We start from the raw sequence: 57,671 nt of genomic DNA, 5'->3' as shown, positions 1-57,671 counted from the left end.
ATGGCGTAGGGCGGCGCCTGCAGGTCCTTGCCGCCGTTGTATTCCGGGCGTCGGTTCACCTGGGCGGACGAGATGTGGAGCCAGCGGTCGGGGGTGATCCAGAACGTGTCGGCCCAGATCAGGCGCGGATCGGAGGCGATGATCGTGACGGTGCCGTCGGGGTCGCGCCGGCCGACCGCGTTGAACTCCTGCAGGGCGAGGTAGACCCGGTCCTTGGAATCCGTGGTCAGGCCGCCGGTCATGCCCTTCTCGCCGAGATCCGTGACGCCGGCCGCCACGGCCCCGTCGCTGGCCCCGGGATCGAGGAGCGCGGCGGTCTCCACGGCGTAGAGGCGGCGCCCGATCAGGGGCGCGTAGTAGAGGCGCCGGCCGTCGGGGCTGAGCGCGATGCCGTTGGCGCCGCCCTGGACCGGGCGCGGCGGCCCCTCCCCCTTCCGCTGCACCACCGGGCGGTCCTCGACGATCTTGAGGAGGCCCTTCTGCGACCGGGTGCTGGCGTGGCCCGCGAGGCGTCGCACCACCCGGCCGCTGGCGAGGTCGACGGCCAGGATGGCGCCCTCCCCGTCCTGGCCCTGGTCGGTGATGTAGGCGCGGGCGTACCCGTCGCGGATGTCCACCCGCAGGTCGTTGAGCGACGAGGTCGGGGTGATGCCGGCCTCCAGGGGCACCACGCGGCGGATGCGGTTGTCGGCGAGATCGATCTGCACGAGCTTCGCGCCGCCCTTCACCGGCGGGCCGGAGCCGTCCGGCAGGCCGGCATCGAGGCACCACAGGGTGTCGTCGCGGTCGAAGACGCCGTTGGGCACGTGGAACAGGCGCGCCTGCGGCTGCTCCGGGTCGGGCTGGTTCGTCGGCAGGTCCGGGTAGGGCCGGACCTCCCCGTCCGCCAGCACCTCGCCCAGGGTGTAGGGCACCGTCGCGGTGAAGCGGGGCATCATCACGAAGCGCCGGCCGCCGGCCGAGATGGCGAGGCCGGTGGGGGTCGAGGGGGCGTTCGCCGTGAACGCGAGTTCGAGCCCGCCCGCCGCCCGGTGGGTGGCGACCTCGGAGGACGGCGCGGCCGCGGCCTCGCCGGGTCGGGCGAGGGCTGCCGTACCGGCGATGCCGGCACCGGCGAAGCCGGCGGCGAGGAGGTCACGGCGAGCGAGCGTCATGGCGGGATCCGGTCGAGCGAGGATGGGGGACATGGCGGGTCAGCCCCGGGCGGGGCCGCGCACCTTGAGATCGATCGCGAGGACGTGCGCGCCCGCGCCGATGAAGAGGCGCCGGCCGTCCGGGCCGCCGAAGGCCACGTTGGCGGCGTCGGTCGCGGTGGCGATGCGTCCGAGGGGCGTGCCGTCGGGCGCATAGATCCGCACACCGTCGAAGCAGGCGGCATAGACCCGGCCGTCGGCATCCACCGCGAGGCCGTCCGGCACGCCGGCCTCCACGGTGGCGAAGGGTTCGGGCGCGCCGAGCCTCCGGCCCTCCACCACCGGGAAGGCCAGGATGGTGCGCGCGCCCTCGGGATTCTTCAGGGCGGCGCTGGTGTCGCTGACGTAGAGGCGCGTCCCGTCCGGGCTGAAGGCGATGCCGTTGGGCTGGCCGACGGCGTCGGTCATGCCCTCGACCCGGCCGGCCGGGTCGATCCGGTAGACCCGCCGGGCCCCTTGCGCCGGCGGCGCTATCAGGCCCTCGTCCGGCATGGTGATGCCGAAGACGGGGTCGGTGAACCAGATCGCGCCGTCCGGGGCCAGGGCGGCGTCGTTCGGGGAATTCAGCGGCCGGCCCGCGAAGGCGTCGGCCAGCACCGTGAGGCGGCCGTCCGGCTCCCGCCGCACCACCCGCCGCCCGCGATGCTCGCAGGTGACGAGGCGGCCCTCGGCGTCGAGCGTGTTGCCGTTGGCGTTGTTCGAGGGGTCGCGAAACACGCCGGTGCCGCCGTCGTCGGCGATCCGGATCATCCGGTTGGCCCGGACATCGCTGACGATCAGGCCGCCGAGGCCCGGGGCGTAGCACAGGCCCTCGCACCAGCGCCCGCCGGCATAGAGGGTGCGCAGCACCGCGCCGGGATCGACCACCTCGCTCAGCCGCGGATCGTCGACCCGGACGATGGGGGCCGCTGCGGCCGGCCAGGCACGCAGGGCGAGGGCCGCTCCCGCGCCGCCGAGCAGCGCGCGTCGTCGTATCGTCGGCATCGGTCCTCGATGGGCTGCGGGTGCGATGAGCGCGCCGCCCCGTGGCCGGGGCGGCGCGGGACGGGTCAGCGCGCGGCCGGCGCGGGGGCGGTCGAGCCGGTGGCGTCCGCGGTCCCCGGCTTGAAGCTCCACAACTCCGTCGGCAGGGCCGCCGGCGCATCGGGCTTGTAGAAGGCCGAGTCCTGGATGCGCGAGGTGGTGACGTAGAGCGTCCCGTCGGGCCCTTCCGCGAAGGTGTCGGGCCAGCGCAGGCGCGCGTCCTGCACCACGGTGCTCAGGGTGTTCCCCTTCGCCGAGAGGTCGCGCACCTTGATCGCATCGTCCTGCGGCGAGGTCACGTACATCCGGCCGTCCTTGCGGGCGATGATCAGGCCGTCGGCGGGGCCGTTCTCGCCCACGATCTCGATGCGGCCCGACACGCTCTTGTCGGCCAGCGCGGTCGGCATCAGCGCGGTGGTGATGCTCCCCGCGAGCGTCTCGGTGGGCAGGCTGTAGAGCGTCTTGCCCTTGATCGCCTGCCAGTACAGCGTCTTGCCGTCGGGGGAGAGGGCGATGCCGTCGGCGGCGAACTCGACGCCGCGCCCGTCCGGCCGGCGCAGGGGCTTGCCGTCATAGGTCACGGTGACGCCCGTGTCGGGTTGGGTCGACGGGTCGCCGTCGAGGACCCGGTGGGCCCGGCCGCTGTCGAGGTCGACCACCACCAGGGCGCCCCGGGCGCCGGAATCGGTGAGGTAGGCGGTCTTGCCGTCGGGGGAGAAGCGCACGTCGTTGAGGTAGGAGCCCTGCGGCGCCACGCTCTCGTCGAACGCGATGGTGCGCGCGGGCTGGTTGGTCTTCAGGTCGATCTCGACGAGCTTGGGACCGCCGGGCACCAGAGCCGCCATGGCGGGGGCGGCCGGATCGAGGACCCAGAGGTTGCCGTTCGGGCTCGCCACCACGCTCTGGACGCAGACCCAGTGATCCTTGGCCGAGATCTCGTCCTTCTTGGCGTTGCGCCAGGAGTTCCAGGCCGCATCCGGGAACGGCACCAGCTTGCCGTCCTTCAATTCGGCCACCGACACCGCGGTGTCCTCGGTCCAGCGCGGGAAGTTCACGAAGATCCGCCCGTCCTTGGAGACGGTGACCCCTGTCACCTGGTGGTCGAAGCTCGCCACCTTCGTGAGCGTCGCCGTCGGCGCGGCGGCGGCGGCGCCCTGCGCCAGGACCGTGCGGGGGAGGAAGACGACCCCCGGGAGGAGGACGGCGCCCAGGAGGGCCGCGGCGCGCGTCCGGCCCCGCCGCCGGGGGCGGGCCGAGAGGCGCGGCGGGGCGGCGAAGATCGGACGGTCGGACTGATGGTGCGTCATCGGAACCCTGGAAAATGGAATCCCTGGCATCGGATTCCCTGGCATCGCGCCGATCGCACCGTGCGGCGCGATCGTGACGACCTAACGCATGAAGTCTCGGCCAAGGTTCATCCGCCCCGCGACTCGTGAACGGCGGCGCCCCTCTCCCGCGCGACCGAGCGGCGGCCTCGGATTGCGCGGTTGGCCGGTGTCGCACGGACCCGGCCCGCGTCCGGATGCGAGGGCGCTCGGCACGCTTTCATATGTTGTTTTTTGCAAAGTCGTTTCAGGATCTTCGACCGTTAAAGACAAATTCACGGATTGTAATTAGAGTTACGAGCATCAAAATGCGACCCGTCTAGTCGCGTATCAGTCACCGTTTCCGCGAAAGAAATTGACGATGTTGGGCGCCGGTCTTCGTGCAACACTCGAAGCGCTCGATCGATCGCAAGGTCGAATCGAGTTCGCGATGGATGGAAGTGTCCAGAGCGCGAACCAGATCTTTCTCGATCTCATCGGCTATACGTTCGCAGAGGTCCGTGGCCGCCCGCACAGCCTGTTCGTCCCTCCGGAGGAGCGGGACACCCCGGCCTACCGGGCCTTCTGGGACAGCCTGCGCCGGGGCGAGCACCAGGCGCGCGATTTCTGCCGGATCGGCAAGGACGGCCGCCGGATCTGGATCCGGGCGAGCTACAACCCGATCCTCGATCGCCGCGGCAAGCCGGTGAAGGTGGTGAAGTTCGCCACGGACATCACCGCGCAGGTGGCGCGCAACGCCGCGTTCGAGGGCCAGATCGCGGCGATCAACCGGTCGCAGGCGGTGATCCACTTCACGCCGGACGGTCTCGTCACCGACGCCAACCCGAACTTCCTCGCCGCGCTCGGATACACCCTCGACGAGATCAAGGGTCGGCACCACAGCCAGTTCGTGGCGCCGGCGGACCGGGACACGCCGGCCTACGCCGCCTTCTGGACGGCGCTGGCGGGCGGCGCCTACCAGGCCGGCGAGTTCCGTCGCCTGGCGAAGGGCGGCCGCGAGGTGTGGATCTACGGCGCCTACAATCCGGTCTTCGGACCCGACGGCCGGGTGGTCTCCGTGGTGAAGTTCGCCAGCGACGTCACCGCCCAGGTCGCCGACCGGCTGCGTCGGCAAGAGGGCCAGCAGGCGATCGACAAGGATCTCGGGGTCATCACCGGCTCGATCTCCGACGTCAGCCATCAGGCGACCCTCACGGCGGAGGCGGCGGCCCAGACCTCCGGCAACGTCCAGGCGGTGGCGGCCGGCGCCGAGGAGTTCTCGGCCTCAATCGAGGAACTGAGCCGCCACGCGTCCGAGGCGAAGGTCGCGTCCGAGGAGGCGGTGATCCGGGCCGAGGAGGCCTCCGGCATCGTCGCCGGGCTGACCTCGGCCGCCGACAAGATCGGCGAGGTGATCTCGGTCATCCGCACGATCGCCGACCAGACCAACCTGCTGGCGCTCAACGCCACCATCGAGGCGGCCCGCGCCGGCGAGGCGGGCCGCGGCTTCGCCGTGGTCGCCGCCGAGGTGAAGGCCCTGGCCAACCAATCGTCCCGGGCCACGGAGGAGATCGGGACGCAGATCGCGGCGGTGCAGGGCTCCACCACCCAGGCCGTGACCGCGATCGAGGCCATCGCCCGGACGATCGGCCATCTCAGCGAGATCTCGCTGAGCGTCTCATCGGCCGTGACCGAGCAGGCCGCGGTGACCCGCGACATGACGATCAACATGCAGAACGCCGCCCGGAGCGTCGAGGTCGTGCGCCAGAACATGGACGGGATCGCCGCCGCCACGATCGACGTCGACGCCTCGGTGCGCAAGGCCGGCGCCGCAGCCCGCGCCCTGGCCTGAGGGGCGGGCGAGGGCCGGTCGTACCGGATCAGTCCGGGCGCGGGCCGGCCCCGGGCTGCATCACCGCCGGCTCGGAGCCCGAGCCGCGCACCCGGCCGCGCAGGGCCGGCGGCGCGCCCGGCCGTCCGGGTTCGCGCCGCTCGAGGCCGGGCACGACGCGCTCGGTGAGGTCCACGCAGCGGCCGACCAACCACGTCATCCAGTTCATCGCGAAGCTCCCAGCCTGACCTGTCTGATAGATCGGGTGTCGCGCCGCCAAAGCGAGGGGGTGGGCCGGAAATATCCGCTCCGCCGCCCGTCAGTCGAGGTCCTGCAGGTGGCGGGCGGCGATGACGGACGCGGCGGTGCGGTTCTCGACGCCGAGCTTCTCGTAGATCCCCTCTAGGTGCTTCGTCACCGTGCGGGGGCTCAAGCCCAGGATCTCGCCGATGTCGCGGCTCGACTTGCCGCGCGAGAGCCAGAGCAGCACCTCCGCCTCCCGTCCGGTGACCCGCAGGCGCAGGCGCAGGCGTTCCAGGCCCGCCTCGGTGCCGTCGCGGGACAGGCGCAGCAGGATCTCGTCGCCGGTGCCGCCGATGAAGCTGAAGGTATAGGCGGTGCCCGCGCGGTCGCCGAGGGTCAGGGCCGGCGCGCCCGTGCCGGCGAGGCAGCCCCGGAGCCAGGCGGCCCCCTGCGGCGGCAGGCTCGAGGGAGCGCCGGGCTCGGTGAAGCCGCCGAGCAGCCGGGCGGCCTGGGGCGTGCCCCAGAGGACCGTGCCGTCGCGGTCCACCGCGAACAGGGTGCGGCCGGTGGTGTCGAGGGCGGCGCGCGCGCTCTGGGCCGCCCGGGCACCGGCGAGATGCACGCGGATGCGGGCCAGGATCTCGTCGGGGGCGATGGGCTTCGTGACGTAGTCGACGCCCCCCGCTTCCAGGCCCTTCACGATGTGCTCGGTCTCCGACAGGCCGGTCATGAAGATGACGGGCACGTGGGCGAGGTGCCCCTTCGCCTTGAGGCGGCGGCAGGTCTCGAACCCGTCCATGCCGGGCATCATCGCGTCGAGCAGGATGACGTCGGGGGTGATCTCGTCGACCAGGGCCAGGGCGAGGTCGCCCGCCACCGCCACCAGCACGGTGGCGCCCGAGCGCTCGATCGCCTCGGTGAGGAAGCTCAGGGTCTCGGGGGAATCGTCGACCACCAGGACGGTGTCGCGCTGCGCCTCAGCCATCGGCGGGCTCCAGCAGGCCCTCGATCACCGCCCGGGCGCGACGCAGGTCGAAGGCGGCGGTGAGCCCCCGCATCTGCGCGATGAAGGCGGTCGGTGCCGCGGGGCCGCTGTCCATCTCGGCGAGCTTCGCCTCGATGCCGCGGATGTGCCCGATGCGCACGAGGCGCAGGAGGTCGGCGAGGTGCTCCGGCCGCGGGTCCGGCGCGGCGGCCTCGGGCGGGGGCGGCGCGGGCGCGTCCCCCGCCGTCCAGTCGAGGCCGAGGAGCCCGGTGACGCATTCGAGGAAATCGCGCAGGTCGAAGGGCTTGGCGATGATCGCGTCGTGAGGCGCGTCGTCGCCCCGCACCGGGCTGATCTCGTGCACGTTGGCCGACATCATGGCGATGCGCGCCGTGTGGCCGGCCTCCCGCAGGGCCTTGGCCAGCACCCAGCCGCTCATGCCCGGCATGGCGATGTCGAGGAGGAACAGGTCGGGCGGCTGGGTCTCGGCCAGCGCCAGGCAGGCCGGGCCGTCGCCCGCCTCCCAGACCACCAGGCCGAGGGGTTCGAGGATGTCGCGCATCAGCCCGCGATGGGCGGCATCGTCGTCGGCCACCAGGATGGTGCGGCGGGCCCCCGCGTAGACGCGCGGCGGGGCGCTCGCCTGCGCCGCCAGCACGGGTTTGGGCCGCGCCACCGAGGCCAGCATCAGCCGGAGGCGAAAGCGCGTGCCGCGCCCGACCTCGCTCGCCACCGTGATCTCGCCCCCCATCACCTGGGCGAGCAGGTGCGCGATGGTCAGCCCGAGGCCGGTGCCGGGGGTGGAGCGGGCGGCGGCCATCGAGCCGCGCTCGAACGGCTCGAAGATGCGCTCCAGGTCGTCCGGGCGGATGCCGAGGCCGGTGTCGCTGATCGTGAACACCGCGATCTGGCTGCGGTAGGTCAGATCGAGGGTCACCGTGCCGGCGGGGGTGAACTTGATCGCGTTCGACAGGAGGTTGAGCAGGATCTGGCGCAGGCGCTTCTCGTCCGTGGCGACCACCGCCGGCAGGGTCTCGGGCCGGGTGAAGCGGAACGCCAGGGCGGCGCCCTGGGCCTGGAGCCGGATCATGTCGACGATCTGGTCGAGGAAGTCGGCGAGCCGGACCTCGTTGCGGTGGATCTGGAGGCGGCCCGCCTCCATCCGGGAGATGTCGAGCAGGCCGTCGATCAGCCCCGAGAGGTGCTGGGCCGAGCGCCGGATGACCCGGATCCCGTTCTGGCGCGGGGCCGGGATCGCGGGATCGCCCTCGAGGAGCTGCGCGTAGCCCAGCACCGCGTTGAGGGGCGTGCGCAGCTCGTGGCTGATGCCGACCACGTAGCGGCTCTTGGCGAGGTTGGCGGCCTCCGCCACCTCCTTGGCCTGCTGCAGCTTGGCGTCCGTGACCTTGTGGGCCTCGATCTCGGCCTGGTAGAGCCCGGTCTGGCGGGCGGTCTCCTCCAGGGCGACCCGGCGGCTCTCCTGGGCCAGCACGAACAGCCAGGCGACGATGCCCAGGATCACGATGAGGATCAGGAACACGCTGGTCAGCGCCGCGCCGAGCACCGCGCGGTGCTCGGGATGCTCGGCGCTGGCCCCCGCATGCACGATGCCGAGGATCAGCCCGATCGCCGCCACCAGGGTGAGCATCAGCGCGAGGTAGCGCCCCAGCGGCGCGCCGATCCAGGCGGCGGTGCGGGCCGGGGCGACCCGGGCGAGCACGCTCTGGGCCTGGGCTTCCAGGCGGCCGTGCGGCTTGCAGAGATCGCCGCAGCGGGCGTCGAGGGAGCAGCACAGGGAGCAGATCGGCCCGGCATAGGCCGGGCACTGGGCCATGTCCTCGGGCTCGAACGGGTGCTCGCAGACCCGGCAGGTGATCTCGGTCGCCCCCTGCCAGTCCGTGCGCGGGGTACGAGCGAGGTAGTAGCGCCCGCCGGTGGCGAGGGCGATCGCGGGGGCGCCCGCGACGGCGACGACCAGGGCCAGCAGCGGCGCGAACGGCACGGCCTGCGTCCCGAGCCAGCCCGCATGGGCCACGAACCCCGTGAGGATCGCCAGCGCCATGGCGCCGGTGCCCACCGGGTTGACGGCGTAGAGATGGGCGCGCTTGAACTCGATGCCGGGGGGCGACAGGCCGAAGGGCTTGTTGATGGCGAGGTCCGCCGCCAGCGCGCCGACCCAGGCCGAGACCACCACGGCGTAGAGCGACAGGGTGCTGACGATGGTCTTGTCGATGCCGAGCTCCATCAGCAGCAGGGCGATGGCGACGTTGAAGACGAGCCAGACCACGCGGCCCGGATGGCTGTGCGTCAGGCGCGAGAAGAAGTTCGACCAGGCGATGGAGCCCGCATAGGCGTTGGTGACGTTGATCTTGAGCTGCGAGACCACCACGAACAGGGTCATCAGGGCGACCGCGCCCATGCCCGAGGGCACCACGTAGCCGAAGGCCACCGCGTACATCTGGGTCGGCTCGGCGGCCCGCTCGGCCGGAACGCCGTGCGCGATCGCAAGCACGGCCAGGAACGACCCGAGCAGGATCTTGAGCATCCCGGGCAGGATCCAGCCGCCGCCGGCGCCCAGCACCGCCGCCCACCAGCGCCCGGCGCGCTCGGGCGTGCGCGCCGGCACGAAGCGCAGGAAATCGACCTGCTCGCCGACCTGGGCCAGCAGCGCCAGGAGGATGCCGGAGGCCAGCCCGAAGCGGGGCCAGTCGAAGCCCCCGAGTCCGTCGGCCCCCGGATGGGCGAGCCAGGCCGCCACCGGGGCGTCCCCGGCCCAGGCGATGCAGGCGAGCGGCACGAGGTTGAGGACGATCCAGACCGGCTGCGTCCAGAGCTGGAAGCGGCTGATCATGGCGAAGCCGTAGACGACCAGCGGGATCACCGCGAGGGCGCTGACGAGGTAGCCGAGGCTCGGCGGCAGCCCGAAGCACAGCTCCAGCGCCAGGGCCATGATCGCCGCCTCGATGGCGAGGAACAGGAAGGTGAAGCTCGCATAGATCAGCGAGGTCACGGTCGAGCCGATATAGCCGAAGCCGGCGCCCCGGGTGAGGAGGTCGATGTCGACGCCGTAGCGGGCGGCGTAGAGGCTGATCGGCGTCGCGGTGGCGAAGATGATGGCGCTGACCACCAGGAGCGCCGCCAGGGTGTTGGTGAACCCGACCGTCAGCACCAGGGTGCCGCCGATCGCCTCCAGGGCCAGGAAGGAGAGCGACCCGAGGGCGGTCTGGGCGACCCGGAACCCGGACCAGCGCCGCGCCTTCTTGGCGGTGAAGCGCAGGGCATAGTCCTCCAGCGTCTCGTCGGCGACGAGGCGGTTGTAGTCGCGCCGGATCGGCAGGATACGCTGGTGCTCGGTCATCGTGTTCGGTGGGGACGGTATCATGCGGCGCGGGGTCTGGCGCGGCATCCCGGCCTGTCCGAAACCGTGGCGCTCCGTCGTCCCCAGCGTAGCAAGGACCGTGCCCGATCCCGTGTTTCCACGTGGGCGCGCACCCCGTCCAGTGGCCGGAGCGGCGATGGGACCCTGGACTCGCGGGCAGTTCGCCAGAATGGGCCTGTCCGCCCGGCTCCGACATACGCAAAACAGCGTATAGGCCGCACTGCACAACGCGGCCTAGCCTCCGCTCCGTCGATCCGCGGCCGTCCGATGCGCCGTGCGACGACCGACAGGGGTTTTGGGCACGATGGCAGAGGACAAGGGCAACGGCCTGCAATCGGCGCTCCGGCGCAGGCTTCTCATGGGGCTCGCCGGCGCTCCGGCGATCGCCTTGATGCCGCGCATGAGCTTCGCGGCGGCGCCGCCGACCTCGGCGGTGAACACCACCGGCCTCGCCGTGACCGACACGGAGGTCACGGTCGGCATCCTGCACTCGGCCACCGGCACGATGGCGATCTCCGAGACCGGCTCGATCCAGGCCGAGAAGCTCGCGATCTCCCAGATCAACGAGGCGGGCGGCGTGCTCGGCCGCAAGATCAAGATCATTCAGGAGGACGGCGCCTCCGACTGGCCGACCTTCGCCGAGAAGGCCAAGAAGCTCCTCGTCAACGACCACTGCGCCGCCGTGATGGGCTGCTGGACCTCGGCCTCGCGCAAGGCCGCGTTGCCGGTCTTCGAGCAGTATAACGGCCTGTTGTACTACCCGACCTTCTACGAGGGCCTGGAGCAGTCGAAGAACGTCTTCTACACCGGCCAGGAGGCCACCCAGCAGATCCTCGAATCGCTGAACTGGGTCACCAAGGAAAAGAACGCCAAGACGTTCTTCTTCATCGGTTCGGACTACATCTGGCCGCGCACCTCGAACAAGATCGCCCGCAAGCACATCGAGAACGTGCTCAAGACCAAGGTCGTCGGCGAGGAATATTTCCCGCTGGGTCACACACAGTTCAACTCGGTGATCAACAAGCTCAAGCTCACCAAGCCGGATGTGATTTTCACGGACGTGGTCGGCGGCTCGAACGTGGCGTTCTACAAGCAGCTCAAGGCGGCCGGCATCGACCTCGCGAAGCAGACCCTGCTGACGATCTCGGTGACCGAGGACGAGGTCGACGGCATCGGCGGAGACAACATCGCCGGCGCCTATTCCTGCATGAAGTACTTCCAGTCGCTCAAGAACCCGAACAACGAGAAGTTCGTCGCCGCCTTCCACAAGATGTGGGGCGAGAAGACCGTCATCGGCGACGTGACCCAGGCCGCCTATCTCGGGCCGTTCCTGTGGAAGATGGCCTGCGAGAAGGCCGGCTCCTTCGACGTCGACAAGGTGGTCGCCGCCTCGCCGGGCCTCGAGTTCAAGGAGGCGCCGGAAGGCTACGTCAAGATCCACCCGAATCATCACCTCTGGTCGAAGACCCGGGTCGCCAGGGCCCTGCCCTCGGGCCAGTTCGAGGTGGTCTACGAGAGCCCCGACCTGATCGAGCCGAACCCCTTCCCGAAGGGCTACCAGTAGGACCTCAATGTGCCCTCCTCCCCCTTGTGGGGAGGAGTTGGAGGTGGGGGTGGNGGGGGGGGGTGGTTGGGTGACCCTCGACCTGCGGAGGCTGGCGGCGCCACCCCCACCCCTACCCCTCCCCACAAGGGGGAGGGGAAATCTGAGGCCTAACTCGGCCCGATGCTTGCACGACCTTCGCGGCATCCTTCGGAGAACGAACCCATGTTCGGTGACTATTCGCTCGGGGATCTCAGCTCGATCTTCGTCATGCAGGGCTTCGCCGGGCTGATCCTGTTCTCGGTCTACGTTCTGATGGCCCTGGGGCTGGCGATCATCTTCGGCCAGATGGGGGTGATCAACATGGCGCACGGGGAGTTCATGATCCTCGGCGCCTACATGACCTATCTCTGCTCGGGCTTCTTCCAGACCCAGCTGCCGGCCCTGTTCCCGGCCTACTTCTTCGTGGCGATGGCCCTGGCCTTCCTGGCCTCGGGGGCCCTCGGGATGCTGGTGGAATGGGCCCTAATCCGCCACCTCTACAAGCGCCCGCTCGACACGCTGCTGGCCACCTGGGGCCTCTCCCTGATCCTGCAGCAGGCCTACCGCACGATCTTCGGCGCCCGCGAGGTCGGCGTCGAGCTGCCGTCCTGGCTCATCGGCTCGGTGCAGGTCACCGATACCATCGAGATCCCGATCAACGGCATGTTCGTCATGGGCGTCACCACTCTGATCACCGTCGGCGTCGCCCTCCTGATGTACCGCTCGCGCTTCGGCGCCCAGGTCCGCGCCGTGGTGCAGAACCGCGCCATGGCGGGCGCCGTCGGCATCGACACCGAGCGGGTGGACCGCCTCACCTTCGGCCTCGGCTGCGGCATCGCGGGCATCGCCGGCTCGGCCTTCACCATGGTGGGCTCCACGGGGCCGACCTCGGGCCAGCTCTACATCGTCGACACCTTCCTGATCGTGGTCTTCGGCGGCGCCGCCTCGCTCCTCGGCACCATCGCGTCGGCCTTCTCGATCTCGCAGACGCAGTCGACCCTGGAGTTCTTCCTCTCGGGCTCCACCGCGAAGGTGCTCACGCTGCTGGCGGTGGTCGGCATCCTGATGCTGCGGCCCCGGGGCCTCTTCACCCTCAAGGTCCGGCGCTGAGGAGCCCGAACGTCATGACCCGCTCCAAAACCCCCGTCGTCAACGACAACCCCTTCATGAAGCCGATGGAGTGGGTGAGCCTGGCGCTCCTCGTCGGCGTCATCTTCGTCCTGCTGCCGATGCTGCTCGACGCCTTCCGGCTCAACCTCGTCGGCAAGTACCTGACCTATTCCTTCGTGGCCCTCGGCCTCGTCATCTGCTGGGGCTTCGGCGGCATCCTGTCCCTCGGCCAGGGCGTGTTCTTCGGCCTCGGCGGCTACCTGATGGCCATGTACCTCAAGCTCGAAGCCTCCAGCGTCGAGAACACGAAGATCCAGTCGACGCCGGGCATCCCCGACTTCATGGACTGGAACCAGATCACCGCCCTGCCCTGGTTCTGGAAGCCGTTCGAGAGCCTGCCCTTCACCCTCCTGGCGGTGCTGGTGGTGCCGGCCCTCTTCGCCTTCGTCATCGGCACGGCGATGTTCCGCCGCCGGGTCGGCGGCACCTACTTCGCCATCATCACCCAGGCCATCGCCGCCATCCTGACGATCCTCATCGTCGGGCAGCAGGGCTATACCGGCGGCATCAACGGCATCACGGACCTGCGCACCCTGCACGGCTGGGACATCCGCACCGACAGCGCCCACAACATCCTCTACTTCGTCAACGCCGGCCTGCTCGTCGCCTGCATCCTGTTCGCCCAGATGGTGAAGAAGTCGAAGCTCGGGCGCATCCTGCTCGCCATGCGCGACAAGGAGGACCGGGTCCGGTTCTCGGGCTACCAGGTCGCGAGCTTCAAGACCTTCGCGTTCTGCCTGGCGGCGGTGTTCGCGGCCATCGGGGGCGCGATGTTCACCCTCCAGGTCGGGTTCATGTCGCCCTCCTTCGTCGGCATCGTGCCCTCGATCGAGATGGTGATCTACGCCGCGGTCGGCGGGCGCCTGTCCCTGTTCGGCGCGGTCTGGGGCACGCTCCTCGTGAACTGGGCCAAGACCAGCTTCTCGGAGAGCTTTCCGGAGCTCTGGCTGTTCGGCCTCGGGGGGCTCTTCATCCTGGTGGTGCTGGCCTTCCCCAACGGTCTGGCGGGCATCTACCGCACCCATGTCGAGCCCCGCCTGACCCGGCGCGTGAAGGCCCTGGAGCCCGCGCCCGCCGTCGCCCTGCCCCACGCGGCCGAGTAGGACCTCCGATGAACGCAGCCCTCCTGCCCTCGCACCGCATCGGCGCCGATCCGGCCGAGAAGGACTTCCTGCTGGCGGTGGAATCCCTCACCGTCTCGTTCGACGGCTTCAAGGCGGTCAACGACGTCTCGTTCTACGTCGACCCCAACGAGATCCGGGTCATCATCGGCCCCAACGGCGCCGGCAAGACCACGGTGCTCGACCTGATCTGCGGCCGCACCAAGGCCAGCTCCGGCTCGATCAAGTACAAGGGCCAGGAGCTGACCCGGCTGTCCGAGAGCGCCATCGTGCTGGCCGGTGTCGGCCGCAAGTTCCAGACGCCGTCGATCTACGACGACCTAACGGTGTTCGAGAACCTGGAGATCTCCTTTCCGCGCGGCCGCTCGGTGTTCGGGGCGCTCACCTTCAAGCGCGACGCCCAGGTCCGCGACCGCATCGAGGAGGTCGCCAGCATGATCTTCCTCAAGGACCAGCTCCTGGAGCGGGCCGAGTTCCTCAGCCACGGCCAGAAGCAGTGGCTCGAGATCGGCATGCTCCTGATCCAGGACCCGGAGTTGTTGATGCTCGACGAGCCGGTGGCCGGCATGAGCGTCGGCGAGCGCATCAAGACCGCCGAACTCCTGAACGAGATCATCAAGGGCCGCTCGGTGCTGGTGATCGAGCACGACATGAAGTTCGTCGAGGACATCGCCCACCGGGTCACCGTGCTGCACCAGGGCAAGGTCCTGTCCGAGGGCTCGATGGAGCGGGTCAAGAACGACCCGAAGGTCATCGAAGTCTATCTTGGCCACTGACGGGGAAACGGCGCCATGCTCCAGACCACGCCTTCTCCCGCCGCCGTGCCGCCCATCCAGGCCGGGCTCCAGCCGATGCTGGCGATCGGCGACCTTCACGCGGCCTATGGCCAGAGCGAGGTGCTGCACGGCCTCGACATCGCGGTGGCGCCCGGCGAGATCGTCGCCGTGATGGGCCGCAACGGCATGGGCAAGACCACGCTGATGAAGACCCTGATGGGCATCGTGCCGGTGAAGTCCGGCACGATCCGGGTCGACGGGGCCGCGGTCGAGGGCCTCAAGAGCCACCAGCGCGTGGCCAAGGGCCTCGCCTACGTGCCCCAGGGCCGCATGATCTTCTCGGCCATGACCGTGCAGGAGAACATCGAGACGGGGCTCACCGTCACCGGCGAACGCCGGGTGCCCCAGGACCTCTACACGATGTTCCCGGTCCTTCTCGAGATGAAGGGCCGGCGCGGCGGCAACCTGTCGGGCGGCCAGCAGCAGCAGCTCGCCATCGCCCGGGCCCTGGCGAGCCGGCCCAAGGTTCTCCTCCTCGACGAGCCCACCGAGGGCATCCAGCCCTCGATCATCCGCGAGATGGGCCGGACCCTGAAGAAGATCCGCGACGAGCGCGGCCTCTCCATCGTGGTCTCCGAGCAGGTTCTGAGCTTCGCCCTCGACGTCGCCGACCGGGTGCTGGTGATCGAGAACGGCGTGATCGTGCACGAGAGTCTGCGCGCCGACATCGACGAGGCCCAGGTCGCCCGCTTCCTTTCGGTCTGATGGAGGTCAGAATGGTCGATTACGAGATCTTCGAGCTCGGCGACTTCGTCCTCCAGTGCGGCAAGACGCTGCGCAACGCCCGGCTCGCCTACAAGACCTTCGGCACGCTCAATGCCGCCCGGGACAACGCCATCGTCTACCCGACCTGGTACTCGGGCCAGCACACCGAGAACGAGTGGTTGATCGGGCCGGGCAAGGCGCTCGATCCCGACACCTACTTCATCATCGTCCCGAACCTGTTCGGCAACGGGCTGTCGTCCTCGCCGAGCAACACGCCGCCCCCCTGGAACGGGCCGCGCTTTCCCAACGTCACCGCCTACGACAACGTCACGGCCCAGCACCGCCTCGTCACCGAGCATTTCGGCATCGAGATGCTGGTGTTGGTGACCGGGTGGTCCATGGGCGCGCTGCAGACCTACCATTGGGGGGCGCTCTACCCCGACATGGTGCCCCGCATCCTGCCGTTCCAGGGCTCGGCCAAGTGCTCGCGACACAACTTCGTCTTCCTCGAGGGCGCCAAGGCCGCGCTCCAGGCCGACGCCGCCTACGCGGAGGGCTGGTACACGAGCCCGCCGAACCGGGGCCTGCGCGCCTTCGGCCGGGTCTATGCCGGCTGGGGCCTGTCGCAGACCTTCTACCGGATCGAGGCGGACCGGACCCACATGGGCTACGCGTCCCTGGAGGACTTCCTCGTCGGGTTCTGGGAGGGGCTGTTCTACACCCGCGACGCCAACGACCTGCTGGCGATGCTGTGGACCTGGCAGAACGGCGACATCAGCGCCAACGACCGCTTCAACGGTGATCTCGACGCCGCGCTCGGAGCGATCCGCGCCGACGCGATCCTGATGCCGGCCTCCACCGACCTCTACTTCCCCCCCGAGGACAACGCCATCGAGGCGGCGGCCATGCCGAACGCGGATCTGCGCGTCCTCGACACCTGGTGGGGCCACTTTGCGGGCGGACCGGGGACGAGCCCCGACGACATCGCCACACTCGATGCGGCCCTGAAGGAGCTGCTCGCACGCTGACGGCGACCGGGCCCGGCGCGCGCCGGCCCGACGATCACCGCCACATCACCCGCCAGCGGATCTCACCGCCGGCGCGAACGGGGACGCATGTCCCCTGTCTGGGAAGGGAGCACCGACGCAACATGCCCGAGACCCTGATCAAGGTCGATCTGACCCAATCGGCCTACGACAACGACATGGTGCACAACCGCTGGCACCCCGACATCCCCATGGTGGCGATGGTCAAGCCCGGCGACGACTTCATCGTCGAGACCTACGACTGGACCGGCGGCTTCATCAAGAACAACGATTCGGCCGACGACGTGCGCGACATCGATTTGTCGATCGTGCACTTCCTGTCCGGCCCGATCGGCGTCGAGGGTGCCGAGCCCGGCGACCTCCTCGTGGTCGACCTCCTCGACATCGGCGCCAAGCCCGAGAGCCAGTGGGGCTTCAACGGCTTCTTCTCGAAGAAGAATGGCGGCGGCTTCCTCGACGAGCATTTCCCCCAGGCCCAGAAATCGATCTGGGACTTCGAGGGCATGTTCACGAAGTCGCGCCACATTCCCGGCGTGCGCTTCCCCGGCCTGATCCATCCCGGCCTGATCGGCTGCCTGCCCGATCCGAAGATGCTGGAGACCTGGAACACCCGCGAGAAGGCGCTGTTCGACACCGACCCCAACCGGGTCCCGGCCCTGGCCACCCTGCCCTTCGCCCCCACCGCCCATATGGGCCGGCTCAAGGGCGAGGGACGCGACAAGGCGGCGGCGACGGGCGCCCGCACGGTGCCGGGCCGCGAGCACGGCGGCAATTGCGACATCAAGGACCTGTCGCGGGGCTCGAAGATCTACTTCCCCGTCTACGTCCCCGGCGCCGGCCTCTCGATGGGCGACCTGCATTTCAGCCAGGGCGACGGCGAGATCACCTTCTGCGGTGCCATCGAGATGGCAGGTTGGGTCCATCTCAAGGTCAGCCTGATCAAGGACGGCATGGCCAAGTACGGGATCAAGAACCCGATCTTCAAGCCGTCGCCGATCACGCCGAAGTTCGACGACCATCTCATCTTCGAGGGCGTCTCCGTCGACGAGTACGGCAAGCAGCACTACCTCGACGTCACGGTGGCCTACCGCCAGGCCTGCCTCAATGCGATCGAATACCTGAAGAAGTTCGGCTACTCGGGGGCCCAGGCCTACTCGATCCTCGGCACCGCGCCGGTCCAGGGCCACATCTCCGGCGTCGTCGACATCCCGAACGCCTGCGCCACCCTGTGGATTCCGACGAAGATCTTCGACTTCGACATCAATCCCGGCGCCGACGGACCGACGAAGTTCCTCGACGGCTCGATCCAGATGCCCCTGTCGCCCGATCTTTGAGGATCCGGTCGCGCCCGATCCGGCGCGCATTCCCCTCCTCCTGGCAGGGGGACCGCAGATGCCGGTTCGCGCGCCGAGACGTCTCCCGTCGCACCACGTCATCCCGGGGCCGCGCAGCGGAGCCCGGGATCCAGACGCACAGGTGGTGCGAGACTGCATGCCGTCGGCGGGTCCGGATTCCGGGCTCGCCTGCGGCGCCCCGGAGTGACGCGGCGGGTCGCATGCGAACGCGCGAACGTCCAGAGTCGTGGGTCGCACTCCGCTCGCCGCCCTCCACCCAGCAGACAGCACCGAGAGGTCCCCATGCCCGTCTACGATTACGCCTGCGAGGGCTGCGGCCCGTTCACGGTGCTGCGCCCGATGGCCGAGTTCCGCGATCCCCACGACTGCCCGGATTGCGGGACCGCCTGCGGCCGCGCCTTCCTCACCGCGCCGAACCTCGCCTCCATGGATGCGGGATTGCGCAAGGCGCACGCCACCAACGAGCGCAGCCGTCATGCCCCCCGCAAGGTTTCGGGGCACGGCGCCGGCTGCGGCTGCTGCAGCGGGTCGGCGAAGACCAAAACGCAAGCAACGCCGGCCGCCAAAAGCTTTCCATCGGCGCGCCCCTGGATGATCAGCCACTAAATTAAGCACTGGCACTGCAATTGCAAAGTATTACCCGACAGCAGATCTGCACAGTGTCTGGGCCTATCGAGATATAATTCCACAGCTGAAGTGGATGGGATGGGTCCGAGGCGGGATCGATGCTGGAGCGTGGGGTGGTACGATGATCCAGAGATTCGAACGGGGACCGGTGCCGAGGCGCCGGATGGGATGGGGGGCGGCCCGGGGCGCGCTCCTGTCGGCGGCGGTCGCGTCCGCCGGCGTCCTGGTGGACGGGCCGGCCCTGGCGCAGACGGCCTCGCCGGTGGGCCAGTTCAACGACCAGACGCAGCCGCGCACCGACCCGGCCATCGCCGACAAGCCGAAGGACCCGGTCCGGGTCGGCCCGCTCGCGCCCTGGGCCACCGAGATGGCGGCCCGCGGCCTGACCTTCGACGTCAACGTCTACGACTTCTACCAGGCCAACCCGACCATGGGTCTGCGGCCCGGCGAGCAGTCGAACTCGGCCTATTTCGTCCTGTCGATGACGGCCGACATGCAGAAGATCGCCGGCATCTCGGGCGGGACGATCAACTTCACCCAGACCTTCTTCGGCCTGGTGCGCAACCTCAACATGGCCGCCGACATCGGCGATACCACGGTGGGCTACCAGCCGCCGTTCAACCCCAACTTCGCCCGGCTGTCGCTGTTCACCTACCAGCAGAAGCTGCTCGACGACCGCCTCGTGGTCGAGGTCGGCCGCACCCATCCGGACCGGTACTACGGCCTTCCGCCGTGCAACTCGATCAATTCCTGCTTCCAGGACATGTTCTACTTCAACGCCGGCTTCACCTCGCCGCTCTACGGGGTCTGGGGCGCCAACGTCGCCTACAAGCTCTCGCCGACCACCTACGTCCAGGCCGGCGCCTTCAGCGTGAACCCCAACACCAACGGGCTGTCGGGCTATGATTTCGGCTACGAGCGCCTGGCCGGCGCGGTGGTGATGACCGAGATCGGCCGCAAGACCGACTTCTCCCAGGAGGCCTATCCGGGGCGCGTCTCGCTCACCGGCTTCTACAACACCGCCGATCACGAGGATAACTTCAAGACGGCGCTCGGCCGCTCCAAGGGTCTGTTCCCCGGCGATCCGGCCCTGCAGAAATCCGGCACCTCCGGCGTGGTGCTGACCGCCTCGCAGACGGTGTGGCGGGCCGACGGGGGCGCGGAGGCCGCCAACCCGCACCCGGCCTCGGTCTCGGTCTATACCGGCACCGGCTACGCCTTCGACCCGACGATCCCGATCCGGTTCAATTCCTTCGCCGGAATCCTTCTGCAGTCGCCCGACCAGTCCCGGCCCAACGACACCTACGGTCTGAAGGCCAACTGGCAGCGGATCAACGCCAACTACGCCGACTTCCTGGCGGATGCGAACTTCATCTCGGGCGGCTCGGGCGCGCCGTTCTCGCGGGACAAGTTCATCTTCGAGGCCAACGCCCACATCGACGTCGGGGCCGGCGTGATCCTCGAGCCCGTGATCCAGTACGTCGTCAATCCGAACTCGTTCTGGAACCCCTACACCGCCCGGCGGCCGAAGGACGGCGTCTATGGCGGCTTCACCCTCGTGGTTCCCCTCGGAACCCTCCTCGGCCTCGCGCCGGGCTAGGGGCTCGGGGGACCCCGTCTCCCCCCACGCGTGCCGCCAAACACCGCGGCACGCGCCACGTCTCGAAACCGGAGGATCGCGCCATGATGCACGGAGACATTTCGTCGAGCCAGGACAGCGTCGGCGTCGCCGTCGTGAACTACAAGATGCCCCGCCTGCACACGCGGGACGAGGTCCTGGAGAACGCGTCCAAGATCGCCGACATGGTGGTCGGCATGAAGTCCGGCCTGCCCGGCATGGACCTGGTGATCTTCCCCGAATACTCGACCCACGGGATCATGTACGACGCGGCCGAGATGTACGAGACCGCCACCACGGTCCCGGGGCCGGAGACCGACATCTTCGCCGCCGCCTGCCGCAAGGCGAAGGTCTGGGGCGTGTTCTCCCTCACGGGCGAGCGCCACGAGGAGCACCCGAACAAGGCGCCCTACAACACCCTCATCCTGATGAACGACCAGGGCGAGATCGTGCAGAAGTATCGCAAGATCATGCCCTGGACGCCGATCGAGGGCTGGTATCCGGGCGACCGGACCTACGTCTCCGACGGCCCCAAGGGCCTGAAGATCAGCCTCATCATCTGCGACGACGGCAACTACCCGGAGATCTGGCGCGACTGCGCCATGCGGGGCGCCGAGCTCATCGTCCGCTGCCAGGGCTACATGTATCCGGCGAAAGAGCAGCAGGTCCTGATGTCGAAGGCGATGGCGTTCGCCAACAACACCTACGTGGCGGTGGCCAATGCCGCCGGCTTCGACGGAGTCTACAGCTACTTCGGCCACTCGGCGATCATCGGCTTCGACGGGCGGACGCTGGGCGAGTGCGGCGAGGAGGAGATGGGCATCCAGTACGCCGCCCTATCGAAGTTCCTGATCCGCGATGCCCGCGCCCACGGGCAATCGGAGAACCACCTCTTCAAGCTGCTGCATCGCGGCTACACCGGCATGATCGCCTCGAAGGAGAACCGGCACGGCCTGTCGGAATGCCCCTACGACTTCTACCGCCGCTGGATCGAGGACCCCGATGCCACCCGCGAGGCCGTGCGGGCGATCACCCGGCCGAGCGTCGGCACCCCGGAATGCCCGATCGAGGGCATCCCCTTCGTGGGCAAGGGCGAGGGCCCGCCCGACCCGGCTTGATCCGGCGCCCCTCACCCGTGTGATGCCTCGAGGGGCCTCGGCCAGCGACGGCGCGACGATGCGCGGGAACCCGGTTGACAGGCGCGAGATGTGTCGTATTGTCATCGACACACAAGCGAAATCGATCATGCCCACCACCACCCGCTTCGCCGTCGCCGTCCACATCCTCGCCGCCCTGGCGGTGAGCGGCGGCAAGCCTCTCCGGTCCGAGGATCTCGCCTATTCCGTCAACACGGGCGCGGTGGTGATCCGGGGGCTTCTGTCCCGCCTCGGCGAGGCGGGGCTGACCCGTTCGCAGATGGGGGCGGGCGGCGGCGCGCTGCTGGCCCGACCGGCCGAACGCATCCGCCTCCTCGACGTCTACGGCGCGGTGGAGGATACGGCGCTGTTCACCCTGCACCGGACCCCGCCCTGCGAGGCCTGCGCGGTCGGCGGACAGATCCAGGCCGCCCTCAGCCCGATCCTCGGGCGGGCCCGGCAGGCCCTGGAGGACGAGTTGGCGACCGTCACCATCGCCGACATCGCCGCCGAGGTGGCGCGCCTCGGCAAGTTCACGATCCCCCTCTCCTGGTGATCGTTTTTTACCCTAAAGTGTAATCGCGTCGTCGACATAACAACATTCAAGATGGATGCGGCCGGCATTGAATGCGGATCGTTCGCCACCGGGGCGCGGACGGCTCGAAGACGCAAAGCCCCCGGCAGCAACCCCCTTCATGACAGGAGCGACACCATGAGCATCGGTATCCTTGGTTCCGGCGGCCTCGGCTCGAACGTGGCGCGGGCGCTGGCTCGCAACGGCATCGCCGCCACGGTGGCGAACAGTCGGGGGCCGGCCTCGCTGGCGGCCCTCGTCGCGGAACTCGGTCCCTCGATCACGGCGGGTACCGTCGCGGAGGCGGCCAGCGCCGACATCGTCTTCGTCGCGCTGCGCTGGACCGACACCGAGACGGTGCTGAGCCGCCTGCCGGCCTGGAACAACCGCATCGTGGTCGATGGCACCAACCCGGTCGAGTTCCTCGACCCGAATTCGCCCGCCGCGAACGATCCGGCCAACCCGCTGGCCGCCTACGGCATCAAGGCCGTCGATCTCGGTGGCCGCGCGTCGAGCAGCCTGATCCGTGCCCTCGTCCCCGGCGCACGCTTGGTCAAGGCCTTCAATCACCTCGACGTCAACGCCCTGCCCCAGCCCCAACTCTCCGGCGGTCAGCGCGTGCTGTTCTATTCCGGCGACGATGCGGCCGCGAAGGCCGAGATCCGCGCGCTGATTGAGGCCATGCGGTTCTTCCCCGTCGACCTCGGCGCCCTCGACACCGGCGGCCCGCTGGCGGAACTGCCCTTCGGCCCCCTCGCGGCCATCAACTTCGTTAAGGTCTGACCGGCGGTCCCGCCTACGATTCGGGCTGGACCGCGAAGCCCGGATCGAGGGCCGGTTCCGCTGCCGCGGGGCCGGCTCTCGCCGTTCTGCGCCGCGGGGCCGCGCCGCCGCCGTTTGACCCGGGCGGGCGGCGCCTCTACCGCCCTTGCCGAGACCCGTCGCCCCTGATCGACACCCCGGAAGGAGGACGTCCCGGCATGAGCCAGCCCGAGACCGACGCGCGCCTGCGCCGCGCCGCGGAGCTGGAGCGGGAGGCCGCGCGCCTGCGGGCCGAGGCCCGCCGCTCCGCCGAAGGGCCGGGCATCGGGCCGGATGAGGCCGGACTGGATGGGGCGGGGCCGGAGGCCGACCCGATCCCGCACCGGCAGGCGATCCTCGACAGCACGACCCGCTTCGCCATCCTGGGCACGGATCGCGACGGGGTGGTGACCGACTGGAATGCCGGCGCCGCCCGCCTCTTCGGCTGGCCCGCCGCCGCCATCCGCGGCCGCGGCATCGCCTGCCTGTTCACCCCCGAGGATCGCGCGATCGACCGGCCCGGGATCGAGATGCGCCTCGCCCTGGAGCAGGGCCGCGCCGAGGACGAGCGCTGGCACCTGCGCGCCGACGGCACGCGCTTCTGGGCCTCGGGCGAGATGATGCCCCTGCGGGACGGCGACGGCCGGCACATCGGCTACGTCAAGGTCGTGAGCGACCGCACCGCGGAGCACCGGGCCGGGGACGCCCTGCAGAACGCGGAGATGCGCCTGCGCCGCGCCCAGGAGGCCGGCGGCATCGGCGTGTTCTCGGTGGGCATCGACGACGGCCTCCTGCATCCGACCCCGGAATTCTGCCGCCTCTACGGGCTGCCCGTGGCCGCGACCTATCCGGCCTCGGTCTTCGAGCGCCTGGTCATCCCGGACGACTCGCACCTCGTCTCCACGGCGGAGAGCCGCCGGCGGGGCGAGCCGCCCCGGGACGTCGAGTACCGCATTCGCCGGCCCGACACCGGCGAACGCCGCTGGATCGCCCGCCGGGGCGAGATCGAGCGCGATGCCGCGGGGCGCCCGCTTCGCTTCTCCGGCGTCGCCCGGGACGTCACCGAGGCGCGCTCCGCCCGCGACGCCCTGGCCACCAGCGAGGCGCGCTACCGCGCCCTGTTCGAGGCCGTCGACGACGGTTTCTGCATCATCGAGTTCCTCGACGGGCCGCACGGCCCCTTGAGCGACTACGTCCACGTCGAGGCCAATGCCGGCTACGAGCGCCACACCGGCATCCCGGACATCGTCGGCCGCACCCTGCGCGACCTCGCGCCGGCGGAGGCCGAGGGCTGGCTCGAGCTCTACGGCGGCGTCCTGCGCACCGGCACCGCGATCCGGTTCGAGCGCGCCTTTCCCCTGGCCGGCCGGCACATCGAGGTCTCCGCCGCCCGGATCGAACCGGCGAGCCGGCGCCAGGTCTCGGTGCTGTTCCGGGACATCTCGGCCCGCCGCCGGGCGGAGGACGCCCTGCGCGCCAGCGAGGCCCTGGCCCGGGAGAACATCGAGCGGGTGCAGCTCGCCCTGGCCGCCGGGGCGATCATCGGCACCTGGCTTTGGGACCTGCCCACCGACCGCTTCAGCGTCGACGAGGCCTTCGCCCGCAGCTTCGGCCTCGATCCCGCCGCCGGGCGCGAGGGCCTGAGCCTCGCCCAGGTGGTGGAGACTGTGCACCCGGACGACCGCGCCGGCCTCGCCGAAGCCATCGAGGCCGCGATCGCCCGGGGCGGCGCCTACGCGCACCAGTACCGCACCCGGCGGGTCGACGGCCGCTACTACTGGCTCGAGGCGAACGGCCGCGTCGACCACGGCCCCGACGGCACCCCGCTGCGCTTTCCCGGCGTGCTCATCGACGTGGAGGAGCGCCGGGCCGGCGAGGCCGAGCGGGCGCGGGTCACCGAGCAGCTGCGCAGCCTGAACGAGACCCTGGAGCAGCGCGTCGCCGAGCGCACGGCCGAGCTGATGCGGGCCGAGGAGGCCCTGCGCCAGTCGCAGAAGATGGAGGCGGTGGGCCAGCTCACGGGCGGCCTCGCCCACGACTTCAACAACATGCTGGCGGGCATCGTCGGGTCCCTCGAGCTGATGCAGACCCGCATGCTCCAGGGCCGGGTCGGCGACCTGGAGCGCTACATCGGCGCCGCGCAGGGGGCGGCGCGCCGGGCCGCCGCCCTGACGCACCGCCTCCTCGCCTTCTCGCGCCGCCAGACCCTGGCCCCGAAGCCCACCGACGTGAACCGCCTCGTCGAGGGCATGGCGGAGCTGGTGCGCCGCACGGTCGGGCCGGCGGTGTCGGTCGAGGTGGTGGGCGCGGCCGGCCTGTGGCCGACCCTCGTGGACCCGAGCCAGCTCGAGAACGCCCTCCTGAACCTCTGCATCAACGCCCGTGACGCCATGCCGGACGGCGGCCGCATCGTGGTCGAGACCGGCAACCGCTGGCTCGATGCCCGCGCGGCGCGCGAGCGCGACCTGGAGCCGGGCCAGTACGTCGCCCTCTGCGTCTCGGACAACGGGACCGGCATGACGCCCGACGTCGCCGCCAAGGCCTTCGATCCGTTCTTCACCACGAAGCCCCTCGGCGAGGGCACCGGCCTCGGCCTGTCGATGATCTACGGCTTCGCCAAGCAGTCGGGCGGCCAGGTGCGGATCTACTCCGAGCCCGGCGCGGGCACGATGGTGTGCATCTACCTGCCGCGCCATCTCGGCGCAGCGGAGGGGGTGGAGACGGTGCCGGACCTGTCGGAGGCGGCCCGGGCCAAGGTCGGCGAGACGGTGCTGGTGGTGGACGACGAGCCCACGGTGCGGATGCTGGTGACCGAGGTGCTGGAGGATCTCGGCTACGCCGCCATCGAGGCGGCCGACGGCGCCTCGGGCCTCAAGGTGCTGCAATCCGACGCGCGCATCGACCTCCTCGTCACCGATGTCGGCCTGCCCGGGGGCATGAACGGCCGCCAGATGGCGGAGGCGGCCCTGGTGTCCCGGCCAGGCCTGAAGGTGCTGTTCATCACCGGCTACGCCGAGAACGCCGCCCTCAACCACGGCCACCTCGCCCCCGGCATGCAGGTGCTGGTCAAGCCCTTCGCGCTCGAGGCCCTGGCCACCCGCATCCGCGGCCTGATCGAGGGCACCGCGTGATGACCCTCGCCGGTTGATTCCTCGGGCGCTTCGCACGCGCGGGTCCCCTCCGGGAAGGAGAGGGACAGGGTGAAGTGCGGGACCGCGTCGGATGGGCCACGCCCCCCACCCCGACCCCTTCCCACACCGGAGAGCGACGGCCCGCCGAGATCGCTGCCGCGGGCCCCGTCCGGGTCCAACGCCTGTTCGGCCGTCTCCCGAACTCGCGGCGCGTCGCAACCGGCTGTAACTGCCCGGACGGCAACGATCCGGCCGCCGTCGCCCGCGTTGCCGGTGTCATCGCAGGCGGCTGAGTGAGTCCCCCCACCCAAACGGGAATCGCCGGTTCATCCCCGTCCTTTCGCACCGAGCGCGATTCCGACCAGGATGGTGAGCGCCGCGACGACGAGCCGTGGATCCAGCCCTTCGGCCAGGATGACAGCCGACAGACCGATCCCCACGACAGGCGTCGCAAGAACACCGAGAGATGCGGTGGTCGCCGGCACGCGCCGGTTCACGACCGTCATGGCCCAGAACCCGAGCGCTGTTCCGATGACGCCGTTGTAGGTGAGCGCCAGCAGCGCGGGCGTCCCGATCCGCGTCGGCGGTGCACCCTCGACCGTGAGCGCCAGGATCACGAGGACGATGGTCGCGAGCAGGCATTGCCAGGGCATGAGCTGGAGCGGCGTCGCCTCCCAGCGATGGGCCCGGGTGTAGACGATGCTGACCGACCAGCAGAGCGCGGCCACGATCACCAAGCCGTTCCCGAAAAGGACCGCCGCGTCCCCCCACGCGAAGCTGCCCGGCTCGAAGAGCACCAGCAGGCCGGCGATGCCGACCGCGATGCCGGCGACTTGCCGCGCGGACACGCGCTCGCCGAGGAAGAAGAAGGCGGCGGGCGCGACCCAGAGCGGGGTGGTGTAGCCCAGCACGATGGCGCGGCTCGCCGGAACGAAGACGAGCCCCGCCGTCATGAGGCTCGCGAAGGCGACCATGTGAAAGAGCGCGATCACGAGGATGACCGGCAGGTCGGCCCGGGACGGCAAGACAAGCTGTCGGGCCGCAAACAGGGATGGGAACAGGACGAGAGCGGCCAGCCCGGTGCGGATGGTGACTGCCCAGAGCGGCGTGACCTCCCGTACCGCCAGCTTCATGACGACCCAGTTGAGGCTCCAGGCCAGGACCACGAAGGCGAAGAGGCCGATGGTGGAGAGGGCAGAGGCCGAATCCCGCTTTTGGGCGGGGAGAGCGGCAGTGGGTGCGGGCATCGCGGCGGCCTCATGTAGACAGGTCTGTCTACACTGTCTCACATGGGACGGCCTGTCTACATGGTCGGGATGACATCAGACCCAGGCACCGCGGCATCCGCTCCCATCCCGGCCCGGGATCGCATCCTGCGGACGGCACAGGATCTGTTCTACAGACAAGGCATCCGCGCCACCGGCATCGACCGGATCATCGCGGAGGCGGGGGTGACGAAGGTGACCTTCTATCGGCACTTCCCCTCCAAGGACGTCTTGATCCGGGCTTATCTCGAGCGGCGGCACGTGGCCTGGATGGCTTGGTTCCGCGCGGCGCTGTCGTCCGCCCGCGCCGCTCAGCCGGAGGCAGAGCGCAGGGAGGCACCGCTGGTGCCCGTGCTCGACGCCGCGCGAGCGTGGTTCGGCCTCGCCGACTTCCGGGGGTGCGCCTTCGCCAACACGGTCGCGGAGGCGGGGGAGGCCGCCTTGCCACTCGCCGGCATCGCGGCACAGCACAAGCACGAGGTGCGGGATGCGATTGCGGCGCTGTTGCCCCCGACCGCGAGGGGTCGCGCCGAGATCGCCTGGGCCGCCACTCTGGCCCTGGACGGAGCGGCTGTGAACGCGCAGTTCGGCGAAGCTTCCGCGGCTGCGGCACTGGATGGCCTCCGCAGCCTTCTCGATGCCCTCGGCTCGCGCCCGTCCCTTCCATGAGGGTCCGCTTTCCGCCCCGCGCCGGACTTGGCCGAAAGCCCATGAACGACCGCGTCCGGGAAGCGCCGGCGCCTGTCTCTGCGGCTTCCCCGGGTCGCAACCTGCCCCCGATGGTCCAGCGGAGGCGGGCGCTCCCGGAATCCGCCGACCCTTCGCCGACCTTCCGCTGCGCCGCGCGCTTCAGGCAAATCCCGTCAGGTGGCGCGGGCTGCGTGGTCCACTCTGCCGGCGGATCGCGGACTGGGCGATCACGGGTGACGCGCCGGTGCTCGGCATCCGGCTGCGGCGGGTGACCGTGTGAACGGCCGTTGAGGAGGGGGGGCGGACCTGATGCGTCGCGTTCAAAGCTCGCGTCGGCGCGTGCCGGCCCTGTCGCCTTCGATAAACCGGCGGATGACGTCCGTCTCCCGATCCGTCTCGCCTGTGGAAACGCGTTCGAAAAGACGATCGAGCCAGATGGACGTGAAGAAGACCAGAACCCAGCCTATCGCAAGCAAGAGGAGTTCGGTTCCTGCAGCGTAGATTTTCCCATAGCAAGCCCTGACGAGCATCTGAGATGCAAAGGCGATTGGATAAAACCAGAAAACCTTCCAGTTTGAGGGCATCGTATGACTCCAGGCGCCGTCATTGTCCGATGCGAAACTCAACGAAGGTTTATCAGGGAAGTGCCAAAGTGAACTTCTATCACAGGTTTTCGGCGGCCCTGTTCAAGCGGATCCGTTCCATCGAGCAACACCTATTGGAACATTGTGGCTGCCGTCTGCAATGGGTGGCTTTCTGCTGGTCCGCTTCCGGACGGCGAACGCATCGAAGCGGACAATACCTGGGAACCGCGCAAGACCCATCTCGAATCCTCGGGAGGTCCATTTTCACATTACAAATGATTCACACAAACAACGTACGCGTGAGAAGAAATATTGGTAAATTTATGGTGCATATACCATCATCGATCAATAATAAATTTTGATACATATCCCATAATATTCTGAAACGAGAATCTAGATTTATATTAATCACAAGATTTATTATCACCTCCATGCTTTCATCATTTCCCAATACAGCTACGACAAGCGCGCGATGGCCAAAGGTCGATTTTCCCCGCCCGGCTGTGTCTTGGAAGATACACTCGATTCAAAAGAGCGATGCGAAGCACCTAGTCAATCGAGACGGCACTTGCCAAATCGAATTGGGTTGGTTCAATTTGAAATGACAGATCAAGAAAGCTTCATGGTCTTTGCGGGTAAGCGGTCCGACGAAGCGGTATTTGCCGCTTTCGAATTATAAAGTAAGGCTAAAGACTTTTCCGGGTTCTTATCTTTCAATACCAAAAAACAACTTCACCCTTCATCCCAAGTGTGATCGGCGTGCGCTTCAAACTGCACATTTGATGGCGCGAAAAGGCGATACATTGCTCGACGACAGGGACCTGTGATGAAGCAGCTACTTCACACGGCCGCATTGGTCGCATGTACATTTGCTTCGGGCTGCGGCACCTATATCCCGAGCACGCGTGATATTACAAGTACTGACAGTGATGAAGTGGAGATGATCGAAGAGATCTCCCGAACAATCAACTGTGAATTGAGTCATACCGTAACAAGAATAATTGACCTTGACGATTTTGACTCCAGACGTGGAGGGGGCGGACGTACCTACGCAAGCTTTCTAAAAGAGTGGGGAGTTCAAGTTGCGCTTAATATGACCGTTTATGAACGGACGAACTTCAATCCGACAGTCCTCGTCACGCCTCCACCCACTCCATCTGTGATTACGACGCTCGCTGGCGGCGGAACGCTCAACGGGGAAGCCTACCGTCTGCAGAAAATAAACTTCTTCTACACAGTACAGGATCTCTACCGGCCCAGGTTCTTCAAGGAGGCAGAATACAATATTGAGGCTTGTCGAAATCCGGCGCGCTACAAAGCAGGATCACCCCTCGTAGACAGCGACCTGAGGCTATTTTCTCTTATTAAAGGAAGAATAAGTTCGACGGCGCTGGGCTTCAGCCGTGGTCCCGAGAGCCCGGTCCTATCCTCGGGGGAGAAAAATGCCCTCTCACAAACGGTTTCGTTCAAAGTCACAGCATCTGGACAATTTAACCCTTCGTTCAAGCTGACCAGGGCCGGCCTCAACCCGTCCGGCAATCTATTTTCGACTGGCCGTGATCGCACCCATGAGCTCGTCTTCACCTTCGGTCCACTTGACAAATCACTAGCTGGACGCAGCGCTTTGGCGCCTTTGGCCCAGCAAATTCATCTCGATACCCAGCTACAGACTGGTATCAGGAATTCGCTGATCAGTCCTTGATAGGAGTAGGATCATGGTAAAATCGCTGAAGAACAGAGCGGTCAAAGTAAAGAGTGATCTCGAAAAATCGAACAAAAAAGCAATCAATCGAAAAAAAACTAGCCAGAAAGATAAAATCGTAGAGGCGCTTATTGATGCGAAACTAAGCGACGCATCGTTGACAGAAATTATGCTCCATTGCGCGTCGATTTTACAATACAATAAGATCAAGAAAATTAGCAATGCTGAATCTGTATTTTCTGCGCAGAACGTATGTTACGTAGCAAAAAGCCAGGATCCGAAATCTATAGTAAGAATTCGACGGGGCGGATTTGCGACGCAAGAGCGCATGACCCGTGAGCAAGCGGACGCAGCAAATCTTCTACCTTGCGGATACGAGCGGCGGAACTAAAGACTTAGTTTTGGATCTTTCATCTGACTATTTTTCTTTCAGAAAGACTTGATTTTACACTCGGTGCGGACCGAAATAAAAAGAATGATAAAGCAATGCTGGCTCTAAAATAACAAGTGAATTAACGGCTGTCCGACTTTGTTTCAAGGCGCCGGGCCAACAGCCGGTTTCGACCTTTAGTCCAGGTTGCCGGAGGACTAACGAACTTCCGCTTTGGACAAGCTCCGACAATGGGTCAAGTGGCTGAGTTGGGTCGCAACCGGCCCCCCGATGACCAGGCGGAGGGGGCGCTCCCGGGATTCGCCGCCCTTTCGGTCGCCGCCCCTTAGGCAAATCCCGTCAGGTGGCGCAGGGCCGCCGCGTGCAGCTCCGGGTTGGCGGCGGCGATGACGCGGCCGTCGAAGTCCGGGGTGAGCGGGCGGCCGGCCCAGTCGGTCATCACGCCGCCGGCGCCCTCCACCACGGGGGCCAGGGCCATCACGTCGTAGACCTTGAGGCCGGCCTCGACGACGAGGTCGCAATGGCCCGAGGCGAGGAGGCCGTAGGCGTAGCAGTCGCCGCCGAAGCGGCGCAGGCCCACGGCGGCGCTCAGGGCCGCGAAGGCCTCGGCGTCGGCCCCCCGGAACAGGTCGGGGGAGGTCGCGAACAGCCGGGCCTCGGCGAGGGCGCGCCGGCTGGTGCGGATCGGCTTGCCGCCGAACCAGGCGCTGCTGCCGTTGCCGTGCCAGCGCTCGGCCAGGGCCGGCATGTCGATCAGGCCGAGGAGCGGCCGCCCGCCCCGCACCAGGGCGATCAGGGTGCCGAAGAGCGGCATTCCGGTAATGAAGCTCTGGGTCCCGTCGATGGGGTCCACCACCCAGGTCAGGTCGTGGCTGAAGTCGCCGCCCTCTTCCTCGCCGAGGATGCCGTGCGCCGGGTAGGCCTGGCGGATCTCGGCCCGCAGGCGGGCCTCGATGCCGCGGTCGGCCTCGGTGACGGGGCTCGCATCGGCCTTGGCCTCCACGGCGAGCGGCGTGCGGAAGTGGCGGCGCGCCAGGGGGCGCACGCTGTTGGCGAGGTGGTGGGCGAAGGCCATCAGCCCGTCGGGCGTGGCGTCGAAGCCCGCCGGTGGGGCGAGGGTCGGGAACATGGGATCGGCCTTGGGCGACGGGGAACGCGGGAACGGGAGGGCGGCGGTCACAGCGAGTGCAGCCAGCGCGGCCAGTCGGGATGGTGGAACAGGGTCCGGGCCCGCGCGAGCTTCCAGGTCCCGTACTTGTAATAGTCGAAGTCGAGGGTCGAGACGCGCTCCTGGATCATCGCCCAGGTCGCCCATTTGAGGTCGCCCAGCGCCTTCAGCACCGCGGTGCGGGCGTCGATCTGCGGGGTCCAGCGGCCCCAATAGGCCTCGATCATCTCGCGCTCGACCGCGGCCGGGAACGCCATCTCGTCGAACCACAGGGCGAGCTCGTAGGCGCGCTCGTTGTTCGAGGCGTACTCGAAGTCGACGAGGCGGACCTGGTCCTGCCCGTCGAGCATGAAGTTGCCGGCCAGGGTGTCGTTCATGCAGGGCACGAGGTCGAGGCCCGAGGCCAGGAGCGCGGCCTTGGCCTGGCCGTAGCGCCGCATCAGGAAGGCCGCATCCTGCGGCACCCGGCCGCCGACGGCCTCCACCTGCCCGACATGCTCCTCGATCATGTCGAAGATCGTCTTGGTCAGGGTCAGGGCCGGGGCGTCGTTGAAGGCCCGCAGGGCCCGGACCGCGTTCTGGCGCACGACCGGGCGCAGGAAGTCGAGGTTCGAGGACGCCCGGAAGTCGTCCAGGAAGGCGAAGATCTCGACGCCGTCCTCCGGCAGGTAGTCGAGCACCGCCACCCCGAAGCCGCAGGCCTCGGCCCGCCGGCTGGCCTCGTGGGCGGCATCCCGCGCGATGAACATCTCGGTGCCGCGCCCGGGCACCTTGAGGAAGACGTCGATCCCCTCCCCCGCCTGGACCCGCCAGTTGGTGTTGCTGATGCCGCCCGAGACGGCGCGGTAGCGCAGGGGCGTGCCGGCCCAGGCCGGCACCCGGGCGAGGATCGCCTCCAGGGCCTGCTCGGGGGCGCCCCGCCCCTCGCCCATCCGTGTCCAGCTCATCGCGTCCTCCCCGCAGCCGTCCGGTCCGTCACAGCCGGCGCAGCCAGAGCTCGAAGTCCGGCGCCGCCATCGTGGTGCGCGCGTGCCGCAGCCGCCACTGGCCATACTTGAAGAACTCGATGCCGGGCCGGCGCGAGGTCACCGCCCGGATGATCCCCCAGAGGCCCCACATCAGGTCGTCCACCGCGCCGTAGAGGCGGCAGCGGGCGAGCAGGGCGTCGGTGCAGCGCCCGGCATAGGTCTCGATGGCCTGCCGGCGCTCGGGCTCGAAGACATAGGCCTCGTTGAGGAGCGCGCCGATCTCGAACCAGGGGTCGAAATCGCCCGCGAGGTCGAAATCCACGAGGCGGACGCCGTCGGGCGCGAGGCCGCCCCCGTCGAAGCGCAGCATGAGGTTCGAGGCGGTGCCGTCGTTGCGGCAGAACCGCCGGTCGAAGCCCGCCGCCGCGATCGCCGCGCGGATCAGCTCGGCCTCCGCCAGGAGCACCGCGAAGTCGTCGGGCACCGGGGCGGCGCAGGCCCGGGCCTCCGCCGCGAGGGCGGCGATCCGCCCGAACGGGCAGAAGCTCTGGCCGAGGGGCTCCGCCCCGTGCAGCCGCCGCAGGGCGCCGAGGACCTGCGCCATCGTGTCCGCCTCCTGCAGGTCGCCGACCCGGGCGTAGCGCCATGGCTCGGGCAGGTCGGCCAGCACGACCACGTCCTCGCCCTGGGCCAGCAGGGCCGGGCCGAGGCCGAGGGCCCCGGCCCGGCGCGTCGCCTCCGCCATGGCGGGGCGGATGTCGGCGGCCATGTCGGCGTGGCGCCGCTTGACGAAGACGGGATCGGCGCCGTCGCGCCGGACCCGGGCGCAGTCCGAGGCCACCGCCCGGTGGGTCGGGGATGCGACCGGCGCCGCCGCCAGGGCGATCTGCGCCGCCCCGGCCTCCCAACCCGGGAGGCGCGCGAGGGCGTCGGCGATGCGCGTCGCGAAGTTCGGTTCGGGGGCCATCATCCTGTCGGCTCCGGTTGCGCGGCCCGCACCGGGTCGCCGCCCCGGCGGCACAGGCGCCTGGCCGCCTCCCGCATCAGGGCGAGGCCCGCCGCGAGGTCGGCCGGGTCGGTGGCCTCGGCCTCGTTGTGGGCGATGCCGTCGATGCTCGGCACGAAGACGAGTCCGGTCGGGCAGATCCCGAGGAAGCTCAGGGCGTCGTGCCCCGCCACCGTGTCCATCCGCAAGGTTTCGAGGCCCTGCGCCGCGGCGCAGGCGGCGACGAGGTCGCAGACCGCCTCGGGCATCGCCCGGATCGGGCGCTCGCCCCGGCTCGTGATCGTCAGCCCGGTGCCGGCCCGGTCGGCGGCCCCGGCGAGGAGGCGGTCGGCCCGGCGCCCGGCCTCGGCCAGGATGGCGTCGTCGGCGGACCGGAGCTCGACCGAGATCGCGACGTGTGCGGCGACCACGTTGGCGGAATTCGGCGCGACCTCGACACGACCCACCGCGGTATACAGCAGGCCGGGCCACGCATCGGCCAGCGCCCGGATGTCCGCGATGGCATAGGCGGCGGCGAGCAGCGCGTCGCGCCGGCGCTCCATCCGCCCGGGCCCCGTATGGGCCTGGACGCCGGTGAAGGCCGCCTCGATCTTGGTCGCCCCCCAGTTGCGGGTGACGATGCCGATGGTCCGTCCGGCCTCCTCCAGCGCGGTGCCCTGCTCCACGTGGATCTCGAGGTAGCAGGCCGGCTGCGGCGGCGGTGCGTCGTCGCCCGCCTGGCCGATCGCCGCCAGGGCCGCCCCCAGGCGGATGCCGTCGTCGTCGCGGCAGGCCAGCGCCTCCGCCACCGTGTGTCGGCCGACATAGGTACCGCTGCCGAGGAGGCTCGGCCGGAAGCGGGCGCCCTCCTCGTTGGTCCAGTTCACGGCGCAGAAATCGGCGTTGAAGCGCCCTCCGGCCCGCCGGGCCGCCATCAGGCCGGCACCCACCCGTAGGGCGGCGGCGACGCCGTAGGTACCGTCGAGGCGGCCGGCGCGGCTCTGGCTGTCGAGGTGCGAGCCCATCATGACGAGGGGCGCATCTTCCTGATCCGTCAGCGAAAACAGGCCGAACTGGTTGCCCGTCGCGTCGACCCGCAGGGTGCCGCCGGCCGCCCGGACCATCTCCGCGAACACGGCGCGGGCGGCGCCGTCCGCGGGGCTTGCGCAGAGGCGGGTCACGCCGCCCCCGGGGGTGGCGCCGCAGGCGGAGAACCGGTCGAGCAGGTCCGCGAGGGCCCGCGCCTCGCCGGCCTCAGGTATGGATGGTCTCGATCTCATGCCGGGCGAACGCGTCCTGGAACGCCTCCGGCGGCGGCTTGTCGGTGACGATGCTGAGCTTCTCGCCGAGACCGAAGGTGCAGAGATTGGCCTGCCGGCCGAACTTGCGGGAATCGGCGAGCAGGACGGCCCTGCGCGACTGACCCTTCAGCGTCCGGCGCAGCACCGATTCGTGCTCCTCGTAATCCATCCAGCCGTGCTCGAGATCGCAGGCGGCGATCCCCATGAAGGCGATGTCGAAGAAGTAGCGCCGGGCGTAGGCCACGGTCTCGTAGCCCACCAGCGCGTTGTCGTTGCTCCGCAGGGTGCCGGGCGTCAGGTTGACCCGGGCCGGGCCGCTGCCGAGATGCAGGGCCACGTCCACCGAGTTGGTCGTGATGGTGAGGTTGCGCCCGGTGAGCCGCCGGGCGAGGGCAAGCGTGGTGGTGCCCGTGTCGATGAAGACCGACATCCCGTCCAGCACCAGGGCCTCGGCCAGAACCGCCACGCGCCCCTTCTCGCGGGTGTTGAGCTTGCCGCGCTCCTGCAGGGGGCGCTCCTGATCGAGGCGCGGCGGCACCGCGCCGCCGTGGATGCGCCGGAGCAGGCCGCGTTCCTCCAGCATCTTCAGATCGCGGCGGATGGTTTCTTCGGACACCTTCAGGAAGAGGGCCACATCCGCGACGCCGACCCGGCCCGTCCCATGGAGGCGGGACAGGATTTCCTGGTGGCGATGATCCGTCAGCATGCTCGATGGCCGTCCTACCGTTCACCCGATGATAACGGTGATCCGTGGCCGCGGTCGCGCGGGAATGCGGACGCGGCATCCGGTATCCCATGCTCGTTCGCGTTGTCCTGCAACTGGAATGATGCATCGAATCTCGCCTTGCGCCGCCGACGCGTGTGACCGGTCGGTCAAAAACCACAGACACAGGTCGTTTCCCGAAATCCTGCGGCATCACCGGATGCAATCGAACCCCCACCCCGGCATGGTCCGCACGTCGCCCGACGCGTATGTCTGCCGAAATTCCCAAGGAAAACGTTCCACGTTTCGATTACGCCGCGACTGGCGAGGTGGGTCAATCGGGGAAATCTGGGTTTTGTGGTTTCTGTGGCTTTACTGCTCATTGCCGGGGCCGTTTGCCGATCCCTTGGGCAGTCCTGCCCGCGGGATACCCGCGTCCGAGCCTCAGCCGACCAGGTCGGGAGCGCGGCGGTGACGCGTCGCCTGTTCGTAGTCGTAGGCGAAGCCGAGGAGGTCGGCCTCGCTCCACATCCGGCCGACGAAGATCAGGTTGAACGGTGACCCCGAGGCGTAGAATCCGGCCGGGACCGTCACGCCGGGCAATCCGGCGATGTTGATCTCGCACACCGTGGTCTCGTTGATCGCCTCGTCGCCGTGAAGGGGCGGAAGTTCGTTCCGCATCTGCGGGAAGACGAGGCCGTCGAGGCCGCTCGCGTCCATCACCGCGTCGAAGATCGCCAGGTAGGCCTCCCGCAGGGTGAGGAAGGCGGAGAGATCCGGTGGCACGGTCGGGTTGGCGAGGATCGGCGCGAAGGCCGGGATGGCATGCAGGTAGCGCAGCACGCCGATGGGGCCGAAGGCGTCCTCGGCCTCGGTGGCCGCGGCGAAGGCCTCGACGCTGCGGATGGCGGCGCTCGGGCCAAGGCGCTGCAGATAGAGGTGCAGGTCGTAGGGGACCGATTCCATGCCGCGGGCATCGAAGTGATTCAGGCCCGGCGTGGGGCGGCCCAACGCCGCGAAGCCGGTCCCGGCGAAGGGATCGGCCACCAGCGTGGCGCCGCGGGCGGCGATCTCGTCCTGTGCGCGGGCATAGAGCGTGCCCGCCTCCGGGGAGAGCGGCAGGTCGCGCCAGCCCGGTCCGAACAGGCCGAGGCGCTTGCCCTTCAGCGCTCCGGTGTCGAGGTGGGCGGTGTAGCCGCCCCGCGGGCGCTTGCCGATGCCCGCCACGGTCTTCGGATCCGCGGGGGTGTAGCCTGCCAGCACGTCGAGGGTCAGCGCGGCGTCGCGCACGCAGCGGGCGATGGGACCGACCACGTCGCGGGTGCTGCCGGCGAGCGGCACCACGCCGGCATTGGGCACCAGGGCGAAGGTCGGCTTGATGCCGACCAGCCCCTGCGCCGAAGCGGGATTCTGGATCGACCCGCCCGTTTCCTCGGCGAGGCCCAGCACCGCGAAGCTGGCGCCGACGGCAGTCGCCGTCCCGGCGCTGCTGCCGCCGGGCAGGCTCTCGGGCGCGGCCGCGTTCAAGGTCGGGCCGGCCCAGCTGTCGTTGGCGTGGCTGCCGGTGGCGCTCAGCACCGGCACGTTGGTCTTGCCGAGCATGACGCAGCCGGCGGCCCGCATCCGCGCCACCACGGGCGAGTCGGTCTCCGGGATGAGGTCGACGCCGCCGGTCCGGGCGCTCAGGAAGTGCCAGCCGGCGGTGGTCGGCAGCCCGGCCATGTCCATCGGGTCCTTGATCACCACGGGAACGCCGGCCAGCGGCCCCAGGGCCTCGCCGGCCGCGCGCCGGACATCGATGGCGCGGGCATCGGCCAGGGCGTCCGGGTTCATGACGATGAGGGCGTTGTAGTGCGGGTTGTGCGCCGCGATGCGATCGAGGAAGGCCTGCGTCAGCGCCTCGGAGGTCACACCGCTGGCAAAGGCGTCGGCCGCATCGGCCAGGGTCATCTCGACCACGTCGAAGGGGCTGCGTGTCGTGGCATCCATGCCGGACGTCTCCTGACTGGAAAAAACGGGGGTGTGGCCCTCAGGCCATGCCGACGAACTCGTCGATCATCGCCCGGTCGCGGGCGACATCGGGCGGGACTTCGCGGGTGATGCGGCCCTTCTGCAGGATCAGCACGCGCTGCGAGAGGGACGCGATGAAGTTCAGGTTCTGCTCCACCAGCAGCACCGCGAGGCCCCGTTGCCGGCCGATCGCCCGGAGCGTCTCGATGATCTCCTCGATGATCGAGGGCTGGATGCCCTCGGTGGGCTCGTCGAGGAGGATGATGCGGGGGGCCCCGCAGAGGCAGCGGGCCAGGGCCAGCAATTGCTGTTCGCCCCCCGAGAGGGCACCGCCCGGCCGGTCGAGATAGGCCTTCAGGCGCGGGAACAGGGTGAGGATGTCGGCGATCACCGCCTCCTCCCTGTCGCGCGACAGAAGGCAGCCCATCCGCAGGTTCTCGTGGACGCTGAGCGCCGGAAAGATCTCGCGCCCCTGCGGCACGTAGCCGATGCCGGCCCGGGCCCGGGCGGTCGGGGAGAGCCGGGTGATGTCGCGCCCGTCGAAGGTGATCGATCCGGCCGTGGCGGGCAGGTTGCCGGTGAGCGTCCGCAGCAGGGTCGACTTGCCCATGCCGTTATGGCCGAGGATGCCGACGAACGCGCCCTCATTCACCTGCAGCGACACGCCGCCGAGGATCGGGATGCGGCCGTAGCCGGAATGCAGGTCGTCGACGGCGAGGAGGGGGGCGGTCATGCGGCCTGCTTGCCCAGATAGACGTCGCGGACGCGGGCGTCGGACAGTACCGTGTCGACATCGCCCTCGATCAGGATGCGGCCCTGGTTGAACACGGTCACGGTCTTGGCGATCATCCGGATGAACGGCATGTCGTGCTCCACCACGATGACCGCATGGGTGCGGTTGATCTCGCGGATGAGGGCGGCGGTGCGCTCGACCTCCTCCTTCGTCATCCCGGCGGCGGGCTCGTCGAGGAGGATCAGCTCCGGCTCCTGGGCCAGGACCGTGGCGATCTCGACCCATTGACGCTGGCCGTGGGCGAGCTGCCCGACGAGGCGGGTGGCGATCTCGGTGAGCTTGAGGCGGGTCAGCGTCTCCTCGACGATGGCGCGGGTGCGGGCGAGCGACTTCTTGCGGCCCGCCGCGACGAAGACGTTCTCGCGCACCGACAGGCCGTTGAAGACGTTGGGAACCTGCGTCTTGATGCCGACCCCGAGGCGGGCGATCTCGTGCGGGTGCGCGGCCGTGATGTCGGTGTCGCGGAAGTGGATGCGCCCGGCGCTCGCCGTGAGCTGGCCGGTGAGCATCTTGAAGAAGGTGCTCTTTCCCGCGCCGTTCGGACCGATGAGACAGCGCAGCTCCACCTCCCCGAGGACGAAGTCGACCGCGTTGACGGCGGTGACGCCGCCGAAGCGCATGGTGGCGCCCTTGGCTTCCAGCAGGGGGCGGAGGGGTTTCGCCGCGGGGGACACGCTCATCGACGGACCTCCCCGGCCAGGGCCGCGCCCGGGGCGGGCCCGAGGGGCTTGGCCCGCATCCGCCGGCCGATGAGCGCCGTGCCGAGGCGCAGGAAGAGGTTGCGGGCCACCGGCACCAGACCCTGCGGGATCAGCAGCACGAAGGTGACCAGGATCGCGCCGAGGCCGAGGTTGGAATCGATGAGGCTCTGGGCGCCGGCCTCGATGGTCAGCCACTGTATCAGTACCGCCCCGAGGATCGGGCCGAGCAGGGTGCCGAGTCCGCCGACGAGAACGAAGATGATCACCTGGGCCGACATGGTGAGGCCGAAGACCGTGGGGCTGATGAAACCGCCCCAATTCGCGAACAGGCAGCCACCGAGGCCGGCGATGCCGGCCGAGATCATGAAGGCCAGGAGCTTGTAAAGGCGCGGATCGTAGCCGATGAGCTGCGCCCGGGTCTCGTTCTCGCGGATCGCCACGACCACGCGGCCGAACCGGCTCGCCAGGATGGCGCGCAGGACCACGTAGACGAGGATGAGGCTCCCCATCGCGGCATACCAGATCCCCTCGGGGTCGAGCGGGTTGCCGGCATCGCCCGGCAGGTTGAGGGCCGGGATGGCCGGGATGCCGTTGAAGCCGCCGAGTTCGGCCTCGCCGATCCGGTACTGGCTGCCCGAGGTGGTGTTCACGAGCTGGAACAGGATCACCGAGACCGTCAGGGTGATCACCCCGATATAGGCGTCCGAGATTCGGCCGTAGAACATGAAGTAGCCGAGCAATCCCGCGAACAGCATCGGCACCACGATGGCGAGCAGAACCGGCAGGGTCGAGTCACCGAGGTTCAGGACCGCGACGGCGTAGGCGTAGCCGCCGAGGCCCAGGAAGGCGGCCTGCCCGAACGACATCACGCCGCCATAGCCCCAGATGAAGCCCTGGCTGAGGGCGAACATCGCCATGGCCACGAAGCCCGTCATCTGCACGAGGCCAAAGGTGTCGAGGAGGTGGGGGGCTCCGAACAGGATGACGAGGCCCGAGGCGACCATGGCGAGGAAGCTCAGGGCCGCCGGACGGACCAGGGCTCGGAGCGGCGACGGGGGACGGGTCATAGGCTGCGCCTCAGGTAGCGGCCGGTGATGCCCTGGGGCAGCACGCGGATGAGCAGGACTGCGGCGACCAGAAGGGCCACGTCGCCGATGACGGGGGTGGTCTTGAACGAGACGAGCTCGTTGATGACCCCGAACAGGGTCGAGGCGAGCCCCGTGCCGGTGAGGATCGCCGGGCCGCCGCCCAGCACTGTGATGAAGGCGCGCGAGATGTAGGCCGCCCCCATGGCCGGCGAGATGCCGGAGATCGGTGCGAGCACCCCGCCGGCGAGACCCGCCAGGCCGGCCCCGAGGGCGAAGGTCGCCATGTAGATCCGGTCCGGCGAAACCCCCAGGGAGGCCGCCATGCGCGGGTTCTGCATCGTCGCCCGCAGGATCAGCCCGAACCTCGTAAGGCGCAGGAGCAGGTAGAGGCCGGCCAGGGCCGCGCAGGCCACCGCCACGATGACCAGGCTGTAGAGGCTCGCGCCGTAGCGCCCGATCTCGAAGCTCCCGACCGGCGTGGACACGCCCCGGACCACGTTGCCGTAGATCGACGTGACGAGGCCGATCAGCCCGAGGCTGATCCCCCAGGTCGCCAGCATCGTGTCCATCATGCGCCCGTAGAGGAAGCGGATGACGGTGCGCTCGAGGACGAGGCCGATGAGGCCGACCACGAGGGGCGGCAGCACCAGCATGGCGACCCAGATGTTGAGGCCGGCATCGGAGGCGGCCACCGCCGTGTAGGCGCCGAGCATCATGAACTCGCCATGGGCGAGGTTGATGATCCGCATCATTCCGTAGATCACCCCGAGGCCGAGGGTGATCAGCGCGAGTGTCGCGATGCCCGCCAGGACGTTGAAGGCGAGGAGGCCGACGAGATCGGGCGCCATGCTCACCCTCAACCCTTCAGGTCGGGGGTGAACTGCTTGTTGATCTTCGGATTCTTCAGGAGGTCGCAGGCGCCGGCCGTGTCGGCGGGGAACTGTTCCGGGAAGCTCGCGAGGATCTCCCACTTCTTGTCCTTGGGCCGGGCGAGGTAGGTGTTGCGGATGGTATGGTGGGTCGCCCCGTCCATGGTCACCTTGCCGGTCGGACCCTCGTAGGAGATGCCGGATTCCAGGGCGGCGATGACCTTGTCGCGGTCGAGGGAGCCGGCCTTCTTCACCCCCTCGGCCCAGAGCATGATGCCGTCGTAGGTGGCGGTGTCGAGTTCGCTGAGGTCGGTGACGTCGGCGCCGAACTTGGCCTGCATCCCCTTGACGAACGCGACGCTCCGGGCGTCGGGCAGGTCGTTGTACCAGCCGTAGCAGGTGACGATGCCGGTGGTGGTCGAAGCATCCATGGTGGTGAGTTCGTCGCCGAGCCCGAAGACCGAGGAAGCCACGGGAATCCGGCCCTTCATCCCGGCGGCGTCCCACTGGCGGTAGAAGCCCGAATGGTTGGCGCCCACCAGGGCCGAGAGCACGAGGTCGGGCTGGGCCTGCTGGATTCGGCTGATCGCGGAGGAGAAATTCGTCACGTCGAGGGGGAAGAAGTCGGTACCGGCGACCGAGCCGCCGCCCTCCTTCATGAACTTCGTCATCCAGCTCGCGGTGATATGGCCGTAATTGTAGTCGGCCGCGATGATGTAGGCCTTCTTCCCCCAGGTCTTCAGTGCATAGTCGACGAGGTGATTCACGGTCTGGGCCGGCGTCGTGCCGGTGCAGAACACGTTGCGGTCGCAGACGCCGCCCTCGTATTGGGTGTTGTAGAAGTACAGGGTCTTGGACCGGCCGAAGATCGGCCGAATCGCCTCGCGCGAGGCCGATGTGATGCCACCCTGGATGACGTCGACCTTCTCCTTCAGTGCGAGTTGCTGGGCGTACTGCGTGTAGAGCTGCATGCTCGACTGGGTGTCGTAGGCGATGATCTTGATCGGCCGTCCGAGGAGGCCGCCGGCCTTGTTGATCAGTTCCACCGCGTATTCGGTTGTCTCGATCATCCGCTTGCCCTCGAGGCCGAGGGCGCCGCTGCCGTCGAGGAGGCTCCCGAGCTTGATCGGTTCCTCGGCGGCGAGGCCGTGGCGGGCGAGGAACGGCGTCGCGAGGGCGCCCGCCGCGGCGGCCGTGCCGAGCTTGAGCGCGCCGCGCCGGCTGATCGTCGGGTCTGTCATGCGTTCGTGCTCCTCAGGATTGCCGGCGGGAGGCCGTGTCCGCCGCCGGACGCTGTCAGGGCCTCGCGAAACCCAGCTTGGCAAAAGCAATGCCAACAAAACCCACAGATCGGTCATCGCCGTCGATCGAGGGCGCGATTGCCGTCCGCTTGGTCAGATCGGACAATTGAGCGCCACCCCCGGGGGCAGAAAGCCACAAATCGTGCAGCTCCAAACCGGGTCGCGCTGGCATCGACCACCTTGTCGCCCCCGGCCCGGCAAGAGCCGTACCGTTCGGTCCATCCCGACCGTTGCCCGTTCGGGAGCGCGGCGTGCGCAAACCAGCACTCGCGCGGGCCGGACGCGCGGCCTAGCTTGGCCCGTCCTCTCATCCAGACGCGAACCCGCCATGCCCGAATGCCTCGTCTTCCGCGTGCCGACCCGTCATCCCGCCGACGTCTCGGGGGTGATGGACCTCATCGCCGCCGGCGCCGTGACGGCGGACGAGATCGTGGCGATCTTCGGCAAGACCGAGGGCAACGGCTGCGTCAACGACTTCACCCGCCCGCTCGCCGTGATGGCGCTGGAGACCGCCCTCGCCGGCGCGATGGGCTGCACGCCCGCGGCGGTCGGCGCACGGGTCGCCCTGGTCATGTCGGGCGGCACCGAGGGCGGGCTCTCTCCCCACCTCCTCGTGCTGGCGCGCCGCGATGGTCCCGAGGCCGAAGGTGCGTCGGCGCTGGCGATCGGCACCGCCTTCACGGCCGATTTCCGGCCCGAGGCGATCGGCCGGATGGCACAGGTGCGGGCGACGGCCGCGGCGGTCGGCGAAGCCATGGCCCAGGCCGGGCTCGACGATCCGGAGGACGTCCACCTCGTGCAGGTGAAGTGCCCGCTCCTCACCAGCGCCCGCATCCATGAGGCCGCCGAGCGCGGGGAAAGTGTGGCCACCCACGACACCTACGCCTCCATGGGCTTGTCGCGCGGCGCCTCGGCCCTGGGCATCGCCCTGGCCCTGGGAGAGGTCTCGGGCGAAGAGCTTTCGGACGCGGCCATCGGCACGCGGCGCGACCTCTATTCCGGGCGCGCGAGTGCGTCAGCCGGCATCGAGCTGATGCGCAATGAGGTCATCGTCCTGGGCAATGCCCCCGGCTGGTCCGGCCCCCACGCCATCGCCCACCGGGTCATGCGCGACGGCATCGATTTCGGCGCGATCCAGGGTGTCCTGGCGGATCTCGGGTTTCCCCCTTCGGGCCAGCTGGCCCCCGGGGAATCGGAACGCGTGATCGCCCTGCTCGCCAAGGCGGAGCCTTCGCATGACGGGCTGATCCGGGGCCGGCGCCACATCATGAACGACGACAGCGACATCAATGCCACCCGGCACGCCCGCGCCCTCGTGGGCGGGGTTGCCGCCGCCGCGATCGGGCGCACCGATCTGTTCGTCTCGGGCGGTGCTGAGCATCAGGGACCGGACGGCGGCGGCCCGGTGGCGATCATCGCCCGTGTGAGGGACTGACGCCATGCCCGACTTCGACCTCGCCATCCGGGGCGGCACGCTGGTCACCGCCACCGACACGTTCGCCGCCGATCTCGGCATCCGCGGCGGTCGCATCGCGGCGATCGGCGAGCGGATCGCCGATGCGGCCCGCACGATCGACGCCTCCGGCCTCCTCGTCCTGCCCGGGGGCATCGACAGCCACGTCCACATCGCGCAGGCGTCCGGCCCCGGCATCGTCATGGCGGACGACTTCGCCTCCGCGACTCGCGCGGCGGCGGCCGGTGGCAACACCTGCGTGATGCCCTTCGCGCTCCAGCCCCGGGGCGCGTCGCTCCGCGCGGCGACCCATGCCTACCGGGCGCTGGCGGAGGGGCAGTGCCACATCGATGTCGCCATCCACCTCATCGTCTCGGACCCGACGCCGGCGGTGCTCGGGCAGGAGCTGCCGGGCCTGATCGCGGAGGGTTACACCTCCTTCAAAGTATTTATGACCTATGACGACCTCGTCCTGAACGACCGCCAGATCCTCGACGTGTTCGATCTGGCCCGCCGCGAAGGCGCCCGCGTCATGGTCCATGCGGAGGGCTACGACGCGATCCGCTACATGACCGAGCGACTGGAGAAGGCCGGCGAGACGCGCCCCTTCGGCCATGCCCTGTCCCGGCCGCAGGTGGTCGAGCGCGAGGCGGCGCACCGGGCCATCAGCCACGCCGAGCTCGTCGACCTGCCGATCGTCATCGTCCACGTCTCGGGCCAGCAGGCCATGGAGCAGATCGCCTGGGGCCGGGAGCGCGGCCTGAAGATCCACGCCGAGACCTGCCCGCAATACCTGACCCTGACCGCCGACCACATGAAGGGTTTCGGCTCAGACGACCCGATGGCGGGGGCCAAGTACGTCTGCTCGCCGCCGCCGCGCGAGGCCTCCAACCAGGCCGCGATCTGGCGCGGGATCCAGACCGGATTGTTCGACGTGGTCTCCTCCGACCATTGCCCCTTCCGCTACGACGATCCCGCCGGCAAGCTGAACCCGAAGGGCCGGACCTCCTTCCGCTGGGTGCCCAACGGCATCCCGGGCATCGAGACCCGTCTGCCCATCCTGTTCTCGGAAGGCGTCTCGGCGGGGCGCATCTCCCTCAATCGCTTCGTGGAACTCACCGCCACCAACCACGCCAAGCTCTATGGGCTCTACCCGCGCAAGGGCTCGATCGGAATCGGCTTCGACGCCGACCTGACGCTGTGGGATCCGAACCGCCGCGAGACGATCCGGCAGGCCAACCTCCACCACGGGGCGGACTACACCCCCTGGGAGGGGTTTTCCGTGACGGGCTGGCCGGTGATGACCCTCGCGCGGGGCGAGGTCGTCGCCGAGGATGGGCGGGTGACCGGGCCGCCCGGGCGCGGACGGGTCCTCGACCGGACGCCGGGGCCGGGATCTGCCGCCTGATCCGGCCGGCCGCCCCCGGGCGGCGCGCGCCAGCCCGGTTGCCGTCGACCGGAGACGGTTTGGGTGGCGAAACGGGGATCGTCTGGCCCGTCCTTTGCTGGGGATCGGGCGGGGAGACAACGCATGGACGTCGAGCTGATCCGCCTGACCAAGCGCTACGGCCACACGACCGCCGTGGACGGCATCGATCTGAAGGTGCGCTCGGGCGCCTATTGCTGCCTGCTCGGCCCCTCGGGCTGCGGCAAGACCACGACCCTGCGGATGATCGGCGGCCACGAGACGGTGTCCGGCGGCGACGTGGTCATCGGCCCGCGCTCCGTGGGGGATGCCACGCCGGCCGAGCGCGGCACGGCGATGATGTTCCAGAGCTACGCCCTGTTCCCCCACTTGAATTGCCGTGACAACGTCGCCTTCAGCCTGAAGATGCGCGGCATCGCGAAAGCCGAGCGCCGCGCCAAGGCGCTGGCGATGCTCGACCTCGTTCAGATGGCCCATCTGGCGGAGCGCTTGCCGGCGCAACTCTCCGGTGGCCAGCAGCAGCGCGTGGCGCTCGCCCGCGCGCTGGTCACCGGACCCAAGGTCCTGCTCCTCGACGAGCCGCTCTCGGCCCTCGATCCATTCCTGAGGGTGCGGATGCGGACCGAGCTGAAGCGGCTGCAGGCCGAACTCGGCATCACCTTCATCCACGTCACCCACAGCCAGGAGGAGGCGATGGCGCTCTCCGACCTCGTGGTGGTGATGAATGGTGGACGCATCGAGCAGGCGGCCGCCCCCCGCACCGTGTTCGAACGCCCGGCCACCGCCTTCGTCGCCCGCTTCATCGGCGGCCACAACGTCATCCGCCTGGCGGACGCGAGCGAGGTGGCGGTGCGTGCCGACCGGATGCGCCTCGGCGCGCAAGCCGGCCCGGACGCGGTGCCGGCCCGCGTCGTCTCGGTGGAGTACCAGGGCACCAGCGTGCATGTGGGCTTCGCGGCCGACGGCCTCGGCGGAATACCCGCCACCGCGCTGACGGCGGTGATCGACGACGCGGCCTATGCGGGCGCCCCCCTCGCCCTCGGCCAGACCGTGCCGCTGGGCTGGGACGCCGACGCCGCCCATCGCCTGAGCGCCTGACCCGACCGCGTTTCCTCAGAGGAGCCTGCATGACGACCACGATCAAGCTGAGCCGCCGCACCCTGCTCCAAGGCGCGGGTGCCACCGGACTGGCCCTCGGCGCCGGTCCGATCACCGGCTTTCCCAACGTGATCGCGGCCGAACCCGTGACCCTGCGCTACCTCGGCACCGCCGTGAACCAGTCCGGCGACATCGCCCGCAAGGTGAAGGAGGATCTCGGGATCACCATCGAGTACATCCCCGTCGTCACCGACGAGGTGACCAAGCGCGTGGTGACGCAGCCGAATTCCTTCGACCTCCTCGACACGGAGTTCTTCAGCCTGAAGAAGCTCATCCCCTCGGGCAACATCCAGGGCATGGATGCCCGTCGGATCAAGCAGGCCGACAACATCACCCCAGTCTTCACCAAGGGCCAGGTCGGGGGCAAGACGATCGGCGACCAGGGCACGGCGCCCAAGAAGGTCTTCTATCTCGAGGGACAAAACGCGAAGACCTTCGCGGGTTCGCCCACCGAGTGGATCACCCTGATCCCCACCACCTACAACGCCGACACCCTCGGCATCCGCCCGGACCTGATCAAGCGCCCGATCGCGAGCTGGAAGGAACTCCTGAACCCCGAATTCAAGGGGAAGGCCTCGATCCTCAACATCCCCTCCATCGGCATCATGGATGCCGCCATGGTGATCGAGGCCACGGGCGACTACACCTATCCCGACAAGGGCAACATGACGAAGGCCGAGATCGATCGCACCATCAAGCTGCTGATCGAGGCCAAGCGCGCCGGCCAGTTCCGCGCCTTCTGGCAGGACTTCAACGAATCCGTGAACCTGATGGCATCGGGCGAAACCGTGATCCAGTCGATGTGGTCGCCCGCCGTCACCAAGGTCCGCAGCCAGGGCGTGGCCTGCACCTACCAGCCCCTCAAGGAGGGCTACCGGGCCTGGGCCACCGGCTTCGGCCTGCCCAAGACCCTGACGGGCCGCAAGCTGGATGCGGCCTACGACTTCATCAACTGGTTCCTCTCCGGCTGGGCCGGCGCCTACCTCAACCGACAGGGCTACTACTCGGCCGTGCTGGAGACGGCCAAGGCGCACATGGAGCCCTACGAGTGGGCGTACTGGATGGAGGGCAAGCCCGCCGAAAAGGACATCAAGGGACCGGACGGCAGCGTGCTGGAGAAGGCCGGCGCCACCCGCGACGGCGGCTCCTTCGAGACCCGCATGGGCAGCGTCGCCTGCTGGAACGCCGTGATGGACGAGAACACCTACATGGTCCGTAAGTGGAACGAGTTCATCGCCGCGTGAGCGGGGCGACGATGCGAACGCCCTCCCCCGCAGAGGGGGGGAGGGTTTCGCCTGTCACGAGGGTTGCGCCATGACCGACATCGCCCTTCCCGCCGCCGTGACGGAGGCGCCGCCCGCCAAGGCCCCCGCCGCCAGCCTCACGACGAGGACCCGCCGCCGGCAGGCGCTGGCCTACCTCCAGGCCGCGCCGATGGTGCTCGTCTTCCTGGTGTTCTTCGTGGTGCCCCTGGGCCTGACCCTGATCGTCAGCTTCTGGGAGTACAACGAGTACGAGATCATTCCCGCCTTCACGGTGCAGAATTACATCGACGTGTTCGAGGGCTGCCTCAACACGGCGGATGCCTGCACCACCGTGCGGACCTACCTCTCGACCCTGAAATTCTGCGCGCTGACCTGGGCCTTCACCCTGGGGATCGGCTTCACGGTGGCCTACTTCGTCGCCTTCCACGTCCGCTCGCGCACCATGCAGATGGCGCTGTTCCTCGTCTGCACGATTCCGTTCTGGACCTCGAACGTGATCCGGATGATCTCCTGGATCCCGCTGCTGGGCCGCAACGGCCTCGTCAACGACACCCTGATGGGGATGGGGCTGATCAGGACGCCCATCGAGGGCCTGCTCTATTCCGACTTCTCGGTGGTGCTCGCCTTCGTGCACCTCAACACGGTCTTCATGATCGTGCCGATCTTCAACAGCATGGCGCGCATCGACCGGTCGCTGATCGAGGCGGCCTATGATTCCGGCGCCACCGGCTGGCAGACCCTCTGGAACGTGGTGGTGCCCCTGGCCAAGCCCGGCATCGCCATCGGGTCGATCTTCGTGGTGACCCTGGTGATGGGCGACTTCGTCACCGTCGGCGTCATGGGCGGCCAGCAGATCGCCTCGGTCGGCAAGGTCATCCAGGTCCAGATGTCGGCCCTGCAGCTGCCGGCGGCCGCGGCCAACGCGGTGGTCCTGCTGGGCGCCGTGATGCTGATGATCGTGGCCATGACCCGGCTCATTGACTTGCGGAAGGAACTCTAGACGTGAGCGACCGCCGCCGCTCCCCGGCCTTCTACGCCCTGGCGGCGTTCTTCGCCCTCTTCGTGGCCTTCCTGTACGGGCCGACGCTGACGATCCTCGTCCTCAGCTTCCAGGGGCCGCAGGGGGGCCTCACCTTCCCGATGAACGGGGTCTCGACGCACTGGTTCGGCAAGCTCTGGGCCGGGCTCGGGATCGTCGACATCTGGGGCGCCCTCTGGCGCTCCCTGCGACTCGGCCTCGTGGTGATGGGGCTCACCGTCGTCATCGCGTTCTTCGCCGGCCTCGCCTTCCGCAAGCGCTTTCGCGGCGAGGGCGCGCTGTTCACGGTTGCGGTCGCGAGCCTGATCGTCCCCTCGATCGTGGTCTCGCTCGGCATCGGGTTGGAATTCCGGCTTCTCGACGAGGCGGTGAAATGGGCTGCGGCCGAGACCGGATGGGGCTGGCTGCAGGAGCACGGTACCCTGATGGGGCTCTACACCTCGGCGCTGGGCGCCCACCTCACCTGGACCCTGCCCTTCGGCCTCCTGATCATGTTCGCGGTCTTCAACCGGTTCGACCCGGCCTACGAGGAGGCCGCCCGCGACCTCGGCGCCACCGGGTCTCAGACCCTGCGTCACGTGGTGGTGCCGATCCTCGGCCCCTCGCTGGTCGGCGTCGCGTTGTTCGGCTTCACCCTGTCCTTCGACGAGCTCGCCCGCACCAGCCAGGCCATCGGCGGCCGCAACACCCTGCCACTGGAGCTGCAGGGCCTGACCACCACCGTCACCACGCCGGAGATCTACGCGCTGGGCACCCTCACCACCGGCCTGTCGCTCGCGGTGATCGGACTGGCGTTGGGGACCAGCCTGTACCTGCAGCGCTGCAAGGCGAAGGCGGGCTTGCGGCTGGGGTGACGTCAGTCCGGGAGCTTCGTCAGACCGGCGATTTCGGACAACCTTCGAATCTCGCACACCTGGGTCATTCGAAAGAAACACCTCCAGGTTATCATCTGTCGTCGATGAAGCCTGGAGTTTTACCAACCGATGAGGCGTGCCTATCTGATCGTCGCGGCGACGGTCGCTGTTCTCACTTGCCTGTCTTGGGTCGCGAGCGTTCGATTCAGTGAGGCGAGCTTCCTCCCGATGCAGTGGGGGATCGACGGTCGCCCGACATGGTACGCCCCGAAGTGGATGGCGCTCAGCTTCGGTCCCATGATCGGATGCTTCGTGATGGCATCGATCCTGATCACACGCCGATACGATCACGACGGTGCACGGGCCGTCAGAGACCTTCTCCCCGCGATCGTCATCGTGACGGGCGGCCAAGCCTTCTATCTCTTCGTGCTTTTGACTCGTGCGGCGGCCTAGCCGAGCCGACGTCAAAGCGGCCCCCGAAGGTCGGAGCCGACGCGCGACGCTACATAGCCGCTTCCAGCACCTGCGCCTTGTCCTCCGTGAACGCTGCGTGCGCCGCTTCCGTACGCCAACAGGCGGCGCGGTGGTCCGGCTTCACGTTGACGTAAGGTGGCGCCTCGACCCGGCAGCGCGCCTCGGCGAGGAAGCAGCGCGGGGCGAAGGGGCAGCCCGGCGGGCGGTTGGCGAGGTCGGGCGGGCTGCCGGGGATCGTCTTCAGGCGCGTGCCCTTGGCGAGCGCCCCATCGGCGCGGCTGCGCAGGAGGCCGATCGTGTAGGGGTGGTGGGGGGCGAGCACCACGTCCCGGGCGGAGCCCTCCTCGACGATGCGGCCGGCATACATCACCGCGATCCGGTCCGCGACCTCCACGGCGGCGCCGAGGTCGTGGGTGACGAAGATCGTCGAGAGGCCGAGCTCCGCCTGCAATTCGCGCAGGAGCAGCAGGATCTGGATCTGAACGGTGGCGTCGAGCGCCGTGGTCGGCTCGTCGGCGAGCAGGACCTGCGGCCGGCAGGCGAGCGCCAGAGCGATCATCGCGCGTTGGCGCATGCCCCCCGACATCTCGTGCGGATAGGCGTCGAGGCGCCGCTCCGGGCTCGGAATGCGGACCCGCTCGAACAGGGCCAGGGCGCGCTGGCGGGCCGCCCCGGCGCTGATCCGCTCGTGCTGGCGGATCGCCTCGGTGATCTGCTGGCCCACCGTGTAGACGGGATCGAGGGCCAGGAGCGGCTCCTGGAAGATCATCGCCACGGCCCGGCCGCGCAGGGCCCGCAGGGCTTTGGGCGACAGGGCCATCACGTCCGCGCCGCCAACCCGGATCGTGCCGCCGATCCGCGTCCGGCGCTCCGGGTTCAGGCGCATGATCGCCCGAAGGGTGACGCTCTTGCCGGAGCCGGACTCGCCGATCAGCGCCACGGCCTGGCCGCGCTCCAGGGTGAGGTCGACCCCGTCCACGGCCTCGACCACGCCGCCGAAGACCACCGTCAGGCCGCGGATCGCGACGGCCGGCTCGGGTGCCGATACGCTCATGCGGCCACCGTCAGGCTGGGCGACAGGGAATGGCCCGAGCCGGGCTGGCGGGCGAGGCAGGCGACGCGGTGGCGCGCATCGCGGCCGTCGAGGGGCGGGACCGTGCCGCGGCAGACCTCTTCGACGAGGGCGCAGCGCGGGTGGAAGCGGCAGCCGGCGGGCGGGTCGATGGGGTTCGGCGGGTCGCCGGCAAGCGGCGCCACCGTGGTCCGCGCATCCGGGTCCATCGAGGGCATCGAGGACAGGAGCGCGGCCGTGTAGGGATGGGCCGGAGCGGCCAGCACCGTGTCGGCGGGGCCGATCTCCACCACCTGACCGAGATACATTACCGCCACCCGGTCGCAGATGAAGCGCACCACGTTGAGGTCGTGGCTGATGAAGAGGTAGGTGAGGTTGAACTCCTGTTTCAAATCCATCAGCAGGTTCAGCACCTGCGCCTCCACCGACTTGTCGAGGGCCGAGACCGCCTCGTCGAGCACCACGAGGCGGGGTTCGAGGGCGAGCGCCCGGGCGATGTTCACCCGCTGGCGCTGGCCGCCTGAGAGCTCGTGCGGGTAGCGCGCCGCGAAGCGCGCCGGCTCCAGCCCCACCCGGGCGAGCAGGCTGCGGGCGCGCTCGATGGCCTGGCGCTTCGGGATCCCGTGCACCTGTGGCCCGAAGGCGATGGACCCCTCGACGGTCATGCGCGGATTCAGGGAGGAGTAGCTGTCCTGAAACACCATCTGGGCCTGGGCCCGGAAGTCCCGCAGGGGCAGCGCCCGGCTGCCGATGCGCTCGCCGTCGAACAGCAGGTCGCCGGAATCGTGGCGGATCAGGCCCATGATGAGCCGGGCGGTAGTGGACTTGCCGCAGCCCGACTCGCCGACCACGCCGAGGGTCTCGCCCTTCAGGATTTCGAAATCGACGCCGTCCACCGCTCGCACCACCGCCTTGGTGCCGCCGATGCCCTTCTTGACGGGGAAGTGCTTCACAAGTCGGTCGACGGTGAGGAGGGGCTGAGCCGGGCCGCCCCGGTCGCGGGCGATCGGGACGGTGGCGAGGCCGATGGGCTGGCTCATACTTTCACTTCCATGGCGGACCGCAGGCCGTCGGAGAACAGGTTGAACGAGATCGAGACGATGAAGATGGCCAGCCCCGGCAGGGCCGCGACCATCGGGTTCACGTAGATCGCCGTGCGCAGGGTGTTCAGCATCAGGCCCCATTCGGGCTCCGGCGGCTTCACGCCGAGGCCGAGGAAGGAGAGGCCGGAGGCCAGGATCATCGATACGCTGATGAGGCTGGTGGCGTAGACGAAGATCGGCCCCAGCACGTTGCCGAGCACCTGCACGCGCAGGATCATCAGGGTCGAGGCGCCGGAGAGGCGGGCGGCGTCGACGTAGTCGCGGGCGCGGATCTGGGTAGTCACGCTCTCGGCCACGCGGGCGATCTGGGGCACGAACACGCAGGTCAGCGACACGATCGAGTTGAAGATGCCCGCGCCCAGGGCGCCAGAGAGCGCGATGGCGAGCAGCACCGAGGGGAACGCGAAGAACACGTCCACCGTGCGCATCAGCACGGTGTTGACCCAGCCGCCGACGTAGCCGGCCAGGATGCCGATGCCGGATCCGATGACGAAGGCGAGGATGACGGGGGTGACCCCGATGAACAGGGACAGGCGCCCGCCCATCATCAGGCGACTCAGCATGTCGCGGCCGAGTTCGTCCGAGCCCAGGAGGTAGGTGGCGTCGCCGATAGGCTTCAGGCGCCGCAGCATCGAGCCGCGATAGGGGTCCATCGGGGTGATCCAGGGCGAGAGCAGCGCCACCGCCACGATCGCCAGAATGATGCCGGCGGCGGCCATCGCTACGGGATCGCGCAGGAGCTTGTGGCCGACCTGCCCCCAGAACCCCCGCGAGGGCACGAAGGCGTCCGGCGCCGTCGGCGCCGGGGCGGCCCCGCCGGCGATGTCGAGGATCGGTGCGGCGGCCTGTGTCGCGCGTGCCATCAGCCCCTCTCGATGCGCGGGTCGAGCGCCGTCTGGACGACGTCGACGATGAGGTTGAGGGCGACGAAGAACATCGCCAGGACGAGAATCGAGCCCTGCAGCAGGGGCAGGTCGCGCTGGAAGATCGCGGCGTTGAGGAGGAAGCCGGTGCCGGGCCAGGCGAACACGGTCTCGATCAGGATCGAGCCGCCCAGCAGGTAGCCGAGTTGCAGGCCCATGATGGCCAGCGCCGTCGGGGCCGCGTTCTTGACGACGTGCCGGAACACGCCGAACTCGCTCATGCCCTTGGCCCGGAGCGCACCGACGAAGTCCTGCGCGAGGATGTCGCCCACCAGCGCCCGGATGGTGCGGGCGATGACGCCCATGGGAATCACCGACATCGTGAGGGCCGGCAGGATGATGTAGCGCAGGTGGTCGAGATCGGGCCGCCAGTTGCCCGAGCCGTCGGGCCCGGCCCCAGTGGGCGGCAGCCAGCCGAGTTGGGCCGAGAACACGATGACCAGCACCATGCCGAGCCAGTAATGCGGCACGCTCACCCCGAAGACCGAGACCGCCGAGGCGAGCCGGTCCAGGACCGAGTTGCGGAAGTAGCCGGCCACGAAGCCGAACAGGCACCCGAAGGTGAAGCCGATCAGCGTCGCCACGGAGGCCAGGATCAGGCTGTTCACCACGGCCCGCCCGACCTCCTGCACCACGGGGCGGCCGGTGGCGATGGAGATGCCGAGATCGCCCTGAAGCACGTGCCAGAGCCAGATCACGTACTGGACGGGCAGCGGCTTGTCGTAGCCGTAGGCCGCCCGCATGGCGTCGATGGTCTCCTGCGTGGCGTCCACCGGGAGCACCGCGCTCAAGGGATCGCCGGGGGCGAGGTGGACCAGCATGAAGCAGACGACGCTCACGCCGAGCGCCACCGGCGTCACGGTGAGCAGGCGCTTGAGGATGAACTTCAGCATGTTCTCAGCCCTCTCTCCTCTGCGGAAGAGGGTACCTGCGGAGCAGGCGGGAGCGGAGGCGACTTTGCCGGATGCGGCATGCCCCTCCCCCGGTTCCTGCGCGACCACCCTCCCCCCGCAGCGGGGGAGGGTTCATGACTGCGACCTTCATCGTCACTTGCTCAACCACTTGCCCGATCACTTGCCCATCGAGATCGGCGAGAAGTCTTGGAACCAGTTCTGCGCCTGCACGAAGCCCTTCACCTTGGGGCTCATGGCACGCGGATTGGTGTCGTGGGCCACCATCAGGAACAGGGCGTCGTCGACGTACTTCTCGTGCACCTTCTCCAGGACCTTGGTCTGCTCGGCCGGGTCGAAGGTGGTGCGGACCTGGTCGAAGAGCTTGTCCATCTCGGGGTCGCAGTAATGGCCCCAGTTGGTGCCGTTGGGCGCCGCGAGGTTGCACTGGAGGTGGCGGATGAAGCCCGTGAAGGGGTCCTGGATGAAGTAGGAGAAGTTCATCCCCGTCGCCTTGCGCGACATGTCGGACTTAGCGCCCGCGCGCCACAGGTTGATGAGCGTGTTCCACTCGACCACCTCGAACTCGACCTTGATGCCGACATCCGCGAGGTTCTGCTGGATGAACTCGTTCATCGGCAGGGGCTGCATCTGGCCCGAGCCCGACGGCGCGATCAGGATCTTGGTGACGATGGGCTTGTTCGGGCCGTAGCCGGCCTCGGCCAGGAGCTTCTTGGCGGCTTCGGGGTCGTAGGTCGGCTTGAAGGTCGGGTGGCCGAACCAGGCCGAGCCCGGCGGCATGAAGCCCTGTGCCGGGATCATCAGCCCGTTGAGCAATTCCTTCATGCCCTCGCGGTCCACCGCGAGGTTAGCGGCCTTGCGCACGCGGATGTCGTTCCAGGGCGAGCCCTCGACGCGGGAGAGGTGCCAGGTCCAGTTGTGCGGGTAGGCGTTGGTGACGATGCCGAAGCCGGCGGCCTTCAGGGACGCGACGGCATCCGGCGGGGGCGCCTCGATCCAGTCGACCTGACCCGAACGGAGGGCCGCCACGCGGGCATTGGCCTCGGGCAGCGGCACGAGCACGAGCTTGTCGAGCTTGGGCACCCGGGCCTTGTCCCAGTACTCCTTGTTGGGCACCATCTCGGCGCGCTCGCGCGGGGCGAACAGGGTGAGCTTCCACGGGCCGGTGCCGGCCGGGGTCTTGGCGAAGGCGTCCCAGCTCTTGCCGACCTTCTCCCACTGGGCCGGCGACGAGATCATGATCCACGCGATCTGGTAGGGCAGCGTCGCGTCGGGGTTCTTGGTGACGATTTCGAGGGTGGTCGGGTCGATGGCGCGGTAGCTCGCCACCGCCGGGATGCGCGAGCGCCCCTGGGCCGACTGGCGCGGGTCGAATTGCGGCGCGTCGGTCTTCAGGAGCTTGTCGAGGTTCCACACCACCGACTCGGCGGTGAAGGGCGAGCCGTCGTGGAAGGTCACGCCCTCGCGCAGCTTGAAGGTCCACTTGGTGTTGTCGGCGGGATCGACGGCCCAGTTCGTGGCGAGGCCCGGCACCAGCACGGAGGGCTTGGTGGCGGAGGAGAGGTCCCAATTGATGAGCCCGTCATAGACCGTGTAGCCCGTGAACCGCATGCCCTCGCCGCCATTGTCGGCTTGGCCCGTGGTGAGCGGGATGTCGGAGGCCGTCATACCGATCTTGAGGACGCCCTGCGCGAAGGCCGTGGGCATCAGCACCCCGGACAGCAGGGCGGCGGCGAGAAGGCGGGACTTCGACCATCGGGAAACGGAAGCAAACATGCGCGGACGGGTTTCCATGGGCTGGAGACGGCGTGACGGAACCGTGAATGCAATCCATCGGCCAACCCCTCGCGCCGCTCCCGGTCGCCCGAGACGAACACGCCGCCTGATCATGTCTTGCCCCCCACGATCCGGATTCTGTGCTGCACCGGCCGAGGACGCCTTGATGCTGTCCAAGCCCTCGGGTGCGCGGCCAGGCATTGCCTCAAAGACATGCAGAGATCTTGCCGCTCTCCGGAAACCTCCCATCACACGCCTAAAATATAGGCAATCCCGCGCTCTGCCCGCCGGAGCCGCAAACTCGCGGGCCGCAGGATCTCAGAACGCGAGCTTCAGCCCTCCGACGACGTTGCGCGGCGCGCCCGCGAGGATCGATCCGGCCGTGCCCGCCAGGGTGGCTGCTCCGTTCTCCAGGCCGGTGGTCCGGCTGAGGGTGCTCGTCAGGTTCAGGGCGGAGGCGATGAAGGTCGTGTCGAGCAGGTTGCGGACTTCCAGGTACAGGCTGAGGCGCTTGGCGTAGCCCCCGGTGAGCTCCGTGGCGTAGTGGACGTTCGCGTTGAGGATGGCGTAGCCGGGGGTCCTCAGGTGGTTTCCGTTGTCGATGAGGACGCCGTCCTGAACCACGGTTTCCACGAAGGCGCCGAGCCCGTCCAGGGGACCGCCGACCTGATCGTAGCCGACCCGCGCCAGGAGCTGGTGCGCGGGGACGCCGGGAATGGACTTGCCCGCCCGGTCCAAACGGGCGGTGACGGCACCGGCGCTCAGCAGCTCGGTGAACCGCGTGTAGATCTGGTCGTCGAAGCTGTAGGCCAGCGTTCCGCGCCAGCCCGGCGCGAAGGCCCAGTCGCCGCCGAGTTCGACGCCGCGATGCTCCGAGGCAGGGGCGTTGATGAAGTAGCTCAGCCGGCCCCCACCCGGTGATTGCGACAGGAGTTCGTTGCGGAAGAACTCGTAGAAGCCCGTGAGGCTGATCCGCAGGGAGTCCACCGGCGTCCAGTCGACGCCGAGGTCGAAGCCGAGGTTCGTCTGTGTCTGAAGCTGCGTGTTGTTGCCCGGCAGCCCCGCGCTGGTGACGAACAGGTTGCTGCCCGTCGGCGTGGCGTAGCCGGTGGCGACGCGCCCGCGGACGCTCCAGGCGTCCCGGGGCCGATAGACCACGGCCAGTTCCGGCGCGACGTTAAGGAAGCTGCGCGCGGCATCGACCACCGAGGCCGTCCGTCCGGCTTCCGAATAGGTATAGGCGCTGTTGCGTCCGGTGATCGTGGTGTTCGTCGCGCTGAGTCCGAGGAGCCCGCTCCACTGGTCGGAAAGTGCCACCTCCGTGCGGGCGCGCCCGCCGAGATTGGTCTGGTCGCCGCGCAGGTCTCCGATCAGGGCGCCCAGGGCCGGTCGTCCCGCCCCCGGCGCCCGGTTGAACGTGGTCACGTGGTTGTCGAGGATCTCGGAGGTGAAGGCCACGTAGCCCACGGCCGGCAGGCCCATCAGGTCGTAGCGTCGGGTCAGGTCCGTGAGGAGGGTCAGGGACGGGTAACCGCCCCGGACGGCGGAGGTGTAGAACGGCTGGTCGAAGTTGCGCTCGTCGAAGCCGAGCTGGGTCCGCCAGGTCGTCTGTGCGTCGAGGTCGTGCTCCCAGCGCAGGGCCACGACGGTGCGCCGGTCGTCCCGTCCGAACCCGCCCTCGGTGGCGGTCACGCCGACGGTCCGGCCGAAGGCCCCGTTGGCGAACAGGTTCGTCAGGGTACAGCCCGGTGCCGCCGTCGCCACCGTGCGGCATCCGCGCTGGTAGGGATTGATCTGGTACTGGTCCAAAGAGGACCGGGCGGGCAGGTTCGCCTGCAACGGGTTGTTGATCACCTTGAGCGTGAAGCGGTTGTCCGGCGTCGGCGTGTAGCTGGCCAGCAGGTTGATCGTCTGCGTGTCGTAGGCGCTGTGATCCTGGTAGCCGCCGGCGCGGACGTCGCTGGCGAACAGGCTGATCTCGACGGGACCGCTGACGCCGCCGACCGTGAAATAGTTGCTCAGATAGCCGAAGCTC

General features: G+C 68.9%; 49 protein-coding genes (1 of these 49 only partly in view). 24 read left to right on the top strand and 25 right to left on the bottom strand.

Annotated elements, in window-relative coordinates; all coding sequences use genetic code 11:
- The 3 genes from ASF18_RS05975 to ASF18_RS05965 form a co-directional block, all read right to left on the bottom strand.
- Positions 1–1,154 carry the 5' portion of an L-dopachrome tautomerase-related protein gene (locus ASF18_RS05975; protein WP_056350168.1) on the bottom strand. The gene continues 34 nt to the left of window position 1, outside the view, so 1,154 of the gene's 1,188 nt are visible here — the first part of the coding sequence; it begins with the start codon at positions 1,152–1,154; its stop codon lies beyond the left edge, outside the window.
- 39 nt (positions 1,155–1,193) lie between these two features.
- Positions 1,194–2,177 (bottom strand): SMP-30/gluconolactonase/LRE family protein, encoded by a 984-nt coding sequence (locus ASF18_RS05970; protein WP_244472592.1) that lies wholly within the window; start codon positions 2,175–2,177, stop codon positions 1,194–1,196.
- 65 nt (positions 2,178–2,242) lie between these two features.
- Positions 2,243–3,523 carry an L-dopachrome tautomerase-related protein gene (locus ASF18_RS05965; RefSeq protein ID WP_082487149.1) on the bottom strand — a complete coding sequence of 427 codons (1,281 nt, stop codon included), beginning with the start codon at positions 3,521–3,523 and terminating at the stop codon, positions 2,243–2,245.
- 379 nt (positions 3,524–3,902) lie between these two features.
- On the opposite strand from ASF18_RS05965, the gene ASF18_RS05960 reads away from it, so the two are divergent.
- Positions 3,903–5,372, top strand: a complete 1,470-nt coding sequence (locus tag ASF18_RS05960; RefSeq protein WP_056350167.1) for a PAS domain-containing protein — start codon at positions 3,903–3,905, stop codon at positions 5,370–5,372.
- Positions 5,373–5,400: 28 nt separating this feature from the next.
- On the opposite strand, the gene ASF18_RS05955 is transcribed toward ASF18_RS05960, so the two are convergent.
- The 3 genes from ASF18_RS05955 to ASF18_RS05945 all read right to left on the bottom strand — a co-directional run bounded on the left by ASF18_RS05955 (position 5,401) and on the right by ASF18_RS05945 (position 9,937).
- Positions 5,401–5,580 (bottom strand): hypothetical protein, encoded by a 180-nt coding sequence (locus tag ASF18_RS05955; protein WP_056273827.1) that lies wholly within the window; start codon positions 5,578–5,580, stop codon positions 5,401–5,403.
- A gap of 90 nt (positions 5,581–5,670) precedes the next feature.
- Positions 5,671–6,579 carry a response regulator transcription factor gene (locus tag ASF18_RS05950; RefSeq protein WP_056221505.1) on the bottom strand — a complete coding sequence of 303 codons (909 nt, stop codon included), beginning with the start codon at positions 6,577–6,579 and terminating at the stop codon, positions 5,671–5,673.
- Positions 6,572–9,937, bottom strand: a complete 3,366-nt coding sequence (locus tag ASF18_RS05945) for an ATP-binding protein (RefSeq protein WP_056350165.1) — start codon at positions 9,935–9,937, stop codon at positions 6,572–6,574. Before ASF18_RS05945 ends, ASF18_RS05950 begins: the two co-directional genes overlap by 8 nt.
- A 325-nt stretch (positions 9,938–10,262) precedes the next feature.
- On the opposite strand from ASF18_RS05945, the gene urtA reads away from it, so the two are divergent.
- The 13 genes from urtA (at position 10,263) to ASF18_RS05880 (ending at position 25,663) form a co-directional block, all read left to right on the top strand.
- Entirely contained in the window at positions 10,263–11,522 is a 1,260-nt protein-coding gene (urtA, locus tag ASF18_RS05940) for an urea ABC transporter substrate-binding protein (protein WP_056221501.1), read from the top strand.
- Between the two features lie 204 nt (positions 11,523–11,726).
- A complete protein-coding gene (gene urtB, locus ASF18_RS05935) occupies positions 11,727–12,653 on the top strand; it encodes an urea ABC transporter permease subunit UrtB (protein WP_056350163.1) in 927 nt (308 codons plus the stop codon).
- A 14-nt stretch (positions 12,654–12,667) separates the two neighbouring features.
- Positions 12,668–13,816 (top strand): urea ABC transporter permease subunit UrtC, encoded by a 1,149-nt coding sequence (gene urtC / locus ASF18_RS05930; protein ID WP_056221495.1) that lies wholly within the window; start codon positions 12,668–12,670, stop codon positions 13,814–13,816.
- An 8-nt stretch (positions 13,817–13,824) separates the two neighbouring features.
- On the top strand, positions 13,825–14,610 hold the full coding sequence (gene urtD / locus ASF18_RS05925) for an urea ABC transporter ATP-binding protein UrtD (RefSeq protein ID WP_056350162.1): 786 nt from the start codon (positions 13,825–13,827) through the stop codon (positions 14,608–14,610).
- A 75-nt stretch (positions 14,611–14,685) separates the two neighbouring features.
- On the top strand, positions 14,686–15,375 hold the full coding sequence (urtE, locus tag ASF18_RS05920; RefSeq protein ID WP_056221777.1) for an urea ABC transporter ATP-binding subunit UrtE: 690 nt from the start codon (positions 14,686–14,688) through the stop codon (positions 15,373–15,375).
- An 11-nt stretch (positions 15,376–15,386) separates the two neighbouring features.
- A complete protein-coding gene (locus ASF18_RS05915; protein ID WP_056350160.1) occupies positions 15,387–16,403 on the top strand; it encodes an alpha/beta fold hydrolase in 1,017 nt (338 codons plus the stop codon).
- A gap of 122 nt (positions 16,404–16,525) precedes the next feature.
- Positions 16,526–17,755, top strand: coding sequence for a formamidase (gene fmdA / locus ASF18_RS05910; RefSeq protein ID WP_056221485.1), 1,230 nt, complete (start codon positions 16,526–16,528; stop codon positions 17,753–17,755).
- A gap of 303 nt (positions 17,756–18,058) precedes the next feature.
- A complete protein-coding gene (locus ASF18_RS05905; protein WP_056221483.1) occupies positions 18,059–18,382 on the top strand; it encodes a zinc ribbon domain-containing protein in 324 nt (107 codons plus the stop codon).
- A 184-nt stretch (positions 18,383–18,566) separates the two neighbouring features.
- Positions 18,567–20,003: a carbohydrate porin gene (locus ASF18_RS05900; protein WP_156389663.1), complete on the top strand. Its 1,437-nt coding sequence runs from the start codon at positions 18,567–18,569 to the stop codon at positions 20,001–20,003.
- 83 nt (positions 20,004–20,086) lie between these two features.
- Positions 20,087–21,139, top strand: coding sequence for an aliphatic amidase (locus ASF18_RS05895; protein WP_056350156.1), 1,053 nt, complete (start codon positions 20,087–20,089; stop codon positions 21,137–21,139).
- Between the two features lie 127 nt (positions 21,140–21,266).
- Positions 21,267–21,713: an Rrf2 family transcriptional regulator gene (locus tag ASF18_RS05890; RefSeq protein WP_056274360.1), complete on the top strand. Its 447-nt coding sequence runs from the start codon at positions 21,267–21,269 to the stop codon at positions 21,711–21,713.
- Between the two features lie 156 nt (positions 21,714–21,869).
- Positions 21,870–22,514, top strand: a complete 645-nt coding sequence (locus ASF18_RS05885; protein WP_056350154.1) for an NAD(P)-binding domain-containing protein — start codon at positions 21,870–21,872, stop codon at positions 22,512–22,514.
- A gap of 197 nt (positions 22,515–22,711) precedes the next feature.
- Positions 22,712–25,663 (top strand): PAS domain S-box protein, encoded by a 2,952-nt coding sequence (locus tag ASF18_RS05880; protein WP_082487143.1) that lies wholly within the window; start codon positions 22,712–22,714, stop codon positions 25,661–25,663.
- Positions 25,664–25,989: 326 nt separating this feature from the next.
- On the opposite strand, the gene ASF18_RS05875 is transcribed toward ASF18_RS05880, so the two are convergent.
- Positions 25,990–26,910 carry a DMT family transporter gene (locus ASF18_RS05875; RefSeq protein ID WP_056350152.1) on the bottom strand — a complete coding sequence of 307 codons (921 nt, stop codon included), beginning with the start codon at positions 26,908–26,910 and terminating at the stop codon, positions 25,990–25,992.
- 69 nt (positions 26,911–26,979) lie between these two features.
- Between ASF18_RS05875 and ASF18_RS05870 the strand changes: the two genes are divergently transcribed.
- Positions 26,980–27,597 (top strand): TetR/AcrR family transcriptional regulator, encoded by a 618-nt coding sequence (locus ASF18_RS05870; RefSeq protein ID WP_056350264.1) that lies wholly within the window; start codon positions 26,980–26,982, stop codon positions 27,595–27,597.
- Positions 27,598–27,938: 341 nt separating this feature from the next.
- Here the strand turns inward: ASF18_RS05870 and ASF18_RS23555 are convergent, their stop codons facing one another.
- Positions 27,939–28,202 carry a hypothetical protein gene (locus tag ASF18_RS23555; protein WP_156649684.1) on the bottom strand — a complete coding sequence of 88 codons (264 nt, stop codon included), beginning with the start codon at positions 28,200–28,202 and terminating at the stop codon, positions 27,939–27,941.
- A gap of 826 nt (positions 28,203–29,028) precedes the next feature.
- Between ASF18_RS23555 and ASF18_RS23550 the strand changes: the two genes are divergently transcribed.
- Together ASF18_RS23550 and ASF18_RS23545 are read left to right on the top strand one after the other, a co-directional pair.
- The gene (locus ASF18_RS23550; RefSeq protein WP_156649682.1) at positions 29,029–29,904 is read left to right on the top strand and encodes a hypothetical protein; all 876 of its coding nucleotides are present in this window, start codon (positions 29,029–29,031) and stop codon (positions 29,902–29,904) included.
- A gap of 13 nt (positions 29,905–29,917) precedes the next feature.
- Positions 29,918–30,295, top strand: a complete 378-nt coding sequence (locus tag ASF18_RS23545) for a hypothetical protein (RefSeq protein WP_156649680.1) — start codon at positions 29,918–29,920, stop codon at positions 30,293–30,295.
- Positions 30,296–30,620: 325 nt separating this feature from the next.
- Here the strand turns inward: ASF18_RS23545 and ASF18_RS05865 are convergent, their stop codons facing one another.
- The 11 genes from ASF18_RS05865 to ASF18_RS05815 all read right to left on the bottom strand — a co-directional run bounded on the left by ASF18_RS05865 (position 30,621) and on the right by ASF18_RS05815 (position 42,122).
- A complete protein-coding gene (locus ASF18_RS05865) occupies positions 30,621–31,424 on the bottom strand; it encodes an inositol monophosphatase family protein (protein WP_056221413.1) in 804 nt (267 codons plus the stop codon).
- A 47-nt stretch (positions 31,425–31,471) separates the two neighbouring features.
- Entirely contained in the window at positions 31,472–32,410 is a 939-nt protein-coding gene (locus tag ASF18_RS05860; protein WP_082487139.1) for a phosphotransferase, read from the bottom strand.
- A gap of 28 nt (positions 32,411–32,438) precedes the next feature.
- A complete protein-coding gene (locus ASF18_RS05855) occupies positions 32,439–33,401 on the bottom strand; it encodes a phosphotransferase (RefSeq protein ID WP_056350148.1) in 963 nt (320 codons plus the stop codon).
- Positions 33,398–34,696 carry a Zn-dependent hydrolase gene (locus tag ASF18_RS05850; RefSeq protein WP_056350147.1) on the bottom strand — a complete coding sequence of 433 codons (1,299 nt, stop codon included), beginning with the start codon at positions 34,694–34,696 and terminating at the stop codon, positions 33,398–33,400. Before ASF18_RS05850 ends, ASF18_RS05855 begins: the two co-directional genes overlap by 4 nt.
- A complete protein-coding gene (locus tag ASF18_RS05845; RefSeq protein WP_056350145.1) occupies positions 34,671–35,423 on the bottom strand; it encodes a DeoR/GlpR family DNA-binding transcription regulator in 753 nt (250 codons plus the stop codon). Before ASF18_RS05845 ends, ASF18_RS05850 begins: the two co-directional genes overlap by 26 nt.
- A gap of 441 nt (positions 35,424–35,864) precedes the next feature.
- Positions 35,865–37,409 (bottom strand): amidase, encoded by a 1,545-nt coding sequence (locus ASF18_RS05840; RefSeq protein WP_056350142.1) that lies wholly within the window; start codon positions 37,407–37,409, stop codon positions 35,865–35,867.
- Positions 37,410–37,449: 40 nt separating this feature from the next.
- Complete coding sequence (locus tag ASF18_RS05835) at positions 37,450–38,163, bottom strand: ABC transporter ATP-binding protein (RefSeq protein WP_056274330.1); 714 nt, start codon at positions 38,161–38,163, stop codon at positions 37,450–37,452.
- Positions 38,160–38,903: an ATP-binding cassette domain-containing protein gene (locus ASF18_RS05830; RefSeq protein WP_056221390.1), complete on the bottom strand. Its 744-nt coding sequence runs from the start codon at positions 38,901–38,903 to the stop codon at positions 38,160–38,162. Before ASF18_RS05830 ends, ASF18_RS05835 begins: the two co-directional genes overlap by 4 nt.
- A complete protein-coding gene (locus ASF18_RS05825) occupies positions 38,900–39,991 on the bottom strand; it encodes an urea ABC transporter (protein WP_056221387.1) in 1,092 nt (363 codons plus the stop codon). Before ASF18_RS05825 ends, ASF18_RS05830 begins: the two co-directional genes overlap by 4 nt.
- Complete coding sequence (locus tag ASF18_RS05820) at positions 39,988–40,860, bottom strand: branched-chain amino acid ABC transporter permease (protein WP_056221764.1); 873 nt, start codon at positions 40,858–40,860, stop codon at positions 39,988–39,990. The genes ASF18_RS05825 and ASF18_RS05820 overlap by 4 nt, the downstream gene beginning before the upstream one ends.
- A gap of 8 nt (positions 40,861–40,868) precedes the next feature.
- Positions 40,869–42,122: an ABC transporter substrate-binding protein gene (locus ASF18_RS05815; protein WP_056350140.1), complete on the bottom strand. Its 1,254-nt coding sequence runs from the start codon at positions 42,120–42,122 to the stop codon at positions 40,869–40,871.
- Between the two features lie 388 nt (positions 42,123–42,510).
- Between ASF18_RS05815 and ASF18_RS05810 the strand changes: the two genes are divergently transcribed.
- From ASF18_RS05810 to ASF18_RS05780, 7 genes are all read left to right on the top strand, one after another.
- A complete protein-coding gene (locus tag ASF18_RS05810; protein ID WP_056350139.1) occupies positions 42,511–43,617 on the top strand; it encodes a ring-opening amidohydrolase in 1,107 nt (368 codons plus the stop codon).
- Between the two features lie 4 nt (positions 43,618–43,621).
- Positions 43,622–45,043, top strand: a complete 1,422-nt coding sequence (gene hydA, locus ASF18_RS05805) for a dihydropyrimidinase (protein ID WP_056350136.1) — start codon at positions 43,622–43,624, stop codon at positions 45,041–45,043.
- A gap of 123 nt (positions 45,044–45,166) precedes the next feature.
- On the top strand, positions 45,167–46,159 hold the full coding sequence (locus ASF18_RS05800) for an ABC transporter ATP-binding protein (RefSeq protein WP_056350134.1): 993 nt from the start codon (positions 45,167–45,169) through the stop codon (positions 46,157–46,159).
- 29 nt (positions 46,160–46,188) lie between these two features.
- Positions 46,189–47,463, top strand: coding sequence for an extracellular solute-binding protein (locus ASF18_RS05795; protein WP_056221369.1), 1,275 nt, complete (start codon positions 46,189–46,191; stop codon positions 47,461–47,463).
- Positions 47,464–47,533: 70 nt separating this feature from the next.
- Positions 47,534–48,484: an ABC transporter permease gene (locus ASF18_RS05790; protein ID WP_056350132.1), complete on the top strand. Its 951-nt coding sequence runs from the start codon at positions 47,534–47,536 to the stop codon at positions 48,482–48,484.
- 2 nt (positions 48,485–48,486) lie between these two features.
- Positions 48,487–49,377, top strand: coding sequence for an ABC transporter permease (locus ASF18_RS05785; protein WP_056350131.1), 891 nt, complete (start codon positions 48,487–48,489; stop codon positions 49,375–49,377).
- Between the two features lie 129 nt (positions 49,378–49,506).
- Positions 49,507–49,830 carry a hypothetical protein gene (locus ASF18_RS05780; protein WP_056350128.1) on the top strand — a complete coding sequence of 108 codons (324 nt, stop codon included), beginning with the start codon at positions 49,507–49,509 and terminating at the stop codon, positions 49,828–49,830.
- Positions 49,831–49,879: 49 nt separating this feature from the next.
- Here ASF18_RS05780 and ASF18_RS05775 read toward each other — a convergent pair whose 3' ends face one another.
- The 6 genes from ASF18_RS05775 to ASF18_RS05750 all read right to left on the bottom strand — a co-directional run.
- Positions 49,880–50,905 carry an ABC transporter ATP-binding protein gene (locus ASF18_RS05775; RefSeq protein WP_056350126.1) on the bottom strand — a complete coding sequence of 342 codons (1,026 nt, stop codon included), beginning with the start codon at positions 50,903–50,905 and terminating at the stop codon, positions 49,880–49,882.
- Entirely contained in the window at positions 50,902–51,963 is a 1,062-nt protein-coding gene (locus ASF18_RS05770; protein WP_056221354.1) for an ABC transporter ATP-binding protein, read from the bottom strand. Before ASF18_RS05770 ends, ASF18_RS05775 begins: the two co-directional genes overlap by 4 nt.
- A complete protein-coding gene (locus tag ASF18_RS05765) occupies positions 51,960–52,889 on the bottom strand; it encodes an ABC transporter permease (RefSeq protein WP_056350124.1) in 930 nt (309 codons plus the stop codon). Before ASF18_RS05765 ends, ASF18_RS05770 begins: the two co-directional genes overlap by 4 nt.
- Positions 52,889–53,842, bottom strand: a complete 954-nt coding sequence (locus ASF18_RS05760; protein ID WP_056221348.1) for an ABC transporter permease — start codon at positions 53,840–53,842, stop codon at positions 52,889–52,891. The genes ASF18_RS05765 and ASF18_RS05760 overlap by 1 nt, the downstream gene beginning before the upstream one ends.
- 177 nt (positions 53,843–54,019) lie before the next feature.
- Entirely contained in the window at positions 54,020–55,567 is a 1,548-nt protein-coding gene (locus tag ASF18_RS05755; RefSeq protein ID WP_244472600.1) for an ABC transporter substrate-binding protein, read from the bottom strand.
- A gap of 387 nt (positions 55,568–55,954) precedes the next feature.
- A partial coding sequence (locus ASF18_RS05750) for a TonB-dependent receptor (protein WP_244472590.1) occupies positions 55,955–57,671 on the bottom strand: 1,717 nt, incomplete at its 5' end.

The sequence above is a fragment of the Methylobacterium sp. Leaf89 genome (assembly GCF_001422215.1).
Lineage (GTDB): Bacteria > Pseudomonadota > Alphaproteobacteria > Rhizobiales > Beijerinckiaceae > Methylobacterium.
Note: the sequence above shows the minus strand (reverse complement) of the source record. Positions and strands in the feature narration are given on the sequence as shown.

Coding starts and splice junctions, on each gene's coding strand:
- ASF18_RS05970 (WP_244472592.1), bottom strand. CDS start 2,177: ATGCCGACGATACGACGACGCGCGCTGCTCGGCGGCGCGGGAGCGGCC.
- ASF18_RS05965 (WP_082487149.1), bottom strand. CDS start 3,523: ATGACGCACCATCAGTCCGACCGTCCGATCTTCGCCGCCCCGCCGCGC.
- ASF18_RS05960 (WP_056350167.1), top strand. CDS start 3,903: ATGTTGGGCGCCGGTCTTCGTGCAACACTCGAAGCGCTCGATCGATCG.
- ASF18_RS05955 (WP_056273827.1), bottom strand. CDS start 5,580: ATGAACTGGATGACGTGGTTGGTCGGCCGCTGCGTGGACCTCACCGAG.
- ASF18_RS05950 (WP_056221505.1), bottom strand. CDS start 6,579: ATGGCTGAGGCGCAGCGCGACACCGTCCTGGTGGTCGACGATTCCCCC.
- ASF18_RS05945 (WP_056350165.1), bottom strand. CDS start 9,937: ATGACCGAGCACCAGCGTATCCTGCCGATCCGGCGCGACTACAACCGC.
- urtA (WP_056221501.1), top strand. CDS start 10,263: ATGGCAGAGGACAAGGGCAACGGCCTGCAATCGGCGCTCCGGCGCAGG.
- urtB (WP_056350163.1), top strand. CDS start 11,727: ATGTTCGGTGACTATTCGCTCGGGGATCTCAGCTCGATCTTCGTCATG.
- urtC (WP_056221495.1), top strand. CDS start 12,668: ATGACCCGCTCCAAAACCCCCGTCGTCAACGACAACCCCTTCATGAAG.
- urtD (WP_056350162.1), top strand. CDS start 13,825: ATGAACGCAGCCCTCCTGCCCTCGCACCGCATCGGCGCCGATCCGGCC.
- urtE (WP_056221777.1), top strand. CDS start 14,686: ATGCTGGCGATCGGCGACCTTCACGCGGCCTATGGCCAGAGCGAGGTG.
- ASF18_RS05915 (WP_056350160.1), top strand. CDS start 15,387: ATGGTCGATTACGAGATCTTCGAGCTCGGCGACTTCGTCCTCCAGTGC.
- fmdA (WP_056221485.1), top strand. CDS start 16,526: ATGCCCGAGACCCTGATCAAGGTCGATCTGACCCAATCGGCCTACGAC.
- ASF18_RS05905 (WP_056221483.1), top strand. CDS start 18,059: ATGCCCGTCTACGATTACGCCTGCGAGGGCTGCGGCCCGTTCACGGTG.
- ASF18_RS05900 (WP_156389663.1), top strand. CDS start 18,567: ATGGGATGGGGGGCGGCCCGGGGCGCGCTCCTGTCGGCGGCGGTCGCG.
- ASF18_RS05895 (WP_056350156.1), top strand. CDS start 20,087: ATGATGCACGGAGACATTTCGTCGAGCCAGGACAGCGTCGGCGTCGCC.
- ASF18_RS05890 (WP_056274360.1), top strand. CDS start 21,267: ATGCCCACCACCACCCGCTTCGCCGTCGCCGTCCACATCCTCGCCGCC.
- ASF18_RS05885 (WP_056350154.1), top strand. CDS start 21,870: ATGAGCATCGGTATCCTTGGTTCCGGCGGCCTCGGCTCGAACGTGGCG.
- ASF18_RS05880 (WP_082487143.1), top strand. CDS start 22,712: ATGAGCCAGCCCGAGACCGACGCGCGCCTGCGCCGCGCCGCGGAGCTG.
- ASF18_RS05875 (WP_056350152.1), bottom strand. CDS start 26,910: ATGCCCGCACCCACTGCCGCTCTCCCCGCCCAAAAGCGGGATTCGGCC.
- ASF18_RS05870 (WP_056350264.1), top strand. CDS start 26,980: ATGACATCAGACCCAGGCACCGCGGCATCCGCTCCCATCCCGGCCCGG.
- ASF18_RS23555 (WP_156649684.1), bottom strand. CDS start 28,202: ATGCCCTCAAACTGGAAGGTTTTCTGGTTTTATCCAATCGCCTTTGCA.
- ASF18_RS23550 (WP_156649682.1), top strand. CDS start 29,029: ATGAAGCAGCTACTTCACACGGCCGCATTGGTCGCATGTACATTTGCT.
- ASF18_RS23545 (WP_156649680.1), top strand. CDS start 29,918: ATGGTAAAATCGCTGAAGAACAGAGCGGTCAAAGTAAAGAGTGATCTC.
- ASF18_RS05865 (WP_056221413.1), bottom strand. CDS start 31,424: ATGTTCCCGACCCTCGCCCCACCGGCGGGCTTCGACGCCACGCCCGAC.
- ASF18_RS05860 (WP_082487139.1), bottom strand. CDS start 32,410: ATGAGCTGGACACGGATGGGCGAGGGGCGGGGCGCCCCCGAGCAGGCC.
- ASF18_RS05855 (WP_056350148.1), bottom strand. CDS start 33,401: ATGATGGCCCCCGAACCGAACTTCGCGACGCGCATCGCCGACGCCCTC.
- ASF18_RS05850 (WP_056350147.1), bottom strand. CDS start 34,696: ATGAGATCGAGACCATCCATACCTGAGGCCGGCGAGGCGCGGGCCCTC.
- ASF18_RS05845 (WP_056350145.1), bottom strand. CDS start 35,423: ATGCTGACGGATCATCGCCACCAGGAAATCCTGTCCCGCCTCCATGGG.
- ASF18_RS05840 (WP_056350142.1), bottom strand. CDS start 37,409: ATGGATGCCACGACACGCAGCCCCTTCGACGTGGTCGAGATGACCCTG.
- ASF18_RS05835 (WP_056274330.1), bottom strand. CDS start 38,163: ATGACCGCCCCCCTCCTCGCCGTCGACGACCTGCATTCCGGCTACGGC.
- ASF18_RS05830 (WP_056221390.1), bottom strand. CDS start 38,903: ATGAGCGTGTCCCCCGCGGCGAAACCCCTCCGCCCCCTGCTGGAAGCC.
- ASF18_RS05825 (WP_056221387.1), bottom strand. CDS start 39,991: ATGACCCGTCCCCCGTCGCCGCTCCGAGCCCTGGTCCGTCCGGCGGCC.
- ASF18_RS05820 (WP_056221764.1), bottom strand. CDS start 40,860: ATGGCGCCCGATCTCGTCGGCCTCCTCGCCTTCAACGTCCTGGCGGGC.
- ASF18_RS05815 (WP_056350140.1), bottom strand. CDS start 42,122: ATGACAGACCCGACGATCAGCCGGCGCGGCGCGCTCAAGCTCGGCACG.
- ASF18_RS05810 (WP_056350139.1), top strand. CDS start 42,511: ATGCCCGAATGCCTCGTCTTCCGCGTGCCGACCCGTCATCCCGCCGAC.
- hydA (WP_056350136.1), top strand. CDS start 43,622: ATGCCCGACTTCGACCTCGCCATCCGGGGCGGCACGCTGGTCACCGCC.
- ASF18_RS05800 (WP_056350134.1), top strand. CDS start 45,167: ATGGACGTCGAGCTGATCCGCCTGACCAAGCGCTACGGCCACACGACC.
- ASF18_RS05795 (WP_056221369.1), top strand. CDS start 46,189: ATGACGACCACGATCAAGCTGAGCCGCCGCACCCTGCTCCAAGGCGCG.
- ASF18_RS05790 (WP_056350132.1), top strand. CDS start 47,534: ATGACCGACATCGCCCTTCCCGCCGCCGTGACGGAGGCGCCGCCCGCC.
- ASF18_RS05780 (WP_056350128.1), top strand. CDS start 49,507: ATGAGGCGTGCCTATCTGATCGTCGCGGCGACGGTCGCTGTTCTCACT.
- ASF18_RS05775 (WP_056350126.1), bottom strand. CDS start 50,905: ATGAGCGTATCGGCACCCGAGCCGGCCGTCGCGATCCGCGGCCTGACG.
- ASF18_RS05770 (WP_056221354.1), bottom strand. CDS start 51,963: ATGAGCCAGCCCATCGGCCTCGCCACCGTCCCGATCGCCCGCGACCGG.
- ASF18_RS05765 (WP_056350124.1), bottom strand. CDS start 52,889: ATGGCACGCGCGACACAGGCCGCCGCACCGATCCTCGACATCGCCGGC.
- ASF18_RS05760 (WP_056221348.1), bottom strand. CDS start 53,842: ATGCTGAAGTTCATCCTCAAGCGCCTGCTCACCGTGACGCCGGTGGCG.
- ASF18_RS05755 (WP_244472600.1), bottom strand. CDS start 55,567: ATGCCCACGGCCTTCGCGCAGGGCGTCCTCAAGATCGGTATGACGGCC.